This is a genomic window from Hyphomicrobium sp., from assembly GCF_035687085.1.
Classification (GTDB): domain Bacteria; phylum Pseudomonadota; class Alphaproteobacteria; order Rhizobiales; family Hyphomicrobiaceae; genus Hyphomicrobium_B.
Genome location: NZ_DASRYS010000018.1, coordinates 1 through 54171 on the forward strand (window position 1 = coordinate 1; position 54171 = coordinate 54171).

The window sequence follows — 54171 nt, forward strand, 5'->3', positions numbered from 1 at the left end:
CGATAGCGTGACACGCGGGTTCTCCCCGATGCTGATGAGTTCGATGGGGGCAGGGGCGCCGCATGCGCCATCCTTGATCGGCTCATGCGGCAGCACGATCGCCTGGATGCGCTGCAGAACGACGGCACAATGCGCGCGGGCGTCCGCGATCTCAGCCTCGGACCAAGCGGGTGGCTTTGGAGCGGCCTCCGCCGCAGGCTGCACGCCGGCATCGGGCTTCGCGCCGCCTTCCGCCTCTGATCCGGAAGTTGCCGGCGGCTTGCCGCCGTCCTGAGCAGGCTGATCGGCCTTGGCCGGAACTGCGCCTGTCTTCTGAGACGCTTGTCCTGCATGTGCGCCGGGCTTGGATTTGGTCTTCTGGGATTTGGTTTCCGCTGCTGCTGCCTGCTCGGCTTTATCTTTGGCCCCCGCATCCGAGGGCATGCCGGCCGCAAGCAACGGCAAGGCAAAGAGTGCCGCCCAGATGATGTATGGCGAGCACGCTGCTGAAACACTGTCGCGGCCGTGCGAGGATGCTGTCATTTCTGTCTGTACATCCCTGCTGGGCGCTCTAATAGTCGATGATAAGTTCAAAGGGCCAGCGTTCGATAATCGCAGAATTTCATTTGTAGGCCAAGCTACTAACTGCTTCCGATGTCACTGCGGCTTCGATGCGCCGCAAAATTTTCCGAGGGTAATGATGCGGTCTATGGCCGCAAAATATGGCGGGTACGTATGAAACAAGCCATAGCATCGAGTAGGCATTCGAATCGCAGGCCGACTTACCGGGCCGACACTCACCGGGCACGAAGTGAACGAACATAACATCGACCTCAGAACGGCGCGGGCCGAAAAGCCATCGAAGATCGTGGCGGCACGTTTCCAGGCGCTTCAGACATTCACGCTCGAGAGGCCGAACGTCCTCAACGCGCTTGACGATGAGATGTGCCGCACGTTGGCAGCCACCTTGCCGGGCGTAGCGCGCAATCCCGACGTCTATATCGTGGCCCTCCTGTCGAGCCATCCGAAAGCGTTCTGCGCGGGCGGTGACGTGCGCGCTCTCTCGGCGGCCGCCAAGGACGACATCGAGGTCGCGAAGACCTGCCTGCGCAACGAGTATTCGTTGAACTGGCTTCTCGAATGCTTCTCCAAGCCCACCGTGTCCTTCATCAACGGACTATGCATGGGATCTGGCGCTGGCCTTGTCGCTTTCAACACGCACAGGGTCGCTGGTGAAAACTTCAAATGGGCGATGCCTGAAACGAAGATCGGGCTCTTCCCGGATGTCGGCGTAGCGCGCGTGCTCGCAAAGATGCCCTGGCCGATCGGCGTTTATCTGGGGCTCACAGGCCGCATGATCGGCCGCGCCGATGCCCTTTGGCTGGGCATCGTCACCCATTGCATCTCCTCCGCGCATTTTCCCGGTATTCTCGACAAATTGAAAGATGCCGAGCCCATCGATCCCATGCTCGATGGCTTGCATGAAGTTCAAGAGCCTGGAGATTTGCAGGCAGACAAAGGCCATATTCTAGAGCATTTTTCCGAACCGACGCTGTCGGGTATCTTTCGTTCCTTGTCGAAAGCAGAGGCGAAAGGTTGCGATTGGGCTCGAAAAGCATTGGCCGATTTAGCGAAATGTTCGCCATTATCGCTGGCGATCACGATCCGCCATATCCAATCGGCCCTTTCGTTTGATATACGTCAAACGCTCATCGAAGATTATCGCCTAGCGGTGCGATGCATTGCAGATCACGATTTCCACGAAGGCGTCCGGGCGCTGCTGATCGACAAGGATGGCAACCCGGCGTGGAAACTCAAACGCTACGATGATAGTATGGCAACTGTGGTGGATGAGTATTTTGCGCCATTGCCAGATGGCGAATTGGAATTGCCAACAAGATCAGAAATGCAGGCGGCGCGCGTTTAATTTTTTGCGACTCCATTGCTTACAATTCCAGCCGCAAAGTTAGGGAGATATTTACCAGATCGGAATTTTCGCCTGATTATTGGTTAAAAATTTGTTCCAAAGACAGCCCCGAACTATTCTTTTACTATATCTATTTAGCCGAAATTCAGGCCTCCACGTTATCAATTTATCAAAACCCCGGGCAAACCGGGTGGCGTCAAACTTTTTTACGAGGCAGGGTTATGAGTTTAGCGTACGACATGGCGCGTCACCGCGCGCCGGCCCAGGAAGAAGGGTTTCGCGGTGAGTACCTTCAGGCGCTCCGTTTGATCGAGCGTCTTCACCGTCTTCTCCTCGACGTCATCAAGGACGAGTTTGACCGTCGCGGCGGAGCCGAACTCAACAGTGTGCAGGCATTGCTCCTCTACAACATCGGTGAGAGCGAGCTGACGGCCGGCGAACTCAAGACCAGGGGCTATTACCTCGGCTCCAACGTCTCATACAATCTCAAGAAGCTCGTCGATATGGGCTACATCCACTACAAGCGTTCGGACACCGATCGCCGCTCTGTGCGTGTGAGCCTGACCGAAAAGGGCCTTGAGGCGCGCGACATCGTCAGCAAGCTCTATCTTCGTCAGCTGGGTTCGGTTCAGACCGTCGGCGAAGTTTCCAACGAAGACGTCAAAGGCCTGAATAAGGCACTGGTTCGCCTCGAGCGCTTCTGGTCGGATCAGATCCGCTACCGTCTCTAAGATACGGCTGACGCCAATACGAAACCTGCTCGGCGCCGTCGGCAGACAGCGTCAAGGACTTCTCTGTTCCCCAGAGAAGTCCTTTTTCGTTTGACCCGTGGCCTGAAACGCAAGGGAGCGGCTCACCCAGTGTCAAATGCTCGAAACTCGGATAGTCTAGCCCCAACAATAATCGCGATCTCAAGCGTCGGGGGACGTACGTGGACCGGGGGAAACAGAATTCTGAAACGGCGTTCGGCCGCGCTCCGGGGCGCTTCTCCGCCATCCTGCGAATTGGATTTGTTGCACTATCGGCCGCCGCAGGGCTGGCCTCAGACGCGTCCGCTCAGAACTTCAGCTGGTTCAACTTCGGCCCGACCGGCAACGACGGGCCTTCGTATACGACCAATCGCACCGACCCTGATTTTGTTCGCGAATGGGAGGCGAACCCGCCCAAAGGATTCGCGACGCTCGCCAAGGCCAACATCGAAGCCACCAAGATGGCGGTCCGCCAATACACGATGATCGTAGGGAAGGGTGGCTGGCCTCAGATCCCCGAGCCGCCGCCGAAGACGCCGCGCGACAGTCTCATGCAGTACGGAACGACGGACCGCGCCGTCGCCCTGCTGCGGGCCCGCCTCGCAGCGTCGGGCGAGTTCCGTGGCACGAATACGACATCCAACTATTTCGACAACGAATTGGAGAAGGCGCTGCAGCGCTATCAGGCAGCCAATGGTCTGGCGCCGACGGGCATTGCCGACAAGCGCACGATCGCCGCCCTCAATGTTCCGGCGGACGTGCGCCTCAAGCAGCTGAAGGTGAACCTCACGCGCCTGCAGGAGGCGATCCCGGCAACGGCGAAGCGCTATGTCGTCGTCAACATACCGGCCGCGCACATCGAGGCGGTCGAGAACGGCGCCATCGTTGCACGGTATGCGGGCGTCGTCGGCAAGCCCGAGCGGCCGACGCCGCTGCTGCGGACCCCGATCACGGACCTTAACTTCAACCCGATGTGGCGTCTGCCACCCACGGTCATCTCGGAAGACCTCATCCCGCGCGGCCGCGAGATGCAGAAGAAGGGCCAGAACGTCCTCGTGAAGTTCGGCATCGACGCTTACGCGGGCGGCAAGAAGGTCGACCCGCAAAGCATCAACTGGGAGAAGGTGACGCCCGGCACCTACACGTACAGCCAGAAGCCGGGGAAGGAGAACCCGCTCGGCTTCCTCAAGATCAACTTCAACAACGCCCATTCGGTCTACATGCACGACACGCCGTCGGACCGCATCTTCGGCCGCAACTTCCGGTCCGAGAGCTCCGGCTGCATCCGCGTCCATAACATTGAGAAGTTGGCGGCTTGGCTGCTCGCCGGCCAGAACGGCTGGAGCGCCAGCCGAATCGCGCAGGTGAAAGAGCAGGGGCAGCGGCTCGACGTGCGCCTGAAGCAGCCCGTGCAGCTGCTCTTCGTCTATATCAGCGCCTGGGCCACCGAGGATGGCGTGGTTCAATTTCGGCGCGATATTTACCAGAAGGACGGCATCGGAGAGGTCGCATCCTCGTATTAGTTCCCGCCAACGGCGTGCAGCTGGTATGCAAAGATGTCATCGTAACTTGAATGCGGAGCACAGGCCTGCCAAATAGGGGTCCGGCGGCACGCTGGCCTCCTCTAGCGTGACCAATTTTTCATCCTCTGCGCGACGAAACGGCACTGGTCCTTTGGGGGCCCCGGGTACATAAACGGGCTAAAATAATAAACACGGTGCTTATGGGAGCGGAAATCGACTGATGAATTACGAGCAGATGCTCTCGAAAGCCCTCGATACCGTAAAGAGTGAGGGGCGTTATCGGGTTTTCGCCGATGTGAAGCGCCGCCGTGGCGCATTCCCGCGGGCCGAAGTCGTCAAAGGCGACGCCGCCAAGCCCATAACCGTTTGGTGCTCCAACGATTATCTCGGCATGGGCCAGCATCCCAAGGTGCTCGCCGCCATGCACGAAGCCATTGATACCGTGGGCGCAGGCTCCGGCGGCACCCGCAATATCGCCGGCACCACGCACTATCACGTCGAATTGGAACGTGAACTCGCCGACCTCCACGGCAAGGAGATGGCGCTTCTCTTCACCTCCGCCTTCGTTGCCAACGAAGCCGCGCTCTCGACGCTCGCCACGCTCTTTCCGGGCTGCGTGATCTTCTCCGACGAAAAGAATCACGCCTCGATGATCGCCGGCATCCGCAACGGTCGCGGACCCAAGCAGATCTTCGCCCACAACGACCTCGCCGATCTCGAAGAGCGCCTCAAGAAGGTGCCGCGCGACACACCCAAGATCATCGCCTTCGAGAGCGTCTATTCGATGGATGGCCACATCGCCCCCATCGGCGCCATCTGCGATCTGGCGGAGAAGTACAACGCGCTGACCTACCTCGATGAGGTCCACGGCGTCGGCCTTTACGGCCCCCGTGGCGGCGGCGTCGCCGAGCGCGATGGCGTCATGCACCGCGTCGACATCATCAACGGCACGCTCGCCAAGGGCTTCGGCGTCATGGGCGGCTACATCGCCGCCTCGAAGACGCTCTGCGATGCGATCCGCTCCTATGCACCGGGCTTCATCTTCACGACGTCGCTGGCACCCGCGATCGCGGCTGGCGCTGTCGCTTCGATCCGCCACTTGAAAACGAGCAACGCCGAGCGCGAGAAGCACCAGGAGCGCGCCCGGACGCTGAAACGGCGTCTGATCGCGGCGGACTTCCCGGTCATCTCGGGACCCAGCCACATCGTGCCCGTGCTTATCGCCGATCCCGTCCGCTGCAAGGCGCTGACGGATGTGCTGCTCGACCGCTACGGCATCTACGTCCAGCCGATCAACTATCCGACGGTTCCGCGCGGCACAGAGCGGCTGCGTTTGACGCCGTCGCCGCAGCACACGGACGCCGATATGGAGCATCTCGTCAACGCTCTGTCGGATCTGTGGTCTCAGTGCCCACTCGCCTTGATGGAGAGCCTCGCCGAAGCGGCTGAGTAAGCCGCGCCGGCAATCGTTGCCTTCGCCGCAAATCCGCCACCCGCGCCCTTATTACGCGGGTCCGGCGGGTTTCAGCGCTGGCGCGATCGCCAGTACTATGGTTGATACCGCGTCCGGCCGGGCTTGCTCCAGGGTACCCGCCAGCGCTACAAAACACTTCCCAAAATAGAGGAAAGCCCATGTCGACTGCACCGGCCGCAGCAACCTCGCAGACCTCGCGCTTCTTCAAGGCGCATCTGTCCGAGACCGATCCTGAAGTCTTCAGCGCGATCCAGAAGGAATTCGGACGCCAGCAGAACGAGATCGAGCTGATCGCTTCGGAAAACATCGTTTCCCAGGCCGTGCTCGACGCTGCAGGCTCCGTTCTCACGAACAAGTACGCTGAAGGCTACCCCGGCAAGCGCTATTATGGCGGCTGCCAGTTCGTAGACATCGCTGAAGAGCTTGCGATCGATCGCGCCAAGAAGCTCTTCAACTGCGGCTTCGCCAACGTGCAGCCGAACTCGGGCAGCCAGGCGAACCAGGGCGTCTTCAACGCGCTCGCCAAGCCCGGCGACACCATTCTCGGCCTGTCGCTCGCAGCCGGCGGTCACTTGACCCACGGCGCGTCCGTCAACCAGTCGGGCAAGTGGTTCAACGCCGTGCACTACACGGTGAAGCCCGACACGCACCTCATCGACATGGACGATGTGCGCAAGCTCGCCCAGGAGCACAAGCCGCGCATCATCATCGCTGGTGGCTCGGCCTACCCGCGCAAGATCGATTTCGCTGCATTCCGCGCGATTGCTGATGAAGTGGGTGCCACGTTCCTCGTCGACATGGCGCACTTCGCCGGTCTCGTTGCAGCCGGTCTCATCCCGAGCCCGTTCCCGCACGCTCACGTCGTCACCACGACGACGCACAAGACGCTGCGCGGTCCGCGCGGCGGCATGATCCTCACGAACGACGAGGACATCGCCAAGAAGGTCAACTCGGCGATCTTCCCTGGCATCCAGGGCGGCCCGCTGATGCACGTCATCGCCGCGAAGGCCGTTGCCTTCGGCGAAGCGCTGCGTCCCGACTTCAAGGTCTACATCAAGAGCGTGATGGACAACGCCAAGGCGATGGGCGAAACGCTCGTCCAGAACGGCTTCGCGCTCGTCTCGGGCGGCACCGACACGCACGTCGTGCTCGTTGACCTGCGTCCGAAGAAGATCACCGGCAACAAGGCTGAGAAGGCCCTGGGCCGCGCACACATCACCTGCAACAAGAACGGCATCCCGTTCGACCCCGAGAAGCCGATGGTAACGTCGGGCATCCGCTTGGGCTCGCCCGCCGGTACCACGCGCGGCTTCGGCGTCGCCGAGTTCCAGGAAATCGCCCGCCTGATCACCGAAGTTCTCGATGGTCTCGCCAAGAACGGCGAAGAGGGCAACGCTGAGGTCGAAGCCGCCGTCAAGGCGAAGGCGACCGCCCTTTGCGAACGCTTCCCCATCTACGCCTGAGCCGAAGTCTCTCGGGTTTAATCGATCAGAGCGCCGGATTCGTCCGGCGCTCTTTTCTTTTGCGCTGCTCTTCCGGTCATCTGTGACACTGCTGGCCAAAGAAGCTCGGCCAAACGCCGCGTAAATCCGCTAATCTCCGGCCCGGACTAAGACCGATCCATCGCGGGCTCGTTTTCACATTGTTGAAAACCCTATCCAGGGCCATCTGGGCAATGTGTGGCCACGGCGGAATCTGGCTTGTGGTTGAAGCGAAGTCTGTCTGATCGGAAACAGGGCGGCCCGGCTAATCGAGCGGGCGATTGCGAGGAGCTTACGATGCGCTGTCCATTTTGCGGAAGCGAGGATAGCCAGGTCAAAGACAGCCGGCCGTCGGATGAGAATTCGGCGATCCGCCGGAGACGCATCTGCGCCGACTGCGGCGGACGTTTCACCACGTTCGAGCGCGTTCAGCTGCGCGAATTGACCGTCGTCAAGCGTTCCGGCCGCAAAGTCCTGTTCGATCGCGATAAGCTTTCAAAGTCGATCTCGGTCGCGATGCGCAAGCGCCCGATCGAACCGGAACGGATCGATCGCCTTGTGTCAGGCCTCGTGCGCCAGCTCGAAAGCTCGGGCGAAACGGAAATCACGTCCGCCGAAATCGGCGAGCTCGTGATGGCGGCCTTGCGCGAATTGGACCCCGTCGCTTATGTCCGGTTCGCATCCGTCTATCGCGACTTTCGCGACGCTGCGGATTTCCACGCGGTTCTCCGCGAACTCGCGAGCAATGCCCACGATCCGCTCGATCTGACGGAGCGGTTCGGGACGACCGCGCTCGATGAGATTGCGATTCAGAAGAAGCACTGAGCACGTATGTCGAGTTCCCCCGGTTCTGCGTTCGACGACGAGATGATGGCGGTCGCGCTGCGCATGGCCGAGCGTGGGCTGGGCGCCACTTGGCCGAACCCATCGGTCGGCGCCGTCATCGCCAATGAAGAAACCGGCGAACTGATCTCGCGGGCGAGAACCGCCAACGGCGGCCGTCCGCACGCTGAGACGACGGCCATCGCCGCCGCTGGCGAAAAGGCGCGCGGTGCCACCATTTACGTCACGCTTGAGCCGTGCTCGCACTACGGACAAACAGGCCCATGCGCCGGGGCCATAGTCGCCGCCGGATTGAAGCGCGCCGTCGTCGCCATTGAAGATCCCGATCCCCGCGTCGCGGGGCGCGGCCTCGACATGCTGCGCGAGGCCGGCATCGAAGTCGTCCGCGGCGTCGGCGCAGCGGAAGCGAAATGGATCACGCGCGGCCACGTCGTCCGCATCACCGAGCGCCGGCCGCTCGTGACGCTGAAGCTCGCGCTCGATGCGAAGGGCGACATCGCCCGCGGCTCCGGCAGCCAGCCCGTGTGGGTGACAGGCGAACAATCGCGCGCGCATGCCATGGTGCTGCGCAGCGCGTACGACGCGATCCTCGTCGGCGCGGCGACTGTGAAGGACGACGATCCGGAATTGACCTGCCGTTTGCCCGGCCTCTTCGACCGCTCGCCGGTACGCATCGTGCTTTCGCGCTCGCTCGATTTGCCTGTCAAAGCCAAGCTCTTCGAGAGTGCCCAGAAGGTGCCGGTCTGGCTGATGACGGCGGCAGGAGCCGATGCGAACAAGAAGGCCGCGATCGCGGCGGGCGGCACCGAGGTCATTGATGCCGGCGTCGTCGGCGGATCGCTTTGGCTGCCGTCCATCATGGAGGCTCTCGTCGCGCGCGGTATTACGCGTTTGCTCGTCGAAGGCGGCCCCGCGATCTGGCGTGCCTTCGCCGAGGCCTCGCTCGCCGACGAGATCATTCTTTACATGGCGGGCACGCCCACCGACGTTGAGGCCGAGAACGCCGTCACCCGCTGGCTCGGACCTCAGGGGCTGAGCGTGGCCGAGCGGCGGATCATAGGCACCGATACGATGTGGCGGCTTCACGCCTTGCGGACAGGACGAGCGGACAAGGAAGGACGCTGATCAGATGTTTACCGGATTGATCACGGATGTGGGCGAGGTGATCGCCAAATCGCAGGGCGGCTTCACCTTGAAGACGGCCTACAAGCTTAAGCCGCAGGAAGTCGGCCTTTCGATCTGCTGCGACGGCGTATGCCTGACCGCGACCACGATCACGCCGCTCGCCGATGGCGCGGAATTTACCGTCGACGTTTCCAACGAGACGATGGCGAAGACCACACTCGACCAGTGGAAGCCGGGGCGCCGCGTCAATTTGGAACGCTCGCTGCGGGCCGGCGACGAGCTTGGCGGCCACATCGTCTCAGGCCATGTGGACGGCATCGCTAAAATCATCTCGATCACGGACGACGGCGAAAGCAAACGCTTTCTTTTGGAGGCGCCCGAGCATCTTTCTCGCTATATAGCCCCCAAGGGGTCTATAGCGTTGGACGGGACCTCACTGACGGTCAACGAGGTTGCGGAAGTCCGTTTTGGGGTCAATCTCATTCCGCACAGCTTGACGGTAACGACCTGGGGCGCGAAAAACCCCGGCGATCTGGTCAACCTCGAAGTCGATGTTTTTGCGCGCTACGTAGCGCGTCTGATGGAGTTTCGCCCATGATGTCGGGCACGACGAATTTGCAATCCGCGAATACCGGTAGCGCGCTCTCGCCGATCGAGGAGATCGTGGAGGAGATGCAGAATGGCCGTATGGTCATTCTCGTCGATGCCGAAGATCGCGAGAACGAAGGCGACCTCATCATTCCGGCGCAAATGGCAACGCCAGATGCCATCAACTTCATGGCCAAGCACGGCCGCGGATTGATCTGCCTCGCGCTGACGCCCGCGCGCGCCAAGGAACTCAATCTCGATTTCATGGTGCGATCGAACGGATCGCGCAATCGCACCGCGTTCACGCAATCGATCGAAGCGCGCGAAGGCATCTCGACCGGCATCTCCGCATTCGACCGCGCACGGACGATCGCGACCGCCATTGATCCGACGAAGGGCGCGAGCGACATCGTCTCGCCTGGTCACGTCTTCCCTCTCATCGCGCGCGACGGCGGCGTTCTCGTCCGCGCCGGTCACACCGAAGCATCGATCGATCTGGCGAAGCTCGCCGGGCTCTCGCCCGCAGCCGTCATCTGCGAAGTGATGAACGAAGACGGCACGATGGCGCGCATGGCCGATCTCGCCCGCTTCGCCAAGGTGCACGATCTGAAGATCGGCGCGATTGAAGATCTGATCGCCTATCGCCTGAAGAACGATCGCATCGTGAAGCGCGTCGCACAAACGCCCGTTGAGACGACGAGCGCGGGCAGCTTTGAGCTTCACGTCTACGAGACGACGGTTGAGCCCGGCGAACATCTGGCGCTCGTCAAAGGCAACATCGCGAAAGGCGGACCGACGCTGGTGCGTGTCCATGCCGTCAACGTGCTGCACGATGTGCTCGACATCGATGGCCATCCCGAAAGCGGCTCGGTCATCGAACAGTCGATGCGCGCCATCGAAGCCGAGGGCCGCGGCGTCATCGTTCTCATTCGTGACTTGCGTCCCAAATCCGTGTCTGATTGGGTGACGCGGAAGAACACACCGGGTGCACTTGCCGACTTGAGCAAGGAACGGCGCCAAGTCGAAATCGGCGTCGGCTCGCAGATCCTCGCGGATCTCGGCGTCAAGGACATGGTGCTGCTCACCACATCGCCACAGCACGTCTACGTTGGCCTCGAGGCATTCGGGCTGCGTGTGACCGGAACGAGAAAAATCGAGTAGCTCGACACATGGTTCAGAAAACCCCAGGAGCGCCGCGGGACGAAAAGAGCGCGGCTCCGATTCGAGCGCACATTCTTCTTATCGAAGCGCGCTACTATGAAGACATCGCCGATCTCCTCATTGAAGGGGCGATCGCCGAGTGCACGAAGCGCGGCGCGACCTACGAACGGGTCGTGGTTCCCGGCGCGCTCGAAATTCCCCAGGTGCTGTCCGCCGCCGCCGAGGCGCGTGCGGCAGGGCGCACGGCGTTCGATGGCGCTGTCGCTCTCGGATGCGTTATTCGCGGCGAGACGGGGCACTATGATATCGTCTGCAACAATGCAAACCATTGGCTGATGGATGTGGCCGTGCGCCAGAACGTTCCGGTCGGCAATGCGATACTCACCGTTGAAACGCGCGAGCAGGCCGTAGCGCGTGCCGAAGGCGGCATTGCCGGCAAGGGTGGCGATGCAGCGCGTGCGTGCCTGCGATTGATCGAGACGAAACGCGCTTTTTGGGAAATGACGGCATGACGGCCAAGGGCAAATCCAAGGTCGGTGAGATCACGCCCCGCACCGCGGCGCGCATCGCGGCCGTGCAGGCGCTCTATCAGATGGATATGGCCGGCATCGACGTGAATGACGTCATTGCCGAATTCATCGAGCAGCACTTCGAAGGCGAGAACCGCGACGAGGTCCTGGCGACCGCCGACCGCGTCTTCTTCGCGGACATTCTGCGCGCCGTTTTGCGCCGTCAGCGCGAAATCGATCCGATGGTGGACGAGCAACTCGCCACCGGCTGGAGCCTCGTGCGCGTCGATTCCATTCTGCGCGCCATCCTGCGCGGCGGTGTTGCCGAATTGCTCGACCGCGATGACGTTCCCGCGCGCGTCGCCATCAACGAATACGTCAACGTCGCGCACGTCTTCTTTTCCGAAGACGAGCCGCGCGTCGTCAACGGCGTGCTCGATAAGCTCGCGCGGCGCCTCAGAGGCCACGAGTTCGTAAGACGGGTCACGCCATCCTGAAGCCGGCCTGAGGGCCGATGATCGCGCGAAAACCGCAGGTTGGAAAAGATGCAAGGCTCTGACGATCGGATCGAAGACGAAACCGATCTCGTCCAGACCTATCTGGCGCCGCTCGCAGCGGGGGCACCGGGCGCCTTCGGACTTCGCGACGACGCGGCACTGATCTCGCCCGAACCTGGTACGGGCATCGTCGTCAGCAGCGATCCAATCATCGCAGGCGTTCATTTCTTCGCAGGCGATGCCGCCGCGGACTTCGCCTGGAAGGCGCTCGCCGTGAACGCCTCCGACATGGCGGCCAAGGGCGCGACGCCGTTCGGGTACATCCTGACGCTCGCTCTTCCCGAGGCGCCAACGCGCGACTGGATGCAAAGCTTTTCCGCCGGCCTGAGGCAAGCGCAGGAAAGTTTCGGGTGCCATCTCTTGGGCGGCGATACCGATCGCACGCCGGGCCCGCTCACGATCGGCGTCACGATGATGGGCTCCGTGCCGGCGGGCAAGTTCGTCCCACGCCACAGCGCCCGCAGCGGCGACCACGTCTTCGTCACGGGAACCATCGGAGACGCGGCGCTGGGACTTGCGCTTCGCAAAATTCCGGCAGCCTTCGATGACGTATTGAGCGAGGAGCAACGCGCATTTGCGCTCGGCCGCTATCTCCGGCCACGACCGCGCATCGGCTTAGCAGAAGCCCTCCGAAATCATGCCTCCGCCGCGCTCGATGTCTCCGACGGGCTGCTCAAGGATCTGCGCCGTCTCGCCGGAGGATCGGGGATGTCTCTCGAGCTCGGGTCAGTTCCGGTGTCTTCGGCGGTGAGCGCCGCGCTCACCCATGATGAAAATCTCGCGAGCCTCGTCCTTGCTGGAGGCGACGACTACGAGATCCTCGCCGCCGTGCCGCCAAACGCGGTGGCCGGTTTCAAGCAAGGCGCCGAAGAAGCCGGTATCGCCGTCACGCGACTGGGAATTCTCGAAGAGGGAAGCCCGCTCGAGGTTCGCGATCTGAACGGAAGGTTCCTGGACCTCCAACGCCTTGGCTACGACCACTTTGCGTGAGGCACCGGCCGGTCGGGCCGGCGTCAGGGTCTGAGAAGCACGATCGCAACACGGATGCGCAATCGTTGATTGCCGCGACGGGTTTGGGCTGCCAAATCGTCACTGTTTGGCCATACGCGTGGTGGAGTTAAGTGGCTGAAAAGGCACGTATGCAGCCCGATAGATGCGCGGCACCCAAATTCAAAAGCGTGCCGCGTTGAAGTTTTATACTGGTGAAAACATTTAGCGGAAGCCGGACGAGCGGGATGAGGGATTTGGTTTTGACGACACGGATTGGAGCTTCGGTTCTGAGAGCGGCTGCCCTGGTGTTGATTGTGTCCGCGCTTCAACTTGTTCCGCAGTTTGCTGGATCAGGCCACGCCCAAATCAGCATTTGGGATGAGCTGCAGGGCCCGAGCTACGGCCGCGGCGCGAGCGAAACCCGGCCTGCGTCGACAGCAAATAACTTCGATGACCTGCGCCCCGATGCAACGCCCTGGCGTAGCGACGTCATGCTGAACGCCATGGCGGCGGCGATCGAGCGCTACGAGAAGATCGTCGAGAGCGGCGGCTGGCCCGTCGTTCCGCAGGGCCGCATGATGCGCGAAGGCGACGATGATCCGCGCGTGCCGATTTTGCGCAAGCGCCTGCGCATCTCGGGAGACATGCCGGCGAAGGGCTCCTATTACGACTCGCAGACATTCGACAGTGAGCTGACGGAAGGCGTGAAGCGCTTCCAGAAGCGCAACGGCATTCGCGAGACGGGCCGCATCGAGCAGTCGGTCTATCCGGTGTTGAATATCACCGCCGATCAGCGGCTGGCGCAGCTCAAGCTGAATTACGAGCGTCTCCGCGGCCTCATGAACGGCATCGAAGATCGCTATATTCTGGTGAACGTTCCCGCGTTCCAGCTCGAGGCGGTCGACAAGTTTGAAGTGCAGCTTCGCCACCGCGTGATCGTCGGGCGGCCGGGCCGCGACACGCCCGACCTGCGTGCGACGGTCAGGGCGCTCAACTTCTTCCCGTATTGGCGCGTGCCCGACAGCGTCGCGACCCTCGATCTCATTCCGCGCCTGCGCAAGGAGCCGGGCTATCTGGCTGAGGAAGGCATTCGCGTCTACAACGGCGTCAACGGACCCGAACTCGATCCCAACACGATCGATTGGTCGTCGCCGCAAACGGCCAGCTACAAGTTCAAGCAGGATCCGGGCGAAAAGAACGCTCTCGGCCTTTTGCGTATCGACATGTCCAACCAGTACGGCGTCTACATGCACGACACGCCGATGAAGAACCTGTTCGACCAGCGCAGCCGCGCCTTCAGCGCCGGATGTGTTCGCGTGAAGAACGTCTTCGATCTGGCCGATTGGATCGCGCACTACGAGGCCGGATGGGAGCAGCCCGGCCGTGTCCGCCAGCAGCTGGATACAGGGCAGCAATTCGAGCTGAAGCTGACGCGCCCCATCCCGGTCTACTTCACCTACATCACGGCGTGGGCGGAGCCCTCCACCGGCGTGGTCGAGTTCCGGCCCGACATCTACGGCCGCGACGGCGCCGCGATGCAGACCTCTTATCAGCATGATGCCGAAGATGCGCCGCCGGCTTCCGCCGCTGCCGCTCTGGCGCCCTGAGGCCCGGGGGATGCGAGGGCTAACGCAGCAAACTCGAGCCGGGCAGGGTCCGGCTCGTCACCTCGCGCAGCACGAAGCTCGAGTGGAGGCGTGAGATGCCGGGGAGCCGCGAAAGCTGCTCCTTATGGATCCGCTCGAAATCGGCGAGATCCCGCGCCAGCACGGTGATGAGATAATCGTCCTGGCCCGACATCATGTAGCAGGACACGATGGACGGCGCGGCGGCGGCCGCCTGTTCGAACGCCGCCAGGAGCTCTTCATTCTGGCTCTCAAGGCTGATCTGGACGACGACCATCATCGTAAAGCCGAGCGCCTTGCGATTGATTTTGACCTCGTAGCCCTCGATCACGCCCGATTGCTCAAGCGTACGGATCCGGCGGCCGATAGCCGTTGGCGATAACGGGACCGACTGCGCCAGTTCGACCTGGCTCTGACGCCCGTCGGCAAGAAGCGCGGTCAGAATTGCCTTATCCAGCGCGTCCATGGCAATTTCCGCCATCTTCCTGCGTTCTCCGGATTGTCCGCGCATACAATCGTCGGTTTAGTGCGACATGACAACCGAAAATGCCGCGTAATAGCGCGCAATCCGTGCCACTCTCACATTGCTAGCAGAGGGGTCGAGACCATGCGGATCGGTGTTCCTACTGAAATTAAGCCTGATGAATATCGGGTCGGCCTCGTGCCCGGCTCGGTGCGCGAGCTAACGGCACACGGCCACGAGGTCGTCGTCCAATCTGGCGCGGGCGCGGGCATTTTTGCCGATGATACAACTTATGTAAAAGCCGGTGCTCGCATCGTTCCGACGGCGGAGGACGTGTTTGCCGACGCCCAGATGATCGTGAAGGTCAAGGAGCCCCAACCCGTCGAGTGGAAGCGGCTCCGGCCAGATCAGATCCTCTTCACCTATTTGCACTTGGCCCCGGATCCGGCGCAGGCGATTGGCCTGATGGAATCGGGCGCTGCCGCCATTGCGTATGAGACCGTCACCGATCCGGCAGGCGGACTGCCGCTGCTGGCCCCGATGAGCGAGGTGGCGGGACGCCTTTCCATCGAAGCTGCTGCCGTGGCGCTGCGCCGCCCGGCCGGCGGCCGCGGCGTGCTCTTAGGCGGCGTTCCAGGCGTCAAGCCGGGCAAGGTCGTCGTGCTGGGCGGCGGCGTCGTTGGAACGCATGCGGCCCGGATGGCCGCGGGGCTCGGCGCAGAGGTTTCCATCATCGACCGCTCTCTGCCTCGGCTGCGCCTGCTGGACGAGATGTTCCATGGCCGCGTCCGCACGTTGGCCTCCACCATGGACACCATCGAGAACGAGGTGCTCTCCGCCGACGTCGTAATTGGCGCCGTGCTGGTCGCAGGAGCGAGCGCGCCGAAGCTCATTACACGGGCGATGCTGAAGGACATGAAAAGGGGCGCCGTGCTCGTCGACGTGTCGATCGACCAGGGCGGCTGCTTCGAGACTTCCAAGCCCACGACGCACGCCGATCCGACCTTCGAGGTGGACGGCGTCATCCATTATTGCGTGGCAAACATGCCGGGCGCCGTACCCGTCACTTCGGCCCAGGCCCTCAATAACGCAACGCTGCCATTCGTCCTCAAACTTGCCGAAAAAGGCCTTGCAGCCTTCGACCGGGATCCCCACCTAGCTAATGGATTGAATGTCAAGGACGGCCGCATCACGCATCAGGCCGTCGCTGCATCTCTCGGCTTCGATACTCTTGATGGCAGCCGCAACAATCGTTTGGCGGCGGAATAGTTCAAAGAACCCCCGTGCTGCCGGTATCCCCTCGCCGGTAGCAGATCGACCGGTCGCTCCTTTCCCCCCGGGAGCGGCCGGTTTTCTTTTGTATTGGGCGCTCCGGCTTGTTCTCACGCCGTGTTTATTGGCGACGTTAAATCCAACTGCTGCCTTCGAATTGTCGCGAACTCACCTCATGATTCCTTAATGAGTCAGCGAAGCTTGTGATCGTTTCGCGGCAGAGCGACGGATCATCCGGTCGTGCCGCGTTTGACGGGACAGAAGCACACTTGTTTCGGTGGGAACGCAAATGACCAAACTACGGAAATTCATCGCATCGTCTCTCGTTGCCGCCACCATGACGGCGACCGTTGCAGCGACGGAGCAGGCCGCTGCAGCACCCTTCAACCCCGGCGCTGCTGCCATCTCCAAGGACGCAGGATCCGCTGTGATCAACGTCCATGGACGTCGGGGCGGCTGGGGCTGGGGCCCTGGCGCATTCGTGGGCGGCCTCATCGGCGGCGCGCTCATCGCATCGGCCGTTGCCGAGGATCGCGCGGACCGTTCGGACATGAACCGCTGCGCGCGGGACTTCCCCGACTTCAGCTACCGGACCGGCACGTACATCGATCGCCGCGGCGTCGAGCGCGTCTGCCCGTATCTCCGTTAATTCAGATCTTCGCTGAAGATGGTCCGGAACTGGGACCCGGTCCCTGCATCCGTTCCTTCCGGCGGCCGCGGGATATGTGAGCCGTTCCCGGACTGAGTAATTCGCGTACGAAGAAAAATGCGGCGCCGGATCGTCTGATCCCGGCGCCGCAATCGTTTCGTCAGTCTTAGGTCGCCCGGTGGGCCGTCGCTATTTCAAGCTTGGGAAATTGAACTCCGCGCCCTTACGAATGCCGGCAGGCCAGCGCGCGGTTACCGTCTTCAGGCGCGTGTAGAAGTGCACGCCTTCCGGCCCATAGATCGCGTGATCGCCGAACATGGAGCGCTTCCATCCGCCGAAGGAGTGATAGGCGACCGGAACCGGTAGCGGCACGTTGATGCCGACCATGCCGACTTCGATGCGGTCGGCGAAGGCACGCGCCGTGTCGCCGTCGCGCGTGAAGATGGCGGTGCCGTTGCCGTACTCATGCGTGTTGATGAGATCGGCCGCCTCGTCGTAGTTCTTTGCGCGAACGACCGAGAGCACCGGCCCGAAGATCTCTTCGCGATAGATCGACATATCGCGCGTCACGTGATCGAACAGCGTGCCGCCGAGGAAGTAGCCGTTCTCATAGCCCTGTAGCGTCAGGCCGCGGCCGTCGACGACGAGCTTTGCGCCTTCAGCCACGCCCTTATCGATGAGCGAGGTGATGCGCCGCTTCGCATCCGCCGTCACCACGGGACCCATCTCGGATTCGGAATCCGTGGACGGACCGATCTTGAGGTTGGCAACGCGCGGTGCGAGTGCCTCGACAAGCCGGTCGGCGGTCTTCTCGCCAACGGGCACGGCGACCGAGATCGCCATGCAGCGCTCGCCGGCCGAGCCGTAGCCTGCGCCCATGAGCGCATCGACCGCCTGATCCATGTCGGCGTCCGGCATCACGATCATATGGTTCTTCGCGCCGCCGAGGGCCTGCACCCGCTTACCGTTGGCGGAGCCACGGCCGTAGATGTACTGCGCGACGGGCGTCGAGCCGACGAAGGAGACGGCGGCGATATCGGGATGATCGAGGATCGCATCCACGATGGTCTTGTCGCCGTGCACGATGTTGAAGACGCCGGGCGGCAGGCCGGCTTCCTGGAACAGCTCCCAGAGCAGCATCGGCGCCGAGGGATCGCGCTCGGACGGCTTCAGGATGAAGGTGTTTCCGCACGCGATGGCGACGGGGAACATCCACATCGGCACCATGGCCGGGAAGTTGAACGGCGTGATGCCGGCGACGACGCCGAGCGGCTGACGATCGGACCAGCTGTCGATATCGGGCCCGACGTTGCGGCTGAACTCGCCCTTGAGCAGATGCGGAATTCCGCAGGCGAAATCGACCACGTCGATGCCGCGCGCCAGTTCGCCGAGCGCGTCCGCGTGCGTCTTGCCGTGCTCGCGCGAAATCGCCCGCGCGATCTCGTCGGCGTTCTTCTCCAGAAGCTCCTTGAACTTGAAGAGCGGCCGCACGCGCTTCATCGGCGGCAGCGTGCCCCACGACTGCGCGGCGGCTTTCGCAGCAGCAACGGCCGCATTGAGATCCTCGACGCCCGACAGCGGCAGCTTGGCGACCTCTTCGCCCGTCGCCGGATTGAAGACGGGCATTGTGCGCGCCGCATTGGCGGCGGTGCGGCGGCCGTTGATGGCATTTTCGATCAGGTGCATGCGTATCTCGTTTCCAATATCATCCGGCTTGACCGCGCAAGTTTGGATTCATCGTTTCTCTTTTCCCCTCCCCAGCGGGGAGGGGCGGGGGTGGGGAGAGAAGGCTACCGAAGTGCCATCGTTCTCCCACCGTTCTATCAGGCTCACCCCACCCCTAACCCCTCCCCTGAGGGGAGGGGACAAGAGATGAGACGCACTCATCAGTTCATCGACTTCAGCACTTTGGCGAAGGTGTCGAACAGATAATCGATCTCGTCCTTCGAAATGATCAGCGGCGGCGACATCGCGATGATGTCCCCCGTCTGACGGACGAGAATGCCGTTTTCGAATGCCTTGACGAAGCGGTCATAGGCGCGCTTTCCGGGCTGTGCCGGATCGGGCGCGAATTCGAACGCGGCGATGAGGCCGATGTTGCGGACGTCGATGACGTGCGGCAGGTCTTTCAGCGCATGCGCGCGCTCTTCCCAGTAGGGAGCGAGTTCGGCGGCGCGCGTCAGCAGGCCTTCCTCAGCGTACGTGTCGAGCGTTCCGATGGCGGCCGCGCAGGCGACCGGATGGCCCGAGTACGTGTAGCCGTGGAAGAAATCGATCATCCAGTCGGGGCCGTTCATGAACGCATCGTGGATGTGCGATTTGACGAACACGGCGCCCATCGGAACCGTCCCATTGGTGATGCCCTTGGCGGTCGTGATGATATCGGGCGAGATGCCGAAGTAATCCGAGCCGAACGGCGTGCCCAAGCGTCCGAACGCCGTGATCACCTCGTCGGCGATCAGGAGAATGTCGTGCTTGCGCGCAATGGCTTCGAGGCGCTTCAGGTAGCCCTTGGGCGGAATGAGCACACCGGTGGAGCAGGCGACGGGCTCGACGATGACAGCCGCGATGGTCGAGGCGTCATGCAGCGCGACCAGGCGTTCGAGATCGTCGGCGAGATCCGCACCGTGCTCGGGCTCGCCGCGCGAGAAGCTATTGCGGGCCGGATCGTGCGTATGACGCAGATGATCGACGCCGGCGACGAGCGTGCCGAACAGCTTGCGATTGGGACCTATACCGCCGACCGACATGCCGCCGAAGTTGACGCCGTGATAGCCGCGCTCGCGGCCGATCAGGCGAACCTTCGTGCCGTTGCCCTTCGCGCGGTGATAGGCGATCGCCATCTTGAGCGCGGTCTCGACCGACTCCGAACCCGAGTTCGTGAAAAAGACATGGTTGAAGCCTTCGGGCGCCAGATCGACGAGGCGCGTTGCAGCCTCGAACGCGCGCGTATGGCCCATCTGGAAGGTGCCCGCGAAGTCGAGCGTCTCGACTTGCGCTTTGATGGCTTCAGCGATCTTCGGCCGGCAGTGACCGGCGTTGACGCACCACAGGCCCGACGTGCCGTCGAGAACCTTGCGGCCATCGTTGGAGATGTAGTGCATGTCCTTGGCGCCGACGAAGAGACGCGGATTGGTCTTGAACTGCTTGTTCGCAGTGAAAGGCATCCAGAACGCTTCAAGATCGTTCGGTTTGATTTGCACGTTCATGGTCTTGGTCTCTCTGTCTCTTCTCTTCGTCTTTGCGGCCGCTCCGCGAGGAGCTGGCAAGGCTAATCAAACTCTCGGCCTCGGCGGCCGGCTCCCCGGAGGGGAGTCGCCGAGGCCAATCAATCAAGCAACGCGCGCGACGGCGTCGGTCAACGCCGCCTCGAACACATCCATCCCTTCACGAACCAATTCGTCGCTGGCGGTCAGCGGCACGAGGAAGCGGATGACGTTACCATATGTGCCGCACGACAGCAGGATCAGTCCGCGCTCGTTGGCGGACTTCAAAAGCTGAGCCGTGAGTTCGGGGGCCGGTTCCCCGCTCGCCTTGTCTTTCACGAGTTCGACAGCGCACATCGCGCCGAGGCCGCGGACATCGCCGATGCAGTTGAGGTTCGAATTGTTCTGAAGCTCGCTGCAGCGATCGAGAATGATGCGGCCGATGGCATTGGCACGGTCGCAGAGCTTTTCCTCTTCAATGACGTCGAGCACGGCATGAGCTGCCGCGCAGGCGAGCGGATTGCCGGCATACGTGCCGCCGAGGCCGCCGGGGTTAGAAGCATCCATGACATCGGCGCGGCCGACGATGGCGGAAAGCGGCAGGCCGCCCGCCAAGCCCTTCGCCATTGTCACGATATCGGCCTTGACGCCGTAGTGCTCCATCGCGAAGAGCTTGCCAGTGCGCGCAAAGCCCGTCTGGATTTCGTCCGCGATCAGCAGAATGCCGTGCTCGTCGCACACCTTCCGCAGCGCGCCCATGAACTCTTTCGGCACGATGTTGAAGCCGCCTTCGCCCTGCACCGGCTCGATGATGATGGCGGCGATGCTCGACGGATCGGCCGTGTGCTTGAAGAGCGACTTCAGGCTCTTCAAACTCTGCTCGACGCTGACGCCGTGATAGAGGTTCGGAAATTCGACGTTATAGATATCGGAAGGGAAGGGGCCGAAACCCTTTTTGTAGGGGACGACCTTGCCCGTCAGCGCCATGCCCACGTGCGTGCGGCCATGGAAGGCGCCTGTGAACGAGATGATGCCCGACCGGCCGGTGAAAGCACGCGCGACTTTGACCGCGTTCTCGACGGCTTCCGCGCCGGTCGAGATCAGCATCGTCTTCGCAGGACCCGCGACCGGCGCAATGGCGTTCAAGCGTTCGGCGAGGCTGACGTAGTTTTCATAGGGCGTCACCTGAAAGCAGACATGGCTGAAGGCTTTTAGCTGCTCTTCGATCGCAGCGACGAGGCGAGGGTGCTGATGGCCCGTGTTGACGACCGCGATGCCCGCGCCGAAATCGATATAGCGCTTGCCGTCTTCGCTCCAGATCTCGGCGTTCTTCGCCTTCTTGGCGAAGATCTGTGTGACGTTCCCGACGCCGCGAGGGATCGCTGCGACGCGCCGGGCCTGGAGTTCGGCCGAAGTAGCCATTGTCGTTCCTTCGTGATCGAGATCGGCTGAGATCTGAGGAGGCTCAGCGGAGCAATAGTCGAATTGCTCCGCCGATACTTGACTGCTAGGCGCTGATGCCGCCAAGGCAGATGAATTTCGTTTCGAGATATTCCTCGAGGCCTTCCTGCGCACCCTCGCGGCCGAGGCCGGACTGCTTGATGCCGCCGAACGGCACGACCTCGTTGGAGAACACGCCTTCGTTGACGCCGACCATGCCGGCCTCCAGCGCCTCCGCCACCCGCCATGCCCGCGATAGGTTCTGGCTGAAGAGGTAGGCAGCCAAGCCAAACGGCGTGTTGTTGGCGATGCGGATCGCATCCGCTTCCGTCTCGAAACGGAAAATCGAAGCGACCGGTCCGAAGATTTCTTCCGATGCCAGCGCCATCTTGTCCGTAATGCCCGTCACGATGGTCGGCGAGAAGAAGAGCTTGCCCTGATCGGAAACAGCGCCACCCATCTCGATTTTTGCGCCCTGCGCGACGGCATCGGCGAGAAGCGACTGCACCTTGTCGATGGCTTCGCCATTGATGAGCGGCCCGATGGTGGACTTCGCATCGCGGCCCGGAGCGACGACGAGCTTCTCGGCGGCAGCCTTGAGAGCGGCGATGAACTTGTCGTAGATGCCCGCCTGCACGAGGATGCGGTTGGCGCATACGCAGGTCTGCCCGGCGTTACGGAACTTCGATGCCATCGTGCCCGCAACAGCCTGGTCGAGATCCGCGTCATCGAAAATGATGAGCGGCGCGTTGCCGCCAAGCTCGAGCGTCAGCTTCTTGATGGTGTCGGCCGACTGGCGATAGAGGATGCGGCCAACCTCGGTCGAGCCAGTGAACGTCAGCTTGCGGACGCGATCATCGCCGGTCAGCACCTTGCCGCAGCCGGGGCCATCCATCGTCGTGATGACGTTGAAAACGCCCGGAGGAACGCCGGCATCGATGGCGAGCTTGGCGAGAGCAAGCGCCGACAGCGGCGTCTCTTCCGAAGGCTTGACGACGATCGTGCAACCCGCGGCGAGCGCGCAACCGACCTTGCGGGTGATCATCGCAATGGGGAAGTTCCAGGGCGTGATGGCGGCGCAAACGCCGATCGGCTGCTTGATCGTGACGTAGCGGCGCGAGGCGACCGTCGTCGGGATCGTATGGCCGTAGGCGCGCTTACCTTCTTCCGCAAACCACTCGATGAACGAGGCGCCGTAAGCGACCTCGCCCCGCGCTTCCGTGAGCGGCTTGCCTTGCTCGGCCGTCATAAGCTGCGCGAGCGCTTCCGTTTCTGCCGTGATGAGATCGAACCAGCGCCGCAGAATTTGCGCGCGTTCCTTGGCGGGCTTCGCAGCCCATGCCGGGAAAGCCTTGGCGGCGGCATCAATGGCCCGCTTGGTATCCTCCGGCGTCAGATCCGGCACGTCGGCGATCTTGTCGCCCGTCGCCGGATCGAGAACCGCGAACGTCTTTTCCGAATTGACCCACTGTCCGTCGATCAGTGCGGCTGTCGGGAACGGGGTGGAGGGTTTGATGTTCATTATTGTTGTCTCCGGAACGTCAGAACGTGATCGAGACTGACTTGAGGTCGGCATATTTGTGCAAAGCGTGCAGCGAGCGATCGCGCCCGAAGCCCGACTGCTTGAAGCCCCCGAACGGCATCGTGATATCGCAGCTGTCCCAGCCATTGACCCAGACGAGACCGGCGCGGATCTCGCGCGCGGCCCGGTGGGCAAGCCCGATGTCTTTCGTCCAAAGACCCGCGGCGAGGCCGTAGTTGGAATCATTGGCGATGCGGATGGCGTCGTCCGGCTCCTTGAAGCGCGTGACGGCAAGTACGGGACCGAAGACTTCCTCGCGTGCCAGCGTCGCCTCAGGACGAACCTGATCGAACACCGTCGGTTCGACGTAAAAGCCGCCGCTTTCGGTACGTGTGCGGCTGCCGCCGAGAGCGAGCGCGCCGCCCTCCCGCTTTGCCGTCTCGATGTACCGAAGTGCCGTCTTCATCTGTTCTTCACTGACCATTGCGCCTGACAAGGTCGCGGGCTCGAGAGGATCGCCTGCAACGATCTTGCTCGAGATTCTTATCAAACGATCGAGGAAATCATCCGCTATAGGTTCCTGCACGAGGAGACGAGATCCGGCAGTGCATACCTGCCCTGAATTATAGAAGATGCCCCAGGCAGCTTCTGTGGCAGCACGATCAAGATCTGGGCAGTCTGCGAAGATGATGTGCGGAGACTTGCCGCCGAGTTCGAGGCTGACGCGCTTCAGATTGCTTTGACCGGAATACTGCATCAGCAGCTTGCCGACGGCGCCGGATCCCGTGAACGCAATCATGTCGACGTCGTTGTGCAGCGCGAGAGCTTTGCCGGCTTCAGCACCCAAACCCGGCACGACGTTGAGAACGCCAGCTGGCAGTCCAGCCTGCAGCGCCAGTTCACCAAGCTTCAATGCCGTCAAAGGCGACTGCTCGGCAGGCTTCAGAACGACGGAGTTGCCCATTGCCAGCGCCGGAGCGACTTTCCACATCGCCATGTGCAGCGGGAAATTCCACGGCACGATCGCGCCGATGACGCCGAGCGGTTCGTGCACGGCGAACGAGAACCGGTCGGGCGCTTCCGGTCCGACCTCGCCGTAGATCTTGTCGAGCGCTTCCGCGTAATAGCGCAGCGTCCGGATGGCATTGGGAATATCGCCGCCGAGCGCATTCGAAATGGGCTTGCCGACGTCGAGGCTTTCGAGAACCGCGAACGTCTCGATTTCGCGCTCCATCAAGTCCGCGAGCTTCAGAAGCGTCTTCTTCTTGTCGCGATAGTGAAGCTTGCGCCACGAGCCGTCTTCGAACGCCCGCCGCCCACTGGCGACGGCGGCATCGATCTCAGCCGCGCCGCCGCGCACGACGCGATTGAGAATGCGCCCGTTGCGCGGCGTGATGTTGTCGAAGGTCTCGCCGGAAGCGCCGGCGACGAGCTTGCCGTCAATGACCGCCTCGCCCGGAATTCTGATCGAACGAGCGATCGCTTCGAAGTGTGCGAGAGATGTCATATTGAGGCCGTCCTATGCAACTTGAGCGTACCATTCGTAGTCGAGCGAGGTGACGATGCGCTCGAACGCGATCCGTTCGGTCTGCTTCAACCGGTAATATACGTCCTGGAAGGGTGCGCCGAAGGCCTCGCGGACGATATTTGATGAGCGGAATGTCTCCAGCGCATTGACCCAGGCCGTCGGCAGGCCGGCGCAATCGAGCGCATCCTCCGCGTTGCCCTCGGCGTGCGGACCGGGATCGACCGCGTTCGTGAGGCCGTGGCGAATGCCCGCGAGGATCGCGGCGACGACGAGGAACGGGTTGGCGTCCGCGCCGGAAACGCGATGCTCGATGCGCGTTGCGGCGCCCGACCCGTGCGGAATGCGCAGCGCAACGGTGCGGTTGTTGAAGCCCCAATGCGCAGCCATAGGCACGTAGGATTCCGGCACGTATCGGCGATAGGCGTTCGCCGACTGCGCCCAGACGGCCATGAAGTCGGGCATCGATTGGCACAAGCCGCCGATCGCATGCCGGAACATCGGCGCCATCGGATCGCCGGCAAAGAGGTTCCGGCCTTGGGCGTCGACGAGACTGACGTGGACGTGCATTCCCGAGCCGGTCCAGTCGTGATGCGGCTTGGCCATGAATGTCGCTTCAAGATCGTGCGCGCGCGCCGCGGCTTTGACGGCCCGCTTGAGAAGAAGGCCGTTCAGTGCCGCCGACATGGCGTCGCTGTGCTTGAGGTTGATCTCGAACTGACCGGGACCGGATTCCTGCATCACCGCATCGACGGGCAGGCCCTGGGCTTCCGCGATGCGATAAACGTCGTCGATAAACGGGCCGAGCGTATCCATTTCCTCGAACTGGAACGTCATCGGCCGTTCCGGATCGGACGACAGCCCCGGCGGCGTCTCAAGCGTGAAATGGCCGTCAGCCGAGCGCCGCGTCACATAGAATTCAAGCTCGACGGCGACGACGGGGTTCTGCCCGGCAGCAGTCAGTCGGTCCACTTGAGCCGCGAGCACGGCGCGCGGGTCCATATCGCAAAACTCGACAGGCACCATCACCGCTTGCGCATGCGTACCGGCACCGACGGGCACAGGCTTCAAAGTGCCCGCGAGAATGCGGAAGGGAATGTCGTGGTCGCCCGTCTCCCAGAGGCGGCCCGTCTCCGCGATCGAATTGCCGCGCGGATCGAGCACGTAGACGGAAGCCGGCAGCAGCAAACCGTTCTTCGCCGCGCCCACGAGATCGGCGCGCCGGACGCGCTTGCCGCGCGCCATGCCGTTCATGTCGAAAAGGACGATGTCGATCCACGTGACGGCCGGATTGGCATCGAGAAACGCGCCAGCCTCTTCGATGCTGAGGAACGTGTCGGTCGTCATGCGGCCTGTCCTTTTGCGATCTTGCCTCTCACCGCGTCGCCGAAGCGGCGGAACAGCGCCAGGGAATGCGGATTGGTATGAAGCTGCCACTCAGGGTGCCACTGCACGCCGAGCGAAAAGGTATGGCCGGTGACCGCACGCGCGGCTTCCACCAAGCCATCCTCGGCGAAGGCTTCCGCGACGAGCGGCTTCGCGAGACTGTTGATGCCCTGCCCATGCAGCGAATTGACGATGATCTCGTCTTGGCCGACCCATTTCCGCAGCTCGCCCGTGAGGCGAATGGGGTGCCGCGCTGCGAACATAACCTCGAAATCTTTGACCTGAGGTTCGCGATGGTCGGCGTAGTTTTCGAGGTTGTGAACCGCCTGATGCAGCGAGCCCCCAAGCGCCACGTTGAGCTCCTGGAAGCCACGGCAGATTGCAAAGAGCGGCAGCTTGCGTTCCACCGCCGCGCGGATGAGCGGCAGCGTCACCGCATCGCGATCGGGATCGATGGCATCGGGAAGGATTGGTTCTTCATCGCCGTAGTGCATCGGATGCACGTTCGAGATGGCGCCCGTCAGCAGAATGCCGGATGCCACTTCGAGTACGGACGCAATATCGGCAAGGCCCTTGCCGACCGGCAACAGCAGCGGCTGGCATTCGGAGCCTTCCGCTACCGCGACGGCATATTTCCTCACCGCGACGTCCGAGATGAGGCCGCCGACAGTTTCGGTGCTGCACGGAATGATTACGATCGGACGGCTCATGCCGCGAGTTCTCCCCTTACGTCTGCAAGTGTCTTGTCGAGCGCCTTCTGGATGACGCTGCCCGCTTCTTCGAAGTGCGCTTCCGTCCAGATGAGTGGCGGCGCGCACACCATGGTGTCCCAGACGGCGCGCATGATGAAGCCTTCACGGAAGAAGTGGTCGCGGCAGATGAGGCCGACGCGGCCCGGATCGTCGAAGCGCCGGCGCGTCTTCTTATCGGCAACGAGCTCGATCGCGCCCAAGAGGCCAACCGTGCGGACTTCGCCAACGAGCGGATGATCCTTGAAGCGCGCAAAGAGCTTCGCCAGCGCCGGACCCGTCGTCTCCTTCACCTTCGGGACGAGACGCTCGCGCTCCATGATCTCGAGGTTCTTCAATGCTACGGCGCACGAAACGGGATGGCCCGAGAACGTGTAGCCGTGGTTGAAGTCGTCATCCTTCGACATCAGCGCTTCGTTGATCTTGTCGTCCACGAGCACGCCCGAGAGCGGCAGATAGCCGGACGTAATGGCCTTCGCGAACGTGATGATGTTCGGGCGAATTCCGTAGAACTCCGAGGCAAACCACGTGCCCACGCGGCCGAAGCCGGTGATGACTTCGTCAGCGAGTAGAAGGATGCCGTACTTGTCGACGATGCGCTGGACTTCCGGCCAATAGGTAGAAGGCGCGATCTTGACGCCGCCAGCGCCTTGCACGGGCTCGCCAGCAAACGCCGCGACGTTCTCGGGTCCGCAGCGCAGTATTTCTTCTTCGATGGCACGCGCCGCACGCAGGCCGAACGCCTCCGGCGTCTCGCCCGGGAACGAGTCCCCGTACCAGTAGGAATCCATCACATGCCGGAAGCCCTCGTAGACGGGATAGCTGTGCTGATGCACATGGCTCATGCCGCCCATGGAACCGGCGGCAATGGTCGAGCCGTGATAGGCGTTCTTCCGGCTGATGATGATCCGGCGCTTCGGCTCGCCCTTGAGCGCCCAGTAATGGCGGATGAGGCGGATCGCCGTGTCGTTGGATTCCGAACCCGATGAACCGAAGAACACCTGGTTCATGTTGGGCGGCGCGATTTGCGCGAGCTTGTGTGCCAGCGCCACGACCGGCGGATGGGTCGTTTTGAAGAACGTATTGTAGAACGGCAGCTCGACCATCTGGTCGTAGGCGGCCTGAGCCATTTCTTTATTGCCGTAGCCGATGTTCGTCGTCCAAAGCCCGGCCATGCCGTCGAGAATGCGGTGGCCCTCGCTGTCGATCACGTAGGGGCCTTCGCCCTTCACGATGACGCGCACGTTCCCGGCCGCCCTCAGCGACTGATGGTCGGAGAAGGGATGCAGATGGTGCTGCGCATCGAGGTCTTGAATCTGCTTCGTCGGAAATCGGTTAGACACGGGGGTTTCCCTCCAGCGGAATTGGATTGGGGCAGGCAGGCTCGATGGCCGGCCGGGGGCGAAGAGGCTGGGAGACGTCAGTGCGGCGTGTAGCCGATGCGGGCGCAGAGCTTCAGGAGCTCGCGCTTGGGATGCGGGCAGCGCTTTCTGAGCGGCGCGGGATCGCTGCAAGCGGCGGAAACCGATGCATTGTTCAACGAACGAGCCGGGAGCCGGATCTTCGACGGCGCCATTACCGATGTTCCCTGGCCGCAGGCATCATCCCAATGCGACACACGTTCGCCGACGATACCATGACTTGCGTCTTCTATAGATCAGAGTATTCTCTACAGTGTAGAAGTCAAGGGCCCGCTTCAGCATGACAGAGCCGAAATCCAGGGCGCGGCGAGGTGTCGAGAGATCGGAAATTCTCGACGCCGCCTTCCACCTCTTTGCGGAGACCGGAGAGCAGGGTTTCTCGATCCGGAAGCTCGCCGCCATCGTCGGCGTGGACCCGATGACGGTGCTGCATCACTTCGGCTCCAAGGAAGTGCTCGTCCGCGCCATCGCCGACCATGCTTTGCGCGGCATCGAAATTCCCGAGGCGACTGGCAATTGGCAGACCGATCTCAAAGCCGTCGCCAATGCTTACCGCATGCTTGCGCACCGGCATCCGCGCATTTTCCATCTGCATTTTCGCTATAACGCGACGGGCCCCGCCGATCATATCTCCAGCGAGGTGGTCTACTGCGCGTTGCGGCAGGCAGGACTTGCCGACATCCAGGTGGCCGGGCTGGGCCTCGCCTTCTACGCGTTCGTTTTAGGCTTTGCGCTGGCCGAAACCGAAGGTCTGCTCCGCCCGATCGGCCCCGGTGAAGAAGCTGAACTTCAGGCGCTCGACCCTGAGGCCTATCAAACGACCCGCGCGCTGATCCCCGCGCTCAAAACGCTCGACCCGGACGCCACGTTCGAGGAATCCATGAACGTTTTTATCGCAGGCGTCGCCGGACTTGCCGGACGTCAGTCCGCGCGGTCGCCTTCGAAGTCCAAAAGCGGCATCGCGGCCCATTAGCCGGACTGCCGCCCAAACGGGCGGCTGATGGCCCGGTGGGCACGATTTCCGGCTTGCGCAGAAAGCATCAAAGGACATTATTGGCGGCGGCAGCGACGGAAGATCGGAGAGGGCCATGTACAGGGTGCACGCAGGGGGAACGACCTACGCATTCTCGTCCCTGAAGGAGCTTCTTGCCAAAGCCACCCCGCCGCGATCGGGAGACGTGCTGGCGGGCGTCGCGGCGAGATCGGCCGCCGAAAACGTCGCCGCCAAAATGGCCCTGGCCGACGTGCCTCTCAAACAGTTCCTCAACGAAGCGATCATCCCCTACGAGGATGACGACGTCACGCGCTTGATCGTCGATACGCACGACGCGGCAGCCTTCGCGCCCATCTCGCACATGACGGTCGGCGAATTCCGCGACTGGCTGCTCTCGGAAAACGCGACGCCACAGAAAGTCTCCGCGCTCGCACCGGGGCTGACGCCCGAGATGGTCGCGGCGGTCTCGAAGATCATGCGCAATCAGGATCTCGTGCTTGGCGCCAAGAAGGCCCACGTCGTCACGCGGTTTCGCAATACCATCGGCCTGCCGGGGCACATGTCGGTGCGCCTGCAACCCAATCACCCGACCGACGACAAGAAGGGCATCGCGGCCTCGATCGTCGATGGCCTGATGTATGGCTGCGGCGATGCCGTCATCGGCATCAATCCGGCGAGCGATAATCTCGGCGCCATCACCGACCTCCTCGTGATGATGGACGACATCATCCGCCGCTTTGAAATCCCGACGCAGAGCTGCGTGCTGACGCACGTGACGACCACGATTGACGCCATTGCCAAGGGCGCGCCTGTTGATCTCGTGTTCCAGTCCATCGGCGGCACGGAGGGCGTCAATGCTTCGTTCGGCGTCACGCTTGCGCATCTGAAGGAGGGCCGCGAAGCCGCCCTCAGCATCAAGCGCGGTACCGTCGGCGACAACTGCATGTATTTCGAAACCGGGCAGGGATCGGCGTTATCCGCCGACGCGCATCACGGCTGCGATCAGCAGACGATCGAAGCCCGCGCCTATGCGGTCGCGCGCCAATTCAAGCCGCTGCTCGTCAACACCGTCGTCGGTTTCATCGGGCCCGAATATCTCTACAACGGCAAGGAGATCATCCGCGCCGGTCTGGAGGATCATTTCTGCGGCAAGCTGCTCGGCCTGCCGATGGGTTGCGATATTTGCTACACGAACCACGCCGAAGCCGACCAGGATGATATGGACATCCTGCTGATGATGCTGGGCGCTGCGGGCGTCAACTTCATCATGGGCATCCCCGGCGCAGACGACATCATGCTGAACTATCAGTCGACGTCGTTCCACGATGCGCTGTACGTGCGCGAAGCGCTGGGCTTGAAGCGCGCGCCGGAATTCGAGGCGTGGCTCACCCGCATGGGTGTGACGGATTCGGCTGGCCAGTTGGCGCCGCATAGCCCTGGAAATCCGCTTCTCACACACGCGCAGGCTTTGGCGGCATGACCACCATGACGGAAGATCCCTGGGCCAATCTGAAACGCTTCACCGACGCACGCATCGGCCTGGGCCGCTCGGGCTCCGCCATGCCGACGCGCGAGGTTCTGAACTTCGCGCTCTCGCACGCCATGGCGCGCGACGCCGTGACGACGCCGATCGATTGGAACCCGATCGAAAAAGGGCTGTCATCGCTCGGCCTTTCGACCTTGCGCGTTGCGAGTGCCGCTTCCGATCGCTCTGAATATCTGCGCCGTCCCGATCTCGGCCGCCGCTTGTCGGATAACTCGCGTGAGGCGCTGGTGCGCGCGTCCGAAATCGAAGGCGGAAAGCCCGATCTCGTCATCCTCGTCGGCGATGGATTGTCGTCGCTCGGCGTCGCGGCGAATACGCTCGCCTATCTGTCCGCGTTCATGCCGTACGTGGTGAAAGCCGGATGGAAATTGTCGCCGGTGCTGCTCGCCGATAATGCCCGCGTCGCGCTGGGCGATGAAGCGGGCGAGATCCTCGGCGGTAAGGCCGTGCTCGTGCTGATTGGCGAAAGGCCGGGCCTGTCTTCGCCCGATAGCCTCGGCGTCTACCTGACGTTCTCGCCCCGCGTCGGCATCAAGGACGCCGACCGCAACTGCATTTCCAACATCCGCCAGCGGGGACTGTCCTACGACGAAGGCACCTTCAAAACCGCTTGGCTTCTGCGCGAAGCCTTCCGCCGCGGCCTGACCGGCGTAAATCTGAAAGACGAATCCCAGTTCTTGATCGATGCTCAACCCGGTCCCGAGCTGATCAAGTAGCGGGCTCTGGCAACAGCCTATCGTCATCCTCGGGCCGAGCGCGCCGTCGGCGCGTCGAAGGCCGGGGATCCAGCACAAGACTCGCCGAAGGCGCGAAAGCAATAGGGCGTCGTCGACAACTCTTACGCTGGATCCCCGAACGCGTCGCTACGCTCCTCGTCCGAGGATGACGGCTCCGCGTCAAACCGCGGTGAAGCAGTTGTCGACGAAGAGGTGCGCGCCGTTGACGAAGCTCGCCTCGTCGCTCGCAAGAAACAGCGCCGCCCGGGCCACTTCTTCAGGCTCGCAGAGACGGCCCTGCTGCACGGCGAGCGCCTCGTCGGAAGCATCGATGCCGAGCTTCGACAGCTCCGCGACTTCGCGCAGGCCATGCGGTGTCTTCACAAAGCCCGGGCAGACGGCGTTGCAGCGAATGCCGCGGTCGCGATATTCCACCGCGATCGATCGCGCGAACATGTGGCAGGCGCCCTTCGACGTATTGTAGGCCGTCTCCAAAGGCGTTGCCGCAATCGCCGAAATGGACGACGTGCACACGATCGACCCGCCTCCCATTTCGAGCATGCCGGGTAGGACGGCTTGCGTCATGAGATACATGCTGCGGACGTTGATGCCCATCAGCCATTCCCACTCTTCGAGCGTGGTCTCCAGGAACGGTTTGATGATGATGGTGCCCGCATGATTGAACAGCACGTTCGCCTGACCGATGGCCGACGTGACGCTCGCGACGGCGGCATTGACCTGCGCTTGGTCCGCCACGTCCGCTGCAGCGAAAACAGCCTTGCCGCCCGCGTTGTTGATCTCGGCGACGACGGCGCGCCCGGCCTCCTCGTTGCGATCGATCACGCCCACGGCCGCACCTTCTGCCGCGAACAGTCGGGATGAGGCGCCCCCCATACCCGTTGCTCCGCCCGAGATGATTGCGATCTTACCCTTAAGCCGGTCTGCCATTTTGATGCTCCTGTCCGTGGTCCGGCCGGATGTGTAACAGAAACGGGCCTGATCGCTTGATCCGGCCCGTGCAATTTCTTGACATCGTTGCGGCGCGTGGCGCGTCAGGAAGCCTTCCGAGGGAGGCTCACCCGTCGCCTAAGGCACTGATCTGACCCTGGCGACCTGATCCGTTAGCGGTTCGATGCGATAGATCGAGGCTTCGGAGCTGTCGGTCAGCAGATAGATGTATCCATCCGGCGCGACTTTCACGTCGCGGATGCGCCCGATCTTGTTGTGAAGATAGCGTTCTTCTTTGACGACACGGCCGGAATCCATCCGGAGCCTTACGAGACACTCCCCGGCCAGGGAGCCGACGAGGAAATCTCCGCGCCAGTCATCGGGCATGACGTTCCCGTAGTAGGAAACGAGGCTGGCAGTGGCCAGCGAGGGCACCCAGACGTAGACGGGATCAACCATGCCGGGAGCGGAGGTCTGATTGGAAATGATCGAGTCGTCGTAGTCCACGCCATAGGTCACGACCGGCCAGCCGTAGTTGCTGCCGGCGGTGACGAGGTTGAGTTCGTCGCCGCCCTTTGGACCCTGTTCAATCGACCAAAGCTGGCCGTCTCCGACATTGCCGATCAACCCTTGCGGGTTGCGATGTCCATAGCTGTAGATCTCCGGTAGCACGTCGCTGCGGCCGACGAACGGATTGTCTTCAGGGATCGAGCCGTCGGTCTTGATGCGGATGATCTTGCCGCCGTGGTCGAGCAAATTCTGCGAGCGCTCCTTCTGGAAGCGGTCACCGATCGTCAGATAGAGCGCCTTATCGGGCCCGAAAGCCAAGCGGCCGCCGATTTGATCGAGGCCCTTCGCGGCCGGCCGGCTCTCGAAGATCACCTGCTTATCGACGAGATCCCAGCCATCGAGGACGGCACTGGCGATCCGAATCGTCGCCGCCTCGTCCGTCCCATGCATGTAGGAGAGGAATATGCGGCGGTTATCCAGAAAATCGGGATCGACGAGAATGTCCAGAAGGCCCGAGTGGCTGGCTGCAAGCACGGTCGGCACGCCGCCGATCGGGCGCGGCACGAGTTGATCGCCCTCGATGACGCGGAGACGCCCGGGGCGCTCGGTCACGAGCATCCGCCCATCGGGCAGGAATGCCATAGCCCATGGGCTTTCCAGCTTGTCGGCGATTTTGCGCAGCTCGAAGGGGAATTCGTCGTCCCCCATCTCGCGAATTTCGACCTGCGGCCGGAACGAACCGGCAGGCGTCTCGTCGCTTCCGATTTCCGCTCGCGCAAGTTGAGGAGTTTGGAGAAGTAGTGCTGCGACAAATGCCGTTGCGAAGGTGGTAGGAAAGCCCAGCCGGCCGAGGGCCGATCCCATGCTGTACAAATTGCCCCCAATTTTCGTTTCTTTCGGCCCCGTGACCGATTTGTGATGGTTTCAAGACTATGCAGAAAAGGGGCGCGAGCAAGCCCAAAAAATGAACTGTGGTTCAGGTCGCGGCGCGTCGAAGCTGCCCGCACAAAGCGATCTCCCCTGGATCGCGCACGGGCCGGGATGACGATCAAGCGCGATTGCGTCCTCGCGCTTGAAAACTGCGGTTCAGAGCGGCCGCGGGCGTTGAGTTCTTGCTCTTGCTCACGCTGTCTCGATAAATGCCAATCATCATTTATATTGGTCGAACCTGGAACACGCGCGGGGAAGAGATGGCAACCGAATGCACTGTGAATGGTTGTGGCTTTGCGGGCCACGTCCAGGCTCGCAGTCACGACTGCAAATTCGCGGCGACAATCCGAACTCAAAAAAGCAGGCAGGGCCGTCCAGCCACACGCTGAGCTTAAGGAATACCCATGACTGAATGGAAGCTTTTGACCCGGCTGACCGCAGTAGCGTTTGCATGCCTGTTGGCTTTTGCAGGCGAAGGTCGGGCGGAGGACGCAACGCCGATAGAAGTTCCTGGCGATCAAGCGTACCCTGAGAGCATGTCGGCCGCATCCGATGGCACGATTTACGTGAGCAGCCTGGCGTCGGGCGGCGTCATGCGGGTGAAACCCGGAGCAGCGAAGGCGGAAGCGTTCATCAAGCCCGGCGCATTCGACACGCGTTCCACATTTGGCGTCCTCGTCGATGAGCCCTCAAAAACGCTCTGGGTCTGCTCCAACGACTTCTCCGGCATGGGCGTGCCGGGACCTTCGAGCGTTCCTGGCGCGCATCTCAAAGGCTTTGACCTCGCGAGTGGCGAAGGAAAATTCAGCGCCGCGTTCCCCGGCAAAGCGGCCGTCTGCAACGACATGGTCATCGCTCCCGATGGCACGATGTACATCGCGAACACCGCCGCGCCCCAAATTCTTCGCCTCAAGCCTGGGGCCAAGGAGCTTGAGGTCTGGGTCGAACACGAGCTTCTCGCTCCCAAAAACGGCGCCGGCCTCGATGGCATCGCGCTCGGAAGCGATGGCCACCTCTACGCCAACACCTATGGTGGCAACGAGTTCTTCCGCATCGAAATCAAGGATGGAGCTCCGGGCCGCGTAACCAAACTTGAGACATCGCGTCCGCTGAAAAACCCCGACGCACTGCGCCACCTCACAGGCAACACGTTCCTCATGGTGGAAGGCGGCGGCACGCTCGATCGCGTGACGGTGGATGGCGATAAAGCGACCGTGGACACCCTGAAGGATGGCCTCAACGGCCCGACATCGCTCGCCAAGATCGGAGACGTCGTCTGGGTTGGCGAAGGGCAGCTCGGCCATCTGTTCGCTGCCAAGGAAAACGGACCGCCCAAAACACCGTTCCAGATCGTTCCCGTGAAGACCGGCAACTGAAGCCAATTGCACTGCTGGTCTTCGGGCCGGCAGCATTTTTTCAAACGTCAGGAGATCTGCCATGCAAACTGCCGCCATAAAACGCGCTGCAGCTTTGACGGCGCCGCTCGCTCTCGCGCTGGCTTTCAGCCCACAGTTCGCTGGTGCGCAAAACGCGAGCGGCGAATGCCCCAGCGGTAACGCCGGCCTCAGCCTGCCGAAAGGCTTCTGCGCCACCGTCTTCGCCGACAACATCGGCCACGCCCGCCAGATGGCGGTGGGCAAGGACGGCACCGTCTACGCGAATACGTGGAGCGGCGTTTACTACAAGAACACCGATCTGCCGCCCGGCGGCTTCATTGTTGCGATGAAGGATACGAAGGGCACCGGCACCGCTGACGTCGTCAAGCGCTTCGGCCAAACGCAGGCCGAAGGCGGGAAGGGTGGCACCGGCATCGCCATCTACAACGATCACGTCTACGCCGAAATCGACGATCGCATCGACCGCTTTCCGCTGAAGAACGGCGAGATCGCGCCCGGTGCCAAAGCCGAGACGGTTCTTTCCGGCATGCCCATCACCGGCGACCATCCAATGCATCCCTTCATCATCGATGACGACGGCAATCTGTTCGTCAGCATGGGTTCGGCGACCAACACCTGCGAAGTGAAAAATCGCATGCCCCATTCCAAGGGGCATGACCCCTGCGTCGAACTAGAGACCCGGGCAGGCATTTGGAAATACGATGCCAACAAGCTCGGGCAGAAGTTCTCGCCCGCCGAGCGCTACGCGACCGGCATCCGCAACGGCGAAGGCTTCGACTTCGATAGCAAAGGCCAGCTCTACGTGACCCAGCACGGGCGCGACCAGCTGCATGAAAACTGGCCGGAACTCTACACGGCTCAGCAGGGGTTCGACCAACCGGCCGAGGAAGTCGTGGCCCTGAAGCAAGGCGGCGATTACGGCTGGCCACGCTGCTACTACGATGTCGAGCAGCAGAAGCTCGTGCTTGCGCCCGAGTACGGCGGCGATGGCGGCAAGGCCGTTGGAGACTGTGCGAGCAAGATCGGGCCGGTCGCGACATTCCCGGCGCACTTGGCGCCGAACGACATGAAGATCTACAAGGCGACCGCGTTTCCTGAGCCCTATCGCAACGGCATGTTCATAGCCTTTCACGGCTCGTGGAACCGTGCGCCCGGTCCCCAAGAGGGCTACAACGTCGTCTACCAACCGTTCGCGGACGGCAAGCCTTCCGGCAAGTACATCAACTTCGCCGATGGCTTTGCAGGCCCCGTCAAGAATCCCGGCAGCGCGATCTACCGGCCATCGGGCCTCGCGATCGGACCTGATGGCGCGCTCTACATTTCGGATGACGTGAAGGGCCGCATCTGGCGCGTCACCTACGTGGGCGATCCGAATTCGAAGACGTTGGAAGCAGCGCCGGAAGTTCGCGCCGCCGCTGCGGCGGGTGAGGCGTCGCCGCCCGAAGGCGTTCATCCCGACGCCGGCGCATTGGCAGCGCTGCCGGTGCCTCCGGGCTCATCGGCAGACGAGGTCGCGCTCGGAAGCAAGGTCTTCGCGGGTGAAGTGGGCGGCGCGACGTGCGCCGGATGCCACGGCGGCGGCGGCGTCGGCAGCCCGGTCGGAGCCGACCTGACGACCGGCAAATACCTTTGGAGTGACGGCAGTCTGGACGGCATCAAGAAGACGATTTTGGAAGGCGTGCCAGAGCCTAAGGAACATGCCGGCGCGATGCCTCCCATGGGCGGCGTCGACTTGCCCGAAGATCAAGTAAAAGCGGTCGCCGCGTACGTTTGGGCGATCGGTCATCAAAAGAAGTAGAGCGAAGCGCGCCATCTCATCGTGAGGTGGCGCGCTTTCATTTATCAGAAGAGGCGAGCGCCGTTCGGCACGTTGATGTCGGGCTTGAACAGCACGACCTCGCCGTTCTCGTCGGGAAATCCGAGCGTCAATACTTCCGACATGAACTTGCCGATCTGGCGCGGCGGAAAATTTACCACCGCCGCCACCTGACGCCCGACGAGCGTCCCGCAATCGTAGTGCCGCGTGATCTGCGCGCTCGATTGCTTGACGCCGATACCGCTGCCGAAATCGATTTTGAGTTTGAAGGCCGGCTTCCGCGCTTCCGGATAGGGCTCCGCCGCGACGATGGTGCCGACGCGAATATCGACAGCGAGAAACTGATCGAACGTGATCGCCGCCGCGGCGGGCGCATTGGAATCCTGGAGAAGATGCATCGTTCTGGTCTACCCAAGCTTGCCCGTCAGAAACTGCGCTTCGCCGTTGCCGAACGACCAATCCGCATCCGTATTCGTGATGAAGTGCACCATCACGTCGCTCGGCGCGATGCCGCAACGCGCCGATAGCGCCTCGGTCAGCAGCCGATAGAAGTCCTGCTTCTGCTCCGTCGAGCGCGGCCGCGTGGTGACCTGCACAAGAACGACCTTGTCCGTTCGTGGAATGCCAAGCCCAGTATCCTCGATCCGGACGCGGCTTGGTTCATGCTCATGCACGATCTGATAGCGGTCGCGCACGGGCACCTTGAAAGCCGCAAGCATGGCGTCATGCGCCGCGTCCAGCAGCATCGCGATCTCGGCGTCGGTGCGTCCCTTGATGAGATCGAAGCGGAGAAATGGCATCGGCTATTCCTTGCGAATGGAATGTCTAGATCAGCGTCAGGTCTCGACGACGAGACGGCCGCGGACTTTGCCCGCCAGCAGATCGCCGGCCGCCTCAATGGCTTGATCGAGCGGGATGGTGCGCGTCATGCCGTCAAGCTTCTCGAAGTCGATCTCGCGGGCAAGGCGCTCCCAAGCGGTCGTGCGATCGGCGAGGGAGCGATAGACCGAATTGATGCCGACGAGCGTCACGCCGCGCAGAATGAAGGGAGCAACGGTCGTCCGGAAGTCCAGGCCTTGCGCAAGGCCGCATGCGGTGACGACGCCATCGTCCTTCATGCTCGCGCAAACGTTCGCGAGGGTGTGACTGCCGACGCTATCGACAGCGCCCGCCCAGCGAGCCGATTGCAGCGGCTTGCCGGGTTCCGACAGCGCTTTGCGCTCGATGATTGTCTTCGCGCCGAGGCTCTTGAGGTAATCGGCTTCCTCAGGCCGGCCGGTAGAAGCGGCAACGTCAAAGCCGAGGCGCGACAGAAGCAGGACGGCGATGCCGCCAACGCCGCCGCCCGCGCCCGTCACAATGATCTCGCCCTTGTCGGGCGTAACGCCCTGCCGTTCGAGCGCCATCACGCAAAGCATTGCCGTGTAGCCGGCCGTGCCGAGGGCCATCGCGCGTTGCGGGCTGAGGCCCTGAGGCAACGGAATGAGCCAGTCGCCTTTGACACGCGCATACTGCGAAAGGCCACCCCAATGACCTTCGCCGACGCCAAACCCGTTGAGCACGACGGCATCACCCGCCTTGAACCGCGGGTTGCTGCTCTCTTCGACGATGCCCGCGAAGTCGACGCCGGGCACCATCGGAAACGAACGGATGATCGGACCCTTGCCCGTAATCGCCAGGCCGTCTTTGTAGTTGAGTGTCGAATGACTGATGCGAACGGTGACATCGCCCTCTGGCAATGCCGTCTTGTCGAGTTCAGCAAGACGAGGCGTTGCGCGCTCGCCATTCTTCTCAATCAGAATTGCTCGAAACATCAATGCGCCTCCATGCAGCTTGCGCGTGTAACCTCTCCCGCGCTGCGGAGGCAAGACAAGAAACGGCGCCGGGGTTTTGGGCCGTCACTTACTGCATGAGAGATATGCAGGCGGTCAGTCCGGATCGCGGCCGGGTGAGGTCGGCACACCGTCATCGTAGTTCGCAAGATACGCGAGCACCGTATCGCGATAACGGCTGAGCGATTTGTATTCGACGACTTCCGGCGGCAATGAGCCGAGCACGCGCGGCAGACGCCGGCCCCAGTTCGGCACTGTGACGAGCTGCTCGAGACTGATCAAATACGTCCGGATCGAAAACAGGATCGCATTCGACTTCGGCAACCGGAAAAGTGCCTGCAACTCGACGCGCAGATGCACTTTCTTGCCGACGTTCTCCGCCGTCACCGTCGCCCGGTCGTGGCCCCACTTGTGATAGGTCTCCGGACTCGTGTCGAGCCGCGGATTGATGGTGAGCCCCCAATTCAAGCGCCGAACCGGATTGCCGGTCTGCAGGTTGAGCAGAAATTTCAAAGCCCGTTCGAACACGCCGGCCTCATGCGCCAGCGGCACCGGCGCATGCCATTCGGTAAAATTCATGCCGAGATTGAAATCGAGCGACCAGTCGGATGGCGAGGTGAGGATGCCCGCATCGAGCCAGAGCTGATTGTCGCGCTGATCCTGGATCGTGAAATCACCCTGCACCTGCCGCCCGATATATTCCATCGGTCCGAAAGGCAGCGTGCTCGCGTCGCCGAACGTGAACGTCTGATCGATGCCGAGCGGGCGATTGATCCAATGCCACTGTGCACCATCGCGATGAAGTGTGAAGAGGTCGGGATAGTCGCGCGCCAGCGACGTCATCAGGAGGTCAAGCATCTCCCACTGCGCCGTCATCATGTGCGGCAACGCTTGGCAGCGGAGCGGATCAGCCTCGAGCACCATCGCGCGCTCGCGCATCTCGGATACGTAATGCTCGTCGATATCGAACGGGAATTCGACGACCGAGCCCTTCGGTCCCGGCTTATGCGGTTCGATGTTTACCGAATACCGATAGTGATCCTCAGCAAACGGAAACGGAAAACGCCGGATACCCGCAGGACTGTTCGTGAACGTGAAGTCGTCCCGGAACGTCTCGTCTCTAAATGTCAGTCCCATCCGGGGCTCCAGAATTCCAGTTCGCGCATTAAAGGTCGAGCGTGATCGACCCTGTTTGAATGCGCGACATGCAGATCATGATCTTGCGTCCGCTGACCTTCTCGGCCTCGGTCAGGTAGTGGTCATTGTGCGCGATGAAGTCGTCGCACGCGAGAACCTTCGTCTCGCATTGACCGCAGGCGCCGCCACGGCAGAGAAACGGCGCATCGATGCCGTGCTCTTCGAGCGCTTCGAGAATGCTCTGGTGCCCGCGCACGAGGATGTCTCGGCCCGAGCGGGCGAGCTTGACCACGAACGGCTTGCCCGCTGGCGGCGTGCTGAACTGCTCGAAATGCACGTTCTCGTCAGGCCAGCCGCTGAGCTTCGCTGTCTGCAGTGCCCAATCGATCATCGGCTTCGGCCCGCAGACGTACATGTGCGAGCCAAGCCGCTGCGCGCTCAAGACCTCTGCGAGCGGGATTAGCTGACCTTTGTCCTGCCGGTAGATGCTGACGCGAGAGCCATAACGCGATAGCAGATGATTGCAGTAAGCGCCGTCATCGAGCGAGCGCACGCCATAGTGCATTTCGAAATCGGATCCGAGCGCATCGAGATCGTCCATCATCGACATGAACGGCGTGATGCCGATGCCGCCAGCGACGAACACGTGCTTCCGTGCAGCCTTCCGAACGGGGAACAAGTTGAGCGGCTGCCCGATCTCGAGTTCCGACCCCACCGACACGTGCCCGTGCATGAAGCGAGAGCCTCCGCGCGAGTCATCGGCGTTCAAAACGCTGATCTCATAGCTCGACGTATCGGACGGCGAACCCATCAGCGAGTAGGGGTTCCGCATCAGCCGGTCGCCCGACCGCATGACGACGGAAATGTGCGAGCCGCCGGAGAATGCCGGGAGCGGAGCATTCCCGCTGTCCACCAGACGAAAGCGCTTGATGCGGTTCGCAACTGGCTCGACTTCGGCGACGCGCACGCGCCGGAGAAGATGTCCGCTCATGGGTACAGCGCCTTGATCGGAGGAAGTTCGCCGGGAGCTTCTGCGTCGGCGCGCACGCCCTGGAAGGCAGCGAGGCGGCGCGAATAGTGATCCCGAACTTGCAAGGTCACGCCGCACGCGCATGTCACGATGTTCGTTGTGACGTTGTCGATGAACGTCTTGCAGTGAATGCATTGCACGCGCCGCATCAGGCTGCCGCGATGTTCGGTCCGGATAGACGCGTGATCGATGCCGAGACCGGCCGCGGCCTGCACGACGAGGCCGATGAGAGGCTCCGAGCCGGCCGCATAAAGGCGCAAGCTCATGGTCGCAGCGCCCAGCAATTCGCGTAATCGCGCAATGCCTTCGGCAAGGCCCGGCTGAACGTCCATTGCCCCAGGCGCGAGCATACGCGCGATGGCCTGCCAATCGGCGTCCGCGAGATTGTCAGCCAGGATGACGGTCGTGCGTTCGGCAAACGCGCGATCGGCGCGCGCAAAAAGTTCTGCGACCGCCGCAGCCCCGGCTTTGTCGCAAACGACAATATTGCTGCGCGCGTGCAAGTCGGGAGCAAGGCCCGGATATACCGGGCGGCTTGTGATCTTGCTCACTGACATCACGTGCTCCAAGTGCTCGCCAGGCTGCGTGTACGCGCCTTTGAGTCCCGATTCTCATAGTTTGCCACCGCCGCGATAGCGAGGCCACACGGGACCAGCGAGCGACAAGCCGGTGCGATGTTTGCGGTTAACCGGCTGGGGCAAGGGCCGCCCAAGACGACGGCGCCCCCGAGGTCGGAACTGACCGCGCGCCGCTAGCGCGTGGCGCCCGTCGTCGCGATCGCCGAGGTCTCAATCGGGGAAGCAGGCTGACCAGCCTTGCCCGCAACCTCGAGTCGCTCGCCCTGTACCTTCGTCAGGAAGGCGTCCAGGCTCGGCCCCCAGATGTCCCAGCCCTGCCGGTCATCGGCGATGGTATGCCCGTCGCTGCCGTAGGCGGGGAGGATATGTTCTTCCGCGTTGCCGCCCGCGTGCTTCCAGGCACGCGCCAGATCCTCGGCGAGCGCGGGTCCGAAGTAACTGTCGTTCTCGGAATAAAACCAGATGCTCGGGACGTGCGCGTTGCCGCCGAACTTCTGAGCGGCCGAAATCAGGTCCGCTCGCCCGCAAACCGCGTTCGGCCGGCCGTAAGCATGCCCGCCGCGTCCGCCGGCGAAGTTCACGACCGCCTGCACTTGCGGAAGATTTCGTGACGCAAGCGCCAGCGACGCCCACCCTCCCGTCGAAACACCGGCAACGATCGTTTCGTTTTGGGAGATGAAGGGCTGCTGGGTCATGTAGTTGACCGTGGCCGCAACGTCGTCCGCGGCGATGTTGCCTGAAAGGAAATGATTAGGCCGATCGCATGTGCCGACGCCCTCGGAAAGCGGGCCGCCGGTGGCGCCATGACCACGGCGCTGCGGCAGCACCACCGCATAGCCGCGCTCAACGAACCAGCGCGATAGCCAGTAGTAGACGGGCATTGAAACGGCGAGACGTGTTGCTTCGTCAGTGCCGTGATTGATGACGACGAGCGGAAATTTCTTGTTCGGGTCCGCCGGATCGGCCTTCGGGCGGAAAACGGTTGCGCGAAGGACGCGGCCTTCTTCGGCGCTCGGCAGGATCCAGAGCTGCTCGCGCATGCGCGGGCCTTCAGGGCCAAAAGGGCCGAGCTGCCCGTTGTCCGCCTTGGCAGCCGGGCTCGACAGTGCAGCAAGAACCAGGAAAAATCCGGCCGCGAGCACCGCGCTGATCCCGGCCGGAGCATTCACCGCTCCGGCTGCAAAAATTCTCCTTAGGAAAGTCATTAAAAGTTCCCCGCAGGCCCTTAAAATTGCATCGCAGCATTGGAGGGCGCTACAAGCCGTTCGTCAAGAGCGCCGGCGACACACCTCACCACATGCTTTGAAGGCCGATTTTGCTGCCCTTTCCGCATCTTGCCCGGTGCCACCGAGCTATCGGGACGCCGCACAATCTCCGCATTTGACCCCCGCGGAGCATAGGAGCCGGAACATAGGACGAGTCTCTGGCAACCCGATGCCCACAGCCGCCTTACGAGCACAAGCGCAGCTTGGCCATTCGGCAAGTTCATGGAGCGTCGGATGAAGTGGCGGGCGGAGCGAGGGCTATGCTGAGGAGCCCAGCAAAGTGATCATGCGCCAGAAGCCGAGGACAGCTTCCAACAGTCAGCGAGTTTGGGGAAGTGGCTATTGGCTCCGCGGGTAGGATTGTAGAGCCAAACAGCTCATTGAAATAATTGGAGTTTTTTGTCGCCTGTGTAGCAAAATGTGTAGCAGATTGTGTAGCAAGGATTCGTCGCGCTAATAATTTGCAGTTGATTTTCACGCGTCATTTTCTGGTTCCCAAAAGTAATCCTATCGGGCAAAGCCTTGAATATTTTCATTGACGAATCCGGAGGCTTCCAACCCAACCCGACCGATGCTTTTTCAATTTCATGCATAGGAGCAGTAGTAGTTGCAGGAAGGATCCTCGCCGACGTCGAAAGAGGTTTCAATCTCCTCTCGGCACAGTGGCCTAAGGATTCAGACGGCGAAGTCAAAGGCCGTCTTCTGGATGAGCACCATATTGCGCAACTTTGCGAATTTCTGATGCCGTTTAACGTGCTCTTCCACCCTTGCGTAATGGATATGAACCTTTGCTCAGTAGAGGATGTGAACGCACATAGGTCGGGCCAAGCAGAGGGAATGACGATAAACCTGACGGACGCACATCATCCTGATGTAGTCGCGGCGGTGTGGAAACTGAGGGAAATCTTGGAGCGGATGCCTCGGCAGCTTTATGCCCAGGCTGTCGCTATGACGGAAGCGGTTTGTGAGGTCTTCGAATTAGGACAACTCTATTTTTGTCAACGCTGGCCCGGCGAGCTAGCGCGATTTAGGTGGGTTGTTGACGCGAAGAACAGGGAAAAGATTACGGAGTATGAATATTGGTGGAAGGAGGCAGTAATGCCTCTCATTCAATCGCGCTCACTCCGCGAACCAATGAAAATGCTCAAGGGCGGGGACTATTCTGCCTACAGGAGACATTTTCCAGAAGGCCCCTTGGGTGAGCATTTGGGAATTCCCCAGGAAAAAGGAGTGAACCTAAAACTAATTTTTCGAGAGCTGGAGTTCGCTGAGTCAAGCACCTCTATAGGGCTTCAAATCGCCGATATACTTACGAATGCATTGCGCCGAGCTCTCTCTGGCAGACTGGGACGCGAAGGATGGTCAGGTCTGGCAGACTTGACAATCCATCAACGCGAGGGAGCAATCGTGCTAAAAAACCTCGGACGACCGTCAGGGTTTACAGCTCGACCTTATGGGCGCGTTTTGTGCGAGATAAATGCAGGCGGCCGGAGTTTGCTAGTTGCGAGAAAACGGACGCGTTGATCGGGTGCAATCCGCAGCCCAAATCAATCTGAAGATCAATTTGTCATATCAAAAAGACGGCGTGAAATAAGCTTTACCAAGTTTACTCCTTGCGATCTCAAACACAGAAGGCCGGCTAAGTGTGAAAGTCCACAAACAAATATCCCCGGACATTGCTCTTAAGGGCTTTTCCTGCCCGCATTGCGGGGTGTTGACCGATCAAACTTGGTTCGAGGTGCATGCTGACCACGTGAGAACCGAAGATCGCTTGCCATTTCTCGCCAAAATTGACTTTGCCCAAAAACTGCGAGAGGACGCGAAAGATCTGCCGCCGGAAATAGCTGCTGCGCACGAACGGTTAGCCGACCGGTTGGAGATAGAAGCTCGGGGTATGCCCCTCCTACGCGCTCGCGACAAGTCTGCCTTCTGCGATTTCGACGTCAGAAACATTCACCTCAGCAAGTGCTACACCTGTGGTGACATCACGATCTGGCGCTATGGGACTATCCTCTACCCACCTGTGCGCTACGAGATCGAGCCGAACCCCGACATGGCAGAAGACATCCGTGCGGACTTCGATGAGGCGCGCGCGCTCCTCGACATGTCCCCGCGCGCCGCCGCAGCCCTCCTGCGACTATGCGTTCAGAAACTGTGCAAGCAAATCGGTGAAAAAGGCAGATCTATCGACGAAGACGTCAAGGCCCTCGTTGCCAAGGGTCTCGATCCCCGTATTCAAAAGGCACTCGATATTGTGCGCGTCGTCGGCAACCATGCCGTGCATCCCGGCACCATCGACTTAAAAGACGATCGAGCGACAGCAGCCAAGTTGTTCGAACTCGTCAATCGCATCGCTCTCGACATGATCACACATCCAAAGGAAGTTGCTGCTCTCTACGACGAGAAACTACCGGACGCTGCCAAGGAGGCGATCAACAAGCGCGATCGCAAAGCTTCATCCGAGACGTAAGTGAAACTGAGGAAGTGGGTGCTGGCAAAGTGTGTAGCAAACCGACTGTGGTGCAAAGCGTGTAGCATACTGTGTAGCGCTTTTGTCGAGCGGCTCCACTCAGAAGCAACCAAACGAAATTTCTCTTTTATTTTCAGTAACTTAATATGTTGCAAAAAAGCAACATGTGGCTCCGCGGGTAGGATTCGAACCTACGACCATCCGATTAACAGTCGGACGCTCTACCACTGAGCTACCGCGGAATGCCGGAAAGCGCCCCGAATAGCAGAACGTATCCGCGCTGGCGAGACCTTTGGCAATTTTGTTGAGTGCTTTTGAAGCCGCCGGGCGGCGACAAGTGGAAGCACTCTCGGAAGGCTAGACCTAGCGCGAAATCAAAGTGGTACGCGCTGATCTTGTTCGTCCGATAGGCGGGGTAGGTAGCCTTCTTTGCGCGGCGGCGCAAGGCAGAAGCGGCGTGTTTTTGATCAGAAAATCGCCTCGTGCCGATCCGCCGCGATGCCGATGGATACAACTCGGCTCGAAGCCAAGCGCCCCTCGACGGCGACGGCGTTTTTCAGCAGCCCGCTCGAGGGCACCGGCCTGCTTCCCATGTTGCGAATCGAAAGCGTGCGTTCAACAGCAGCAACGGCCGGCCGGCAGGAGAATAAATCTCCGCCCGGGGCAACGGTGCCATCAACACTTGATTGTCTCTGAGGAATGGAGGCCACGCCCGGAATTGAACCGGGGTACGCGGATTTGCAGTCCGCTACGTAACCACTCCGCCACGTGGCCTCTCTGCGTTCGTGCGGGAAATGCATACGATCTGAAATGGAGGGCATTTCCGAAACGTTCGGAATGACTTCCACGAGATCAGGACGAGACGCCCGCCGACGCACGGGCATCTAACATACACCGGTCTCTCCTTACAAGCCGTTACGGCCACGAACGAACTATCCACATGCGACGGCGTTCCCGTCGCACTCAAGCGGAGCGTCGTTTATACGTAATCTTCTATAAACGAACTCGTGGGGCGGGAGACGACCGATGGCAGACGCGGCAGTGCAGCGCAGGAATATGGTCGAGAGCCAGGTTCGTCCGAGCGACGTGACCGACAGGCGAATCACAGCCGCGATGACCGCGATACCTCGCGAACAACTTCTTCCCAGCCGTCTTGCGGACCTCGCCTATAGCGATGAACGGCTCACGCTTGCGCCCGGACGGGAGACGTTGCCGCCGCGGGTGCTCGCAAAGTTGATCCAGCTGGCTGAACTCGACGCAGAAGAGAATGTGCTCGTGATCAGCGAGTCAGGCTACGCCGCAGCGCTCGTTGCCCAGATGGCGGCGAAGGTCGTGGCGCTCCTCCCTGACGCTGACGCGGCAAATGCTGCGAAGGCGGCGTACGCTTCGCTCGCGATCGGCAATGTGACCGCAGTGAGCGGCCCGGCCGCCTCGGGCTGGGCGGCAGCTTCGCCCTATGACGTCGTTCTGATCGAGGGCGGCATCGAGCAGGTCCCGCCAGCGATCGAAAATCAGATTCGCGAAAACGGCCGCTTGGTCTCAGTTATGCTCGATGAGGGGCTTGGACGGGCTGTGGTCCTCCACAAGCGGGCCGGGCTGTTTTCCAAACGCGATGCGTTTCAGGCCGCCGCTCCCCTAATGTCCGGTTTTGCGGAATCTCGGCCAGCATTTGTGTTCTAAACCGCTAGTATGCGGCAAACAGGCAACGGATAGACTTGTTTCAGCGCTGACAGACGGGATTCATCAGAGTAGACGTTAACGATAGTGTTGCGGGGGCCGCGCTGGGGAGAGCGCGAAAAAAGCAACTCTTTATAAGAAATTAACGGGGACCTCTGGCGTGGCGAGAATACCGCCATAAGTTATCCAGCAGAGTTCAAGCACTGAAACCGGCTTAGTCGATGCAGTTCGAATCGGCTAGACGGGATAATTGGGGGACCACTCTCCAGTAGGGGCTGTGAGTGGTTTGCAGGTGAATGCAATTGGCTAAATCCAAACTCGAGCTAACTCGCGACGAAAGCAGGTCAGCCGGACGTTTCGCGTCGAAGGCCTTGATGGTCTTCGCGTTAGGCCTTTCTATGACCTCTTCGGCTCATGCCGAGACGCTGCTCGATGCCCTGGTCGCTGCGTATCAGTACAGCCCAACTCTAGATTCTGCGCGCGCCACGCAGCGCGCTCGCGATGAAGATATCGCAAGAGCCAATTCCGGATACCGGCCCGATATCAATGCCTCCGCCAACGTCGGCCGCGAAAGAACCACGGCCCGGACGCGGGCCGGCTCAACGAGCAGCACGACTTCGCCGCGCGGATATGCGGTGGATTTGGTGCAGCCGCTGTTCACTGGATTTCAAGTCACGAACGCCGTCAACGCCGCCGAAGCGACGGACCGCGCGGGGCGCGAGACCCTGAGGCAGACGGAGCAACAGGTTTTGCTCGACGCCGTCACAGCGTTCGGCGACGTGACGCGCGATCAGGCGATCGTCAAGCTCAACGAAAACAACCTGAAATTTCTCGATGCCGAATTGAAGGCTCAGCGGGACCGCTTCGCCGTCGGCGAGGTGACGAGGACAGACGTCGCGCAGTCGGAAGCTCGCCGCGCGCTCGGCCAATCCGATCTCGATCAGGCGCGAGCCAACCTGAAGTCGAGCCGTGCGATTTTCGAGCAGGTCATCGGACATCCGCCGGCCGGCCTGATCGAAGCCAATCCCAATACGAAGCTCGTTCCGCGCTCGCTCGATGAAGCGATCGCGATTGGAACGAAGGAAAATCCGCAGGTCGTGCAGGCGCTGTACCTCGAACAGGCGCAGCGTTTCACGGTCGACCAGATCCGGGGCGAGTTGCTCCCTCAGGCGCAGCTCGAAGCCAACTACACCGATCAGTTCGACTCTTCAGAAGGCATCAACGAGGCAACCTCCGCATCGATCGTCGGGCGCGTGAACGTCCCGATTTATCCCAGCGGTGGCGAGGTCTATGCCCGCGTCCGTCAGGCGAAGCACAACCACGTTGCAGCGCTGCAGGAAATCGAAGTCGCCCGCGCCGCCTCGCAGTCGCAGGTCGTCCAAGCTTGGTCTCAGCTGCAAGGCTTCAAGGCCCAGCAGGAATCCGACAAGGCTTCGATCGTCGCCAACACCACCGCTCTCAACGGCGTGCGGGAAGAAGAGCGGGTCGGCCAGCGTACGGTTCTCGACGTGTTGAACGCCCAGCAGGAATTGCTGCAGTCTCAGGTGAACCTGGAGACGACCAAGCGCAACATCCTGGTCGCCTCCTACACGCTGGTTTCCGCGATCGGGCGCCTGAGCGTCTCCGAGGTCGGCGCCGCGACGGCGGTCTACAATCCGGACGTCCACTACCTTGAAGTTCGCAACAAGTGGTTCGGCCTCGATATCACCCATGGTGACGGCCGCCAGGAACATGTAGACGTCGCGCCGATCAAGTGATCGGCGCGAAAGCGTATGCTTTGAGCCGGGGCTGGATTTTTCGCCCGGAAGATTTAGATTTCAAATGTACCGCCGCCTTGAGAGCGCCGCTCTCCGGGGATAACTGCTCTTGAGATCGTTGCGGATTTTCCGCAACCTGCCACGATGCTGGATCTCGGAGGGGCCTCGGTCAGTTCAACAGCGGGCAAGAGCAGGTTGGCGCGGTGGGTTCGCGACGCTGTTAGCGAACGGCTTTATTGCGAAAAGGTAGGGTATGTCGAGACTTGAATCCACGGCCGAGCCGAGCATGGAGGAAATCCTCGCCTCGATCCGTAAAATCATAGCGGAGGATTCATCTGGCCTGAGATCGTCGTCCTCTTCGCCTGCCGCTCCGAAAGCCAGTGCACCCTTTTCTCCGGCGATGAGACCATCTGCCGCTTCTTCGCCGTCACCGGCGCCCCAGCGTGGATTTATGTCGCGCGAGGCATTCCTGAAGTCTACGCAGCCGGCCGATCCTGAGCCCGAGAGCAAGCGGGCTGATGCGCCGTCCGGTCTGAGCAGCCCGGCGTTCGCACGCTCAAGCCCCACGGTTCCGTCGCGTTCGTTTGGCACCGATGACAAGCCTGCAGGCTTCTCGGCGGGCAAATTCGATCAGCCGTCCTTCACGCCGATCGAAAAGAACGATTTCCATGGCGCAGAGCCCGCAGCGAACGCGCGCCTAGGCTCTGCACCTCGAGAGACCGTGTCGATCGAGTCCATCACGATCGAGTCGATCTCGATCGAGACGATCGCAAAGAAAACGGAGCCCGCGAACCATTCCCCCATTATCGATGCGGAGTCGGTCGAGCTTCATCCGGCTACGGATACCGCCGGCATCGAGGCCCAGCTGAACGGCCTTCTGAATGACGATTTCCACGCTTTGCGCGACGTCAGCGAGAAGCCAACCTCAGAGGCGATCGTCGCGAAGCGCCCGGAAGCGGAAAAGCCGTCAGCTGCTGTTGCGGACCCGGCCGACGCCGCTGACCCGTTCGCCTTCGATCTCGGGCCGTCTCCGTTCGCGAAAACCGCAGCCAAACCGGAGCCCGAGCTGAAGCTTGAACTCGAGCCCGAACTCAAAAGCGAGCCCGCGCCAAAGCCTGAAGATAAGCCGGAGCCGAAACTCGAACTCAACGCGGAGCCCAAGCTCGAACTCGACGAGCCCATCGTCGAGGCAAAGGCGGAGCCGATGGTCGAAGTGGCGCTGCCCGAGCCGCTGATCGAAACCAAGGTCGAAGCAGAAGCAAAGGTCGAAGAGGTGCGGCCGCCCGAAGCCGCTCCGGTTCCGCTGTCACCCATCAGTCCGGTCGAGCCGCCTCGGGGAGCTGCGCCCATGGCCTACGCCGCGGGCCACGAAACGCCTTTGAACGGAACTGCGAACGGTTCACATGCCGTCCACGCATTCGAGAGCACAAAGGATTCGGCCATCAAAGAGCCTGAAGTTAAGCAGCCCGAGCCGTCGGCACTAACGCCCGCTCCCAAGCCTCGCCAGACGTTTGCGGTGCCGAGCGTGTCAGCAACTCTCGGACCGTCCCGCAAGCTGGAGCCGCTGTCGGACGCCTTCCGGCCAAACTATGGCTTGAGCCGGCAAGAGCCGCCACTTCCGATGGCCGAAGTCGCGCCCGAACCGTCGCGCCCGGTTGAGCCGCAGCGCCCCGAGTTCGTGCAAGCCCATCCTGTGCCTCCGCCTGCGCCGCCGGTTTCGCCGGCAGCGTCGGCGCCCGCACTTCGCAGCGAACCCGCATCCTCTGCTTCGCAGCCCCCGGCGCTATCGAGCGAGCTGAGCAGCGGTGATCGTCCGATGGAAGATGCTGTCGCCGATCTCTTGCGGCCGTTGCTCAAAACATGGCTCGCGGAAAACATGCCCAAGATCCTCGAGCGCGCACTTCGCCGCGAAATGTCGGAGCGGCTGTTGCCAGGGCAGAAGAACCCTCGCGAGTAGTCCATTGATCAGCGTAATGAAAGCCGCCTCCGTTATTGGGGGCGGCTTTCGCGTATCCACAGCTCTGTCGCTACAACAAATTTTTTCTTGCTCGTGTCTTTCGCCACACGGTTGCCGCGACATCGACGTACGTTCTCCCTCGAGCGGGGGGACGCTTCGATCATGGCGTAAATGATCGGGACGCCCGCTACGTCACTGGGTGATGGGGCGCAAAGAACAAATCTCATCTTCCCAGAAGCGACGAACCGGAAGGGCATCAACGGGGCTGCCGACGCGGTTCTGCGAGTTTGAAGTTCGTACGCAGAAGAGGAAGCGTCATGACAATGATGAATGGTGCGAAGCACGACGTCGAAGACATTCTGGCATCGATCCGGACGAGCATCGCCGATCGGTCACCAGTTTTCGAAGGTGAAAAGCGCGAGGTCCGCATCACGACGCTACGCGGACGAAGCACAATCGCAGACGAGGGCGCGGAGTTCGAGCTGCCTGCAATTTTCAAGACCGCGGTGCAGAATACCTCCGAGCGGCCCAACTTACTTGGGAGGCTGAGTGAAGCATTGGCATCATCTCCACAACACGAGCGCGAACGCTCCCGCACGGTCATTCCGTTCGAGCCGGCCCACGGCCGCATGATCGAACCGCCGCCGGTCAACCTTGTCCCCGTCAAGGAAGACGACGAAGCTGTGGTTCGAAAGATCACCGCCGAAAACGATGGCATCAAGCGCAACATGCCGAGCTTTTTCGACACCCGCCTAAATCGCATGAGCGCTATGTCGCGGCCGGTTGAAGAGCCAGCCCGCGTCGAGCCTGCGCCGCGGCCCGCCGCCGAACTCCCGCAGCCGCCCCGGCTGCCCGAAGTCCATGCATCGGGTGAGCCGGCCGACGGCGTCGACGACGTGGCGGCCCAGCTTTTGCGGCCTATCCTGAGACAGTGGCTAACCGAGAACATGCCCAAGATCGTGGAGCGCGCCCTCCTGAACGAGGCTGGCATTGCCCCGCCGAACGGATCTTCGCGTCGTTGACGCGAGGATGAACTACAACCTGACGATTTGCACACGCCAGGGAGCGACGGTTGACAGCCGGCGAAGGTCGGCCGTACGACCGAGGACCCAAACCTCGGCCCGATAGCTGATAAGCGACGCTCCCTCCCATGCTTGAAAAGACTTTTCGACCGGCCGAAATCGAGCCGCGTATCAATTCCGAATGGGAGAAGGCAGAAGCCTTCAAAGCCGGACGGAGTTCTTCGGGCGGCAAGAACGGCAGCTACTCGATCGTCATCCCGCCGCCGAACGTGACGGGCTCGCTCCATATGGGGCACGCGCTCAACAATACGCTGCAGGACATTCTCGTCCGCTTCGAGCGTATGCGCGGCCGCGACGTGCTTTGGCAGCCGGGCACCGATCACGCGGGCATTGCCACGCAGATGGTCGTCGAGCGCCAGCTCGCCGCCGACAAGCAGCCCTCGCGCCGCGAACTCGGTCGCGAGGAATTCCTGAAGCGCGTTTGGACGTGGAAGGAAGAATCAGGCGGCACCATCACCACGCAGTTGAAGCGCCTCGGCGCATCCTGCGATTGGAGCCGCGAACGCTTCACGATGGACGAGGGTCTATCGAAGGCTGTCGTGAAGGTGTTCGTTCAGCTCTACAATGAAGGGCTGATCTACAAGGATAAGCGCCTCGTCAATTGGGACCCGAAGTTCCAGACCGCGATCTCGGATCTCGAGGTCGTGCAGGTCGAAGCGCGCGGAAAATTCTCATGGTCGAAAGACAGCGGCGAAGCCTTTGATGCTGCCGCGCTTGCGAAGGTGCTCGCGAAAGACCCGAGCGGCCACATGTACCACTTCCGCTATCCGCTCAGCGCTAAGGTGCCGGGCTACGATAGGGATTATATCGTCGTCGCGACGACGCGGCCCGAGACGATGCTGGGCGACACCGGTGTCGCCGTCCATCCCGATGACGAACGTTACGCGGCGCTGATCAAGGCCGGCGCGAAGGTGAAGCTGCCGCTCGTCGGCCGCGAGATCCCGATCGTCGCCGACGAATATTCCGATCCCGAGAAGGGCACGGGCGCGGTGAAGATCACGCCTGCGCACGACTTCAACGACTTCGAAGTCGGCAAGCGCCACAACCTTCCGCAGATCAACATTCTCGACGCCTACGGCAAGATCAACGACGAGGCGCCCGAGGCCTATCGCGGCCAGGATCGCTTCGACGCGCGCAAGCAAGTCGTCTCCGACATCGATGCGCTGGGCCTGCTCGAAAAGATCGAGCCGACGAGCCACACCGTTCCGCACGGCGATCGCTCCGGCGTCGTCATCGAGCCGTGGCTGACGGACCAGTGGTACGTCAATGCTGCGGAGTTGGCGAAGCCCGCGATTGCCGCCGTCGAAAGCGGCAAGACCGACTTCGTGCCGAAGAACTGGGAAAAGACGTACTTCGAATGGATGCGCAACATCCAGCCGTGGTGCATCTCGCGCCAGCTCTGGTGGGGCCATCAGATTCCGGCGTGGTACGGTCCGGACGGCAAATATTTCGTCGCCGCCGATGAAACCGAAGCCAAGGCCTTGGCCAACGCGCATTACGGCAGCGACGTCGCTTTAACGCGCGACGAGGACGTTCTCGACACGTGGTTTTCATCCGCGCTCTGGCCGTTCTCGACACTCGGCTGGCCCGACGAGACGCCGGAGCTTCAGCGCTACTACCCGACGAGCGTTCTCGTCACCGGCTTCGACATCATCTTCTTCTGGGTCGCCCGCATGATGATGATGGGCCTCCACTTCATGAAGGAAGTGCCCTTCAAAGACGTCTACATCCACGCCCTCGTTCGCGACGAGAAGGGGCAGAAGATGTCGAAGTCGAAGGGCAACGTCATGGACCCGCTCGTCCTCATCGACGAGTTCGGCGCCGACGCATTGCGCTTCACGCTCGCTGCCATGGCCGCCCAAGGCCGTGACATCAAGCTTGCGAAGTCGCGCGTCGAAGGCTATCGCAACTTCGCAACCAAGCTCTGGAACGCCGCGCGCTTCTCCGAAATGAATGAATGCGTGCGCCAGCGCGACTTCGATCCGAAGTCAGCCTCGCTCACATTCAACAAGTGGATCATCGGCGAAACCGAGCTGACGGCGAAGGCCGTGACTGCCGCGCTCGAAGCCTACAAGTTCAACGAAGCCGCCGCCGCGATCTATGACTTCGTCTGGGGCCAGTTCTGCGACTGGTATCTGGAGCTCATCAAGCCCGTGCTCGGAGGCGACGACGAAGCGTCCAAAGCTGAAACCCGCGCGGTGACGGCCTGGACGCTCGATCAGATCCTGAAGATGCTGCATCCCTTCATGCCCTTCATCACCGAAGAGCTTTGGGACCACATGGTCGAATACGGCGTGAAGCGCGACAGCCTTCTCGTCCTCAGCCAGTGGCCCAATCTCGATGGGCTCGTCGAGATCGACGCGGT

General features: G+C 61.7%; 46 protein-coding genes, 2 tRNA genes and 1 pseudogene. 27 read left to right on the forward strand and 22 right to left on the reverse strand.

Translation table 11 applies throughout. The annotated features are described in order from the left end of the window. A pseudogene (locus tag VFG26_RS16050) lies at window positions 1-522 on the reverse strand (hypothetical protein); the annotation flags it as partial. Window positions 523-790: 268 nt separating this feature from the next. On the opposite strand from VFG26_RS16050, the gene VFG26_RS16055 reads away from it, so the two are divergent. The 13 genes from VFG26_RS16055 to VFG26_RS16115 all read left to right on the forward strand — a co-directional run bounded on the left by VFG26_RS16055 (window position 791) and on the right by VFG26_RS16115 (window position 14513). After that, on the forward strand, window positions 791-1906 hold the full coding sequence (locus VFG26_RS16055; RefSeq protein WP_325027041.1) for an enoyl-CoA hydratase/isomerase family protein: 1116 nt from the start codon (window positions 791-793) through the stop codon (window positions 1904-1906). 221 nt (window positions 1907-2127) lie between these two features. Next, window positions 2128-2637 carry a transcriptional regulator LdtR gene (gene ldtR / locus VFG26_RS16060; RefSeq protein ID WP_414653316.1) on the forward strand — a complete coding sequence of 170 codons (510 nt, stop codon included), beginning with the start codon at window positions 2128-2130 and terminating at the stop codon, window positions 2635-2637. A 200-nt stretch (window positions 2638-2837) separates the two neighbouring features. Further along, the gene (locus VFG26_RS16065; RefSeq protein ID WP_325027042.1) at window positions 2838-4178 is read left to right on the forward strand and encodes a L,D-transpeptidase family protein; all 1341 of its coding nucleotides are present in this window, start codon (window positions 2838-2840) and stop codon (window positions 4176-4178) included. Window positions 4179-4398: 220 nt separating this feature from the next. Continuing rightward, window positions 4399-5631, forward strand: a complete 1233-nt coding sequence (gene hemA / locus VFG26_RS16070; protein ID WP_325027043.1) for a 5-aminolevulinate synthase — start codon at window positions 4399-4401, stop codon at window positions 5629-5631. A gap of 179 nt (window positions 5632-5810) precedes the next feature. After that, complete coding sequence (glyA, locus tag VFG26_RS16075; RefSeq protein ID WP_325027044.1) at window positions 5811-7115, forward strand: serine hydroxymethyltransferase; 1305 nt, start codon at window positions 5811-5813, stop codon at window positions 7113-7115. 315 nt (window positions 7116-7430) lie between these two features. Further along, window positions 7431-7958, forward strand: coding sequence for a transcriptional regulator NrdR (gene nrdR, locus VFG26_RS16080; protein WP_325027045.1), 528 nt, complete (start codon window positions 7431-7433; stop codon window positions 7956-7958). Window positions 7959-7964: 6 nt separating this feature from the next. Beyond that, the gene (gene ribD, locus VFG26_RS16085; RefSeq protein WP_325027046.1) at window positions 7965-9101 is read left to right on the forward strand and encodes a bifunctional diaminohydroxyphosphoribosylaminopyrimidine deaminase/5-amino-6-(5-phosphoribosylamino)uracil reductase RibD; all 1137 of its coding nucleotides are present in this window, start codon (window positions 7965-7967) and stop codon (window positions 9099-9101) included. Window positions 9102-9105: 4 nt separating this feature from the next. Next, window positions 9106-9699, forward strand: coding sequence for a riboflavin synthase (locus tag VFG26_RS16090; protein WP_325027047.1), 594 nt, complete (start codon window positions 9106-9108; stop codon window positions 9697-9699). Beyond that, complete coding sequence (gene ribB, locus VFG26_RS16095; protein ID WP_325027086.1) at window positions 9699-10850, forward strand: 3,4-dihydroxy-2-butanone-4-phosphate synthase; 1152 nt, start codon at window positions 9699-9701, stop codon at window positions 10848-10850. The genes VFG26_RS16090 and ribB overlap by 1 nt, the downstream gene beginning before the upstream one ends. A gap of 8 nt (window positions 10851-10858) precedes the next feature. Then, a complete protein-coding gene (gene ribH, locus VFG26_RS16100; RefSeq protein WP_325027048.1) occupies window positions 10859-11362 on the forward strand; it encodes a 6,7-dimethyl-8-ribityllumazine synthase in 504 nt (167 codons plus the stop codon). Continuing rightward, complete coding sequence (gene nusB / locus VFG26_RS16105; RefSeq protein WP_325027049.1) at window positions 11359-11856, forward strand: transcription antitermination factor NusB; 498 nt, start codon at window positions 11359-11361, stop codon at window positions 11854-11856. The genes ribH and nusB overlap by 4 nt, the downstream gene beginning before the upstream one ends. 48 nt (window positions 11857-11904) lie before the next feature. Then, window positions 11905-12906, forward strand: a complete 1002-nt coding sequence (gene thiL / locus VFG26_RS16110) for a thiamine-phosphate kinase (protein WP_325027050.1) — start codon at window positions 11905-11907, stop codon at window positions 12904-12906. A 305-nt stretch (window positions 12907-13211) separates the two neighbouring features. Then, window positions 13212-14513 (forward strand): L,D-transpeptidase family protein, encoded by a 1302-nt coding sequence (locus VFG26_RS16115; RefSeq protein ID WP_325027051.1) that lies wholly within the window; start codon window positions 13212-13214, stop codon window positions 14511-14513. Between the two features lie 19 nt (window positions 14514-14532). Here the strand turns inward: VFG26_RS16115 and VFG26_RS16120 are convergent, their stop codons facing one another. Continuing rightward, window positions 14533-15012 (reverse strand): Lrp/AsnC family transcriptional regulator, encoded by a 480-nt coding sequence (locus VFG26_RS16120; protein ID WP_325027052.1) that lies wholly within the window; start codon window positions 15010-15012, stop codon window positions 14533-14535. Between the two features lie 126 nt (window positions 15013-15138). Here VFG26_RS16120 and ald point away from each other — a divergent pair, with 126 nt between their 5' ends. After that, window positions 15139-16263, forward strand: coding sequence for an alanine dehydrogenase (ald, locus tag VFG26_RS16125; protein WP_325027053.1), 1125 nt, complete (start codon window positions 15139-15141; stop codon window positions 16261-16263). A 292-nt stretch (window positions 16264-16555) separates the two neighbouring features. Then, window positions 16556-16915 (forward strand): hypothetical protein, encoded by a 360-nt coding sequence (locus VFG26_RS16130; protein WP_325027054.1) that lies wholly within the window; start codon window positions 16556-16558, stop codon window positions 16913-16915. 189 nt (window positions 16916-17104) lie between these two features. Here VFG26_RS16130 and VFG26_RS16135 read toward each other — a convergent pair whose 3' ends face one another. From VFG26_RS16135 to VFG26_RS16175, 9 genes are all read right to left on the reverse strand, one after another. Next, window positions 17105-18601 (reverse strand): CoA-acylating methylmalonate-semialdehyde dehydrogenase, encoded by a 1497-nt coding sequence (locus tag VFG26_RS16135; protein WP_325027055.1) that lies wholly within the window; start codon window positions 18599-18601, stop codon window positions 17105-17107. Between the two features lie 200 nt (window positions 18602-18801). Continuing rightward, window positions 18802-20124 carry an aspartate aminotransferase family protein gene (locus VFG26_RS16140; protein ID WP_325027056.1) on the reverse strand — a complete coding sequence of 441 codons (1323 nt, stop codon included), beginning with the start codon at window positions 20122-20124 and terminating at the stop codon, window positions 18802-18804. Window positions 20125-20247: 123 nt separating this feature from the next. Beyond that, window positions 20248-21543, reverse strand: coding sequence for a 4-aminobutyrate--2-oxoglutarate transaminase (gene gabT, locus VFG26_RS16145; RefSeq protein WP_325027057.1), 1296 nt, complete (start codon window positions 21541-21543; stop codon window positions 20248-20250). A gap of 85 nt (window positions 21544-21628) precedes the next feature. Beyond that, entirely contained in the window at window positions 21629-23083 is a 1455-nt protein-coding gene (locus VFG26_RS16150) for an NAD-dependent succinate-semialdehyde dehydrogenase (protein ID WP_325027058.1), read from the reverse strand. Between the two features lie 19 nt (window positions 23084-23102). Further along, window positions 23103-24590 (reverse strand): aldehyde dehydrogenase, encoded by a 1488-nt coding sequence (locus VFG26_RS16155; RefSeq protein WP_325027059.1) that lies wholly within the window; start codon window positions 24588-24590, stop codon window positions 23103-23105. A 12-nt stretch (window positions 24591-24602) separates the two neighbouring features. Further along, on the reverse strand, window positions 24603-25955 hold the full coding sequence (locus tag VFG26_RS16160) for a glutamine synthetase family protein (RefSeq protein ID WP_325027060.1): 1353 nt from the start codon (window positions 25953-25955) through the stop codon (window positions 24603-24605). Next, window positions 25952-26704 carry a gamma-glutamyl-gamma-aminobutyrate hydrolase family protein gene (locus tag VFG26_RS16165; protein ID WP_325027061.1) on the reverse strand — a complete coding sequence of 251 codons (753 nt, stop codon included), beginning with the start codon at window positions 26702-26704 and terminating at the stop codon, window positions 25952-25954. Before VFG26_RS16165 ends, VFG26_RS16160 begins: the two co-directional genes overlap by 4 nt. Continuing rightward, a complete protein-coding gene (locus VFG26_RS16170) occupies window positions 26701-28086 on the reverse strand; it encodes an aspartate aminotransferase family protein (RefSeq protein WP_325027062.1) in 1386 nt (461 codons plus the stop codon). The genes VFG26_RS16165 and VFG26_RS16170 overlap by 4 nt, the downstream gene beginning before the upstream one ends. A gap of 77 nt (window positions 28087-28163) precedes the next feature. Continuing rightward, entirely contained in the window at window positions 28164-28319 is a 156-nt protein-coding gene (locus VFG26_RS16175) for a hypothetical protein (RefSeq protein ID WP_325027063.1), read from the reverse strand. A 125-nt stretch (window positions 28320-28444) separates the two neighbouring features. Between VFG26_RS16175 and VFG26_RS16180 the strand changes: the two genes are divergently transcribed. The 3 genes from VFG26_RS16180 to eutC all read left to right on the forward strand — a co-directional run bounded on the left by VFG26_RS16180 (window position 28445) and on the right by eutC (window position 31420). Further along, window positions 28445-29137: a TetR/AcrR family transcriptional regulator gene (locus VFG26_RS16180; protein ID WP_325027064.1), complete on the forward strand. Its 693-nt coding sequence runs from the start codon at window positions 28445-28447 to the stop codon at window positions 29135-29137. A gap of 115 nt (window positions 29138-29252) precedes the next feature. Further along, window positions 29253-30638: an ethanolamine ammonia-lyase subunit EutB gene (locus VFG26_RS16185; protein ID WP_325027065.1), complete on the forward strand. Its 1386-nt coding sequence runs from the start codon at window positions 29253-29255 to the stop codon at window positions 30636-30638. Further along, the gene (gene eutC, locus VFG26_RS16190) at window positions 30635-31420 is read left to right on the forward strand and encodes an ethanolamine ammonia-lyase subunit EutC (protein ID WP_325027066.1); all 786 of its coding nucleotides are present in this window, start codon (window positions 30635-30637) and stop codon (window positions 31418-31420) included. Before VFG26_RS16185 ends, eutC begins: the two co-directional genes overlap by 4 nt. 180 nt (window positions 31421-31600) lie before the next feature. On the opposite strand, the gene VFG26_RS16195 is transcribed toward eutC, so the two are convergent. Then, a complete protein-coding gene (locus VFG26_RS16195) occupies window positions 31601-32368 on the reverse strand; it encodes an SDR family oxidoreductase (RefSeq protein ID WP_325027067.1) in 768 nt (255 codons plus the stop codon). A 138-nt stretch (window positions 32369-32506) separates the two neighbouring features. Beyond that, window positions 32507-33742: a PQQ-dependent sugar dehydrogenase gene (locus VFG26_RS16200; RefSeq protein ID WP_325027068.1), complete on the reverse strand. Its 1236-nt coding sequence runs from the start codon at window positions 33740-33742 to the stop codon at window positions 32507-32509. A 470-nt stretch (window positions 33743-34212) separates the two neighbouring features. On the opposite strand from VFG26_RS16200, the gene VFG26_RS16205 reads away from it, so the two are divergent. Then, window positions 34213-35184: a hypothetical protein gene (locus VFG26_RS16205; protein WP_325027069.1), complete on the forward strand. Its 972-nt coding sequence runs from the start codon at window positions 34213-34215 to the stop codon at window positions 35182-35184. Between the two features lie 61 nt (window positions 35185-35245). After that, complete coding sequence (locus tag VFG26_RS16210; protein WP_325027070.1) at window positions 35246-37003, forward strand: PQQ-dependent sugar dehydrogenase; 1758 nt, start codon at window positions 35246-35248, stop codon at window positions 37001-37003. A 44-nt stretch (window positions 37004-37047) separates the two neighbouring features. Here the strand turns inward: VFG26_RS16210 and VFG26_RS16215 are convergent, their stop codons facing one another. The 7 genes from VFG26_RS16215 to VFG26_RS16245 all read right to left on the reverse strand — a co-directional run bounded on the left by VFG26_RS16215 (window position 37048) and on the right by VFG26_RS16245 (window position 42803). Further along, the gene (locus tag VFG26_RS16215; protein ID WP_325027071.1) at window positions 37048-37419 is read right to left on the reverse strand and encodes a tRNA-binding protein; all 372 of its coding nucleotides are present in this window, start codon (window positions 37417-37419) and stop codon (window positions 37048-37050) included. 9 nt (window positions 37420-37428) lie between these two features. Next, the gene (locus VFG26_RS16220) at window positions 37429-37821 is read right to left on the reverse strand and encodes a tautomerase family protein (RefSeq protein WP_325027072.1); all 393 of its coding nucleotides are present in this window, start codon (window positions 37819-37821) and stop codon (window positions 37429-37431) included. A 36-nt stretch (window positions 37822-37857) separates the two neighbouring features. Further along, complete coding sequence (locus VFG26_RS16225; RefSeq protein ID WP_325027073.1) at window positions 37858-38835, reverse strand: MDR family oxidoreductase; 978 nt, start codon at window positions 38833-38835, stop codon at window positions 37858-37860. A 114-nt stretch (window positions 38836-38949) separates the two neighbouring features. After that, window positions 38950-39990 (reverse strand): DUF3445 domain-containing protein, encoded by a 1041-nt coding sequence (locus VFG26_RS16230; protein ID WP_325027074.1) that lies wholly within the window; start codon window positions 39988-39990, stop codon window positions 38950-38952. A gap of 28 nt (window positions 39991-40018) precedes the next feature. Further along, the gene (locus VFG26_RS16235) at window positions 40019-40981 is read right to left on the reverse strand and encodes a PDR/VanB family oxidoreductase (RefSeq protein ID WP_325027075.1); all 963 of its coding nucleotides are present in this window, start codon (window positions 40979-40981) and stop codon (window positions 40019-40021) included. Beyond that, on the reverse strand, window positions 40978-41577 hold the full coding sequence (locus VFG26_RS16240) for a dimethylamine monooxygenase subunit DmmA family protein (protein ID WP_325027076.1): 600 nt from the start codon (window positions 41575-41577) through the stop codon (window positions 40978-40980). The genes VFG26_RS16235 and VFG26_RS16240 overlap by 4 nt, the downstream gene beginning before the upstream one ends. Window positions 41578-41771: 194 nt before the next feature. Next, window positions 41772-42803 carry an alpha/beta hydrolase family protein gene (locus VFG26_RS16245; protein WP_325027077.1) on the reverse strand — a complete coding sequence of 344 codons (1032 nt, stop codon included), beginning with the start codon at window positions 42801-42803 and terminating at the stop codon, window positions 41772-41774. Window positions 42804-43385: 582 nt separating this feature from the next. Between VFG26_RS16245 and VFG26_RS16250 the strand changes: the two genes are divergently transcribed. Continuing rightward, the gene (locus VFG26_RS16250) at window positions 43386-44387 is read left to right on the forward strand and encodes a DUF3800 domain-containing protein (protein ID WP_325027078.1); all 1002 of its coding nucleotides are present in this window, start codon (window positions 43386-43388) and stop codon (window positions 44385-44387) included. A 370-nt stretch (window positions 44388-44757) separates the two neighbouring features. Then, the gene (locus VFG26_RS16255; RefSeq protein ID WP_325027079.1) at window positions 44758-45333 is read left to right on the forward strand and encodes a DUF4145 domain-containing protein; all 576 of its coding nucleotides are present in this window, start codon (window positions 44758-44760) and stop codon (window positions 45331-45333) included. Window positions 45334-45500: 167 nt separating this feature from the next. Here VFG26_RS16255 and VFG26_RS16260 read toward each other — a convergent pair. Then, window positions 45501-45575: transfer RNA gene (locus VFG26_RS16260), tRNA-Asn, on the reverse strand. Between the two features lie 458 nt (window positions 45576-46033). Continuing rightward, window positions 46034-46107, reverse strand: a tRNA-Cys gene (locus VFG26_RS16265). 252 nt (window positions 46108-46359) lie between these two features. Between VFG26_RS16265 and VFG26_RS16270 the strand changes: the two genes are divergently transcribed. The 5 genes from VFG26_RS16270 to VFG26_RS16290 all read left to right on the forward strand — a co-directional run. Then, window positions 46360-47013: a protein-L-isoaspartate O-methyltransferase gene (locus VFG26_RS16270; RefSeq protein ID WP_325027080.1), complete on the forward strand. Its 654-nt coding sequence runs from the start codon at window positions 46360-46362 to the stop codon at window positions 47011-47013. 371 nt (window positions 47014-47384) lie between these two features. Continuing rightward, window positions 47385-48767 carry a TolC family outer membrane protein gene (locus VFG26_RS16275; RefSeq protein ID WP_325027081.1) on the forward strand — a complete coding sequence of 461 codons (1383 nt, stop codon included), beginning with the start codon at window positions 47385-47387 and terminating at the stop codon, window positions 48765-48767. Window positions 48768-49218: 451 nt separating this feature from the next. Beyond that, a complete protein-coding gene (locus tag VFG26_RS16280; RefSeq protein WP_325027082.1) occupies window positions 49219-50724 on the forward strand; it encodes a DUF2497 domain-containing protein in 1506 nt (501 codons plus the stop codon). 317 nt (window positions 50725-51041) lie between these two features. Next, window positions 51042-51746 carry a DUF2497 domain-containing protein gene (locus VFG26_RS16285; RefSeq protein ID WP_325027083.1) on the forward strand — a complete coding sequence of 235 codons (705 nt, stop codon included), beginning with the start codon at window positions 51042-51044 and terminating at the stop codon, window positions 51744-51746. A 128-nt stretch (window positions 51747-51874) separates the two neighbouring features. Continuing rightward, window positions 51875-54171 (forward strand): valine--tRNA ligase (locus VFG26_RS16290; protein WP_325027084.1); only part of this gene is annotated, 2297 nt, incomplete at its 3' end.

Coding starts and splice junctions, on each gene's coding strand:
- ribB (WP_325027086.1), top strand. CDS start 9,699: ATGTCGGGCACGACGAATTTGCAATCCGCGAATACCGGTAGCGCGCTC.
- ribH (WP_325027048.1), top strand. CDS start 10,859: ATGGTTCAGAAAACCCCAGGAGCGCCGCGGGACGAAAAGAGCGCGGCT.
- ribD (WP_325027046.1), top strand. CDS start 7,965: ATGTCGAGTTCCCCCGGTTCTGCGTTCGACGACGAGATGATGGCGGTC.
- VFG26_RS16175 (WP_325027063.1), bottom strand. CDS start 28,319: ATGGCGCCGTCGAAGATCCGGCTCCCGGCTCGTTCGTTGAACAATGCA.
- VFG26_RS16195 (WP_325027067.1), bottom strand. CDS start 32,368: ATGGCAGACCGGCTTAAGGGTAAGATCGCAATCATCTCGGGCGGAGCA.
- VFG26_RS16220 (WP_325027072.1), bottom strand. CDS start 37,821: ATGCCATTTCTCCGCTTCGATCTCATCAAGGGACGCACCGACGCCGAG.
- VFG26_RS16165 (WP_325027061.1), bottom strand. CDS start 26,704: ATGAGCCGTCCGATCGTAATCATTCCGTGCAGCACCGAAACTGTCGGC.
- eutC (WP_325027066.1), top strand. CDS start 30,635: ATGACCACCATGACGGAAGATCCCTGGGCCAATCTGAAACGCTTCACC.
- VFG26_RS16135 (WP_325027055.1), bottom strand. CDS start 18,601: ATGCACCTGATCGAAAATGCCATCAACGGCCGCCGCACCGCCGCCAAT.
- VFG26_RS16245 (WP_325027077.1), bottom strand. CDS start 42,803: ATGACTTTCCTAAGGAGAATTTTTGCAGCCGGAGCGGTGAATGCTCCG.
- VFG26_RS16120 (WP_325027052.1), bottom strand. CDS start 15,012: ATGGCGGAAATTGCCATGGACGCGCTGGATAAGGCAATTCTGACCGCG.
- hemA (WP_325027043.1), top strand. CDS start 4,399: ATGAATTACGAGCAGATGCTCTCGAAAGCCCTCGATACCGTAAAGAGT.
- VFG26_RS16205 (WP_325027069.1), top strand. CDS start 34,213: ATGACTGAATGGAAGCTTTTGACCCGGCTGACCGCAGTAGCGTTTGCA.
- VFG26_RS16230 (WP_325027074.1), bottom strand. CDS start 39,990: ATGGGACTGACATTTAGAGACGAGACGTTCCGGGACGACTTCACGTTC.
- gabT (WP_325027057.1), bottom strand. CDS start 21,543: ATGGCTACTTCGGCCGAACTCCAGGCCCGGCGCGTCGCAGCGATCCCT.
- VFG26_RS16180 (WP_325027064.1), top strand. CDS start 28,445: ATGACAGAGCCGAAATCCAGGGCGCGGCGAGGTGTCGAGAGATCGGAA.
- VFG26_RS16280 (WP_325027082.1), top strand. CDS start 49,219: ATGTCGCGCGAGGCATTCCTGAAGTCTACGCAGCCGGCCGATCCTGAG.
- VFG26_RS16270 (WP_325027080.1), top strand. CDS start 46,360: ATGGCAGACGCGGCAGTGCAGCGCAGGAATATGGTCGAGAGCCAGGTT.
- ald (WP_325027053.1), top strand. CDS start 15,139: ATGCGGATCGGTGTTCCTACTGAAATTAAGCCTGATGAATATCGGGTC.
- VFG26_RS16200 (WP_325027068.1), bottom strand. CDS start 33,742: ATGGGATCGGCCCTCGGCCGGCTGGGCTTTCCTACCACCTTCGCAACG.
- VFG26_RS16215 (WP_325027071.1), bottom strand. CDS start 37,419: ATGCATCTTCTCCAGGATTCCAATGCGCCCGCCGCGGCGGCGATCACG.
- thiL (WP_325027050.1), top strand. CDS start 11,905: ATGCAAGGCTCTGACGATCGGATCGAAGACGAAACCGATCTCGTCCAG.
- VFG26_RS16140 (WP_325027056.1), bottom strand. CDS start 20,124: ATGAACGTGCAAATCAAACCGAACGATCTTGAAGCGTTCTGGATGCCT.
- VFG26_RS16130 (WP_325027054.1), top strand. CDS start 16,556: ATGACCAAACTACGGAAATTCATCGCATCGTCTCTCGTTGCCGCCACC.
- VFG26_RS16150 (WP_325027058.1), bottom strand. CDS start 23,083: ATGAACATCAAACCCTCCACCCCGTTCCCGACAGCCGCACTGATCGAC.
- VFG26_RS16160 (WP_325027060.1), bottom strand. CDS start 25,955: ATGACGACCGACACGTTCCTCAGCATCGAAGAGGCTGGCGCGTTTCTC.
- VFG26_RS16155 (WP_325027059.1), bottom strand. CDS start 24,590: ATGACATCTCTCGCACACTTCGAAGCGATCGCTCGTTCGATCAGAATT.
- nusB (WP_325027049.1), top strand. CDS start 11,359: ATGACGGCCAAGGGCAAATCCAAGGTCGGTGAGATCACGCCCCGCACC.
- VFG26_RS16225 (WP_325027073.1), bottom strand. CDS start 38,835: ATGTTTCGAGCAATTCTGATTGAGAAGAATGGCGAGCGCGCAACGCCT.
- VFG26_RS16240 (WP_325027076.1), bottom strand. CDS start 41,577: ATGTCAGTGAGCAAGATCACAAGCCGCCCGGTATATCCGGGCCTTGCT.
- VFG26_RS16275 (WP_325027081.1), top strand. CDS start 47,385: ATGGTCTTCGCGTTAGGCCTTTCTATGACCTCTTCGGCTCATGCCGAG.
- VFG26_RS16285 (WP_325027083.1), top strand. CDS start 51,042: ATGACAATGATGAATGGTGCGAAGCACGACGTCGAAGACATTCTGGCA.
- VFG26_RS16255 (WP_325027079.1), top strand. CDS start 44,758: ATGCCCCTCCTACGCGCTCGCGACAAGTCTGCCTTCTGCGATTTCGAC.
- VFG26_RS16090 (WP_325027047.1), top strand. CDS start 9,106: ATGTTTACCGGATTGATCACGGATGTGGGCGAGGTGATCGCCAAATCG.
- VFG26_RS16185 (WP_325027065.1), top strand. CDS start 29,253: ATGTACAGGGTGCACGCAGGGGGAACGACCTACGCATTCTCGTCCCTG.
- glyA (WP_325027044.1), top strand. CDS start 5,811: ATGTCGACTGCACCGGCCGCAGCAACCTCGCAGACCTCGCGCTTCTTC.
- VFG26_RS16210 (WP_325027070.1), top strand. CDS start 35,246: ATGCAAACTGCCGCCATAAAACGCGCTGCAGCTTTGACGGCGCCGCTC.
- nrdR (WP_325027045.1), top strand. CDS start 7,431: ATGCGCTGTCCATTTTGCGGAAGCGAGGATAGCCAGGTCAAAGACAGC.
- ldtR (WP_414653316.1), top strand. CDS start 2,128: ATGAGTTTAGCGTACGACATGGCGCGTCACCGCGCGCCGGCCCAGGAA.
- VFG26_RS16235 (WP_325027075.1), bottom strand. CDS start 40,981: ATGAGCGGACATCTTCTCCGGCGCGTGCGCGTCGCCGAAGTCGAGCCA.